Origin of the sequence: Micromonospora sp. CCTCC AA 2012012 (assembly GCF_040499845.1) — a bacterium.
In the GTDB taxonomy this organism is placed as follows: Bacteria; Actinomycetota; Actinomycetes; order Mycobacteriales; family Micromonosporaceae; genus Micromonospora; species Micromonospora mangrovi.
On sequence record NZ_CP159342.1, the window covers coordinates 1,704,640 to 1,759,738 of the forward strand.

The 55,099-nt window shown below is 74.2% G+C and carries 56 protein-coding genes and 1 pseudogene (2 of these 57 running past the window's edge); 24 read left to right on the forward strand and 33 right to left on the reverse strand.

Translation table 11 applies throughout. The features are described from left to right. Together ABUL08_RS07690 and ABUL08_RS07695 are read right to left on the reverse strand one after the other, a co-directional pair. On the reverse strand, window positions 1-1,496 hold the 5' portion of the coding sequence (locus tag ABUL08_RS07690) for a tetratricopeptide repeat protein (protein ID WP_350935897.1). Its footprint begins 586 nt before the window's first position; only the first 1,496 of its 2,082 coding nucleotides appear in the window; it begins with the start codon at window positions 1,494-1,496; its stop codon lies off the left edge, out of view. A 14-nt stretch (window positions 1,497-1,510) separates the two neighbouring features. After that, a complete protein-coding gene (locus ABUL08_RS07695) occupies window positions 1,511-2,722 on the reverse strand; it encodes a hypothetical protein (protein ID WP_350935899.1) in 1,212 nt (403 codons plus the stop codon). A gap of 324 nt (window positions 2,723-3,046) precedes the next feature. Between ABUL08_RS07695 and ABUL08_RS07700 the strand changes: the two genes are divergently transcribed. Then, the gene (locus ABUL08_RS07700; RefSeq protein ID WP_350935902.1) at window positions 3,047-4,204 is read left to right on the forward strand and encodes a CaiB/BaiF CoA transferase family protein; all 1,158 of its coding nucleotides are present in this window, start codon (window positions 3,047-3,049) and stop codon (window positions 4,202-4,204) included. Window positions 4,205-4,207: 3 nt separating this feature from the next. Here ABUL08_RS07700 and ABUL08_RS07705 read toward each other — a convergent pair whose 3' ends face one another. Continuing rightward, window positions 4,208-4,948, reverse strand: a complete 741-nt coding sequence (locus tag ABUL08_RS07705; protein WP_350935904.1) for a L,D-transpeptidase family protein — start codon at window positions 4,946-4,948, stop codon at window positions 4,208-4,210. A gap of 72 nt (window positions 4,949-5,020) precedes the next feature. Then, a complete protein-coding gene (locus tag ABUL08_RS07710) occupies window positions 5,021-5,371 on the reverse strand; it encodes a hypothetical protein (RefSeq protein WP_350935906.1) in 351 nt (116 codons plus the stop codon). A gap of 139 nt (window positions 5,372-5,510) precedes the next feature. Between ABUL08_RS07710 and ABUL08_RS07715 the strand changes: the two genes are divergently transcribed. The 3 genes from ABUL08_RS07715 (at window position 5,511) to ABUL08_RS07725 (ending at window position 7,739) form a co-directional block, all read left to right on the forward strand. Continuing rightward, window positions 5,511-6,281 carry a dienelactone hydrolase family protein gene (locus ABUL08_RS07715; RefSeq protein ID WP_350935908.1) on the forward strand — a complete coding sequence of 257 codons (771 nt, stop codon included), beginning with the start codon at window positions 5,511-5,513 and terminating at the stop codon, window positions 6,279-6,281. Window positions 6,282-6,324: 43 nt separating this feature from the next. Continuing rightward, entirely contained in the window at window positions 6,325-6,954 is a 630-nt protein-coding gene (locus ABUL08_RS07720; protein ID WP_350935911.1) for a maleylpyruvate isomerase family mycothiol-dependent enzyme, read from the forward strand. 71 nt (window positions 6,955-7,025) lie between these two features. Continuing rightward, complete coding sequence (locus ABUL08_RS07725) at window positions 7,026-7,739, forward strand: RraA family protein (protein WP_350935912.1); 714 nt, start codon at window positions 7,026-7,028, stop codon at window positions 7,737-7,739. A gap of 3 nt (window positions 7,740-7,742) precedes the next feature. Here ABUL08_RS07725 and ABUL08_RS07730 read toward each other — a convergent pair whose 3' ends face one another. The 4 genes from ABUL08_RS07730 to ABUL08_RS07745 all read right to left on the reverse strand — a co-directional run bounded on the left by ABUL08_RS07730 (window position 7,743) and on the right by ABUL08_RS07745 (window position 13,521). Beyond that, on the reverse strand, window positions 7,743-9,317 hold the full coding sequence (locus tag ABUL08_RS07730) for an FMN-binding glutamate synthase family protein (protein WP_350935914.1): 1,575 nt from the start codon (window positions 9,315-9,317) through the stop codon (window positions 7,743-7,745). A gap of 203 nt (window positions 9,318-9,520) precedes the next feature. Next, window positions 9,521-11,050: a M1 family metallopeptidase gene (locus ABUL08_RS07735; RefSeq protein WP_350935915.1), complete on the reverse strand. Its 1,530-nt coding sequence runs from the start codon at window positions 11,048-11,050 to the stop codon at window positions 9,521-9,523. Between the two features lie 110 nt (window positions 11,051-11,160). Then, window positions 11,161-12,348 carry a DNA polymerase IV gene (gene dinB, locus ABUL08_RS07740; RefSeq protein WP_350938545.1) on the reverse strand — a complete coding sequence of 396 codons (1,188 nt, stop codon included), beginning with the start codon at window positions 12,346-12,348 and terminating at the stop codon, window positions 11,161-11,163. Between the two features lie 99 nt (window positions 12,349-12,447). After that, complete coding sequence (locus tag ABUL08_RS07745) at window positions 12,448-13,521, reverse strand: alkene reductase (RefSeq protein WP_350935918.1); 1,074 nt, start codon at window positions 13,519-13,521, stop codon at window positions 12,448-12,450. 270 nt (window positions 13,522-13,791) lie between these two features. Between ABUL08_RS07745 and ABUL08_RS07750 the strand changes: the two genes are divergently transcribed. Further along, the gene (locus tag ABUL08_RS07750) at window positions 13,792-14,370 is read left to right on the forward strand and encodes a DUF3455 domain-containing protein (protein ID WP_350935920.1); all 579 of its coding nucleotides are present in this window, start codon (window positions 13,792-13,794) and stop codon (window positions 14,368-14,370) included. Between the two features lie 112 nt (window positions 14,371-14,482). Here the strand turns inward: ABUL08_RS07750 and ABUL08_RS07755 are convergent, their stop codons facing one another. The 4 genes from ABUL08_RS07755 to ABUL08_RS07770 all read right to left on the reverse strand — a co-directional run bounded on the left by ABUL08_RS07755 (window position 14,483) and on the right by ABUL08_RS07770 (window position 17,509). After that, a complete protein-coding gene (locus ABUL08_RS07755; RefSeq protein WP_350935922.1) occupies window positions 14,483-14,989 on the reverse strand; it encodes a DUF2231 domain-containing protein in 507 nt (168 codons plus the stop codon). An 80-nt stretch (window positions 14,990-15,069) separates the two neighbouring features. Beyond that, complete coding sequence (locus ABUL08_RS07760) at window positions 15,070-15,807, reverse strand: ABC transporter permease (RefSeq protein ID WP_350935925.1); 738 nt, start codon at window positions 15,805-15,807, stop codon at window positions 15,070-15,072. 16 nt (window positions 15,808-15,823) lie between these two features. After that, the gene (locus ABUL08_RS07765) at window positions 15,824-16,237 is read right to left on the reverse strand and encodes a VOC family protein (RefSeq protein WP_350935927.1); all 414 of its coding nucleotides are present in this window, start codon (window positions 16,235-16,237) and stop codon (window positions 15,824-15,826) included. Window positions 16,238-16,375: 138 nt separating this feature from the next. Next, complete coding sequence (locus ABUL08_RS07770) at window positions 16,376-17,509, reverse strand: peptidoglycan recognition protein family protein (protein ID WP_350935928.1); 1,134 nt, start codon at window positions 17,507-17,509, stop codon at window positions 16,376-16,378. Window positions 17,510-17,829: 320 nt separating this feature from the next. Between ABUL08_RS07770 and ABUL08_RS07775 the strand changes: the two genes are divergently transcribed. The 3 genes from ABUL08_RS07775 (at window position 17,830) to ABUL08_RS07785 (ending at window position 20,757) form a co-directional block, all read left to right on the forward strand. Then, a complete protein-coding gene (locus tag ABUL08_RS07775; protein WP_350935930.1) occupies window positions 17,830-18,303 on the forward strand; it encodes a TlpA family protein disulfide reductase in 474 nt (157 codons plus the stop codon). A 114-nt stretch (window positions 18,304-18,417) separates the two neighbouring features. Further along, window positions 18,418-18,858, forward strand: a complete 441-nt coding sequence (locus ABUL08_RS07780; RefSeq protein ID WP_350935933.1) for a DUF4395 domain-containing protein — start codon at window positions 18,418-18,420, stop codon at window positions 18,856-18,858. An 87-nt stretch (window positions 18,859-18,945) separates the two neighbouring features. Continuing rightward, the gene (locus tag ABUL08_RS07785; RefSeq protein ID WP_350935935.1) at window positions 18,946-20,757 is read left to right on the forward strand and encodes a hypothetical protein; all 1,812 of its coding nucleotides are present in this window, start codon (window positions 18,946-18,948) and stop codon (window positions 20,755-20,757) included. A 54-nt stretch (window positions 20,758-20,811) separates the two neighbouring features. Here the strand turns inward: ABUL08_RS07785 and ABUL08_RS07790 are convergent, their stop codons facing one another. From ABUL08_RS07790 to ABUL08_RS07805, 4 genes are read right to left on the reverse strand one after another with little or no spacing between them, the layout of a single operon-like run. Continuing rightward, on the reverse strand, window positions 20,812-21,003 hold the full coding sequence (locus ABUL08_RS07790) for a DUF4926 domain-containing protein (RefSeq protein WP_350935938.1): 192 nt from the start codon (window positions 21,001-21,003) through the stop codon (window positions 20,812-20,814). 10 nt (window positions 21,004-21,013) lie between these two features. Continuing rightward, on the reverse strand, window positions 21,014-22,165 hold the full coding sequence (locus tag ABUL08_RS07795; protein ID WP_350935940.1) for a WXG100 family type VII secretion target: 1,152 nt from the start codon (window positions 22,163-22,165) through the stop codon (window positions 21,014-21,016). Then, entirely contained in the window at window positions 22,162-22,482 is a 321-nt protein-coding gene (locus ABUL08_RS07800; protein WP_350935941.1) for a type VII secretion target, read from the reverse strand. The genes ABUL08_RS07795 and ABUL08_RS07800 overlap by 4 nt, the downstream gene beginning before the upstream one ends. Further along, window positions 22,469-22,858, reverse strand: a complete 390-nt coding sequence (locus tag ABUL08_RS07805; protein WP_350935943.1) for a YbaB/EbfC family nucleoid-associated protein — start codon at window positions 22,856-22,858, stop codon at window positions 22,469-22,471. The genes ABUL08_RS07800 and ABUL08_RS07805 overlap by 14 nt, the downstream gene beginning before the upstream one ends. Before the next feature lie 187 nt (window positions 22,859-23,045). On the opposite strand from ABUL08_RS07805, the gene ABUL08_RS07810 reads away from it, so the two are divergent. From ABUL08_RS07810 to ABUL08_RS07820, 3 genes are read left to right on the forward strand one after another with little or no spacing between them, the layout of a single operon-like run. After that, the gene (locus ABUL08_RS07810; protein ID WP_350935945.1) at window positions 23,046-24,344 is read left to right on the forward strand and encodes an NAD(P)/FAD-dependent oxidoreductase; all 1,299 of its coding nucleotides are present in this window, start codon (window positions 23,046-23,048) and stop codon (window positions 24,342-24,344) included. Between the two features lie 13 nt (window positions 24,345-24,357). After that, entirely contained in the window at window positions 24,358-25,407 is a 1,050-nt protein-coding gene (locus ABUL08_RS07815; RefSeq protein ID WP_350935946.1) for a glucose 1-dehydrogenase, read from the forward strand. Window positions 25,408-25,417: 10 nt separating this feature from the next. Beyond that, on the forward strand, window positions 25,418-27,229 hold the full coding sequence (locus ABUL08_RS07820; protein ID WP_350935948.1) for a glycoside hydrolase family 15 protein: 1,812 nt from the start codon (window positions 25,418-25,420) through the stop codon (window positions 27,227-27,229). Between the two features lie 9 nt (window positions 27,230-27,238). On the opposite strand, the gene ABUL08_RS07825 is transcribed toward ABUL08_RS07820, so the two are convergent. Next, window positions 27,239-27,409 carry a hypothetical protein gene (locus ABUL08_RS07825; RefSeq protein ID WP_350935951.1) on the reverse strand — a complete coding sequence of 57 codons (171 nt, stop codon included), beginning with the start codon at window positions 27,407-27,409 and terminating at the stop codon, window positions 27,239-27,241. 125 nt (window positions 27,410-27,534) lie between these two features. Then, the gene (locus ABUL08_RS07830; RefSeq protein WP_350935953.1) at window positions 27,535-28,038 is read right to left on the reverse strand and encodes a MarR family winged helix-turn-helix transcriptional regulator; all 504 of its coding nucleotides are present in this window, start codon (window positions 28,036-28,038) and stop codon (window positions 27,535-27,537) included. Window positions 28,039-28,130: 92 nt separating this feature from the next. On the opposite strand from ABUL08_RS07830, the pseudogene ABUL08_RS07835 reads away from it, so the two are divergent. Then, window positions 28,131-28,970: pseudogene (locus tag ABUL08_RS07835) on the forward strand (SPFH domain-containing protein); the annotation flags it as partial. A gap of 91 nt (window positions 28,971-29,061) precedes the next feature. Here ABUL08_RS07835 and ABUL08_RS07840 read toward each other — a convergent pair. Continuing rightward, window positions 29,062-30,678, reverse strand: coding sequence for a sensor histidine kinase (locus ABUL08_RS07840; RefSeq protein ID WP_350935956.1), 1,617 nt, complete (start codon window positions 30,676-30,678; stop codon window positions 29,062-29,064). A gap of 269 nt (window positions 30,679-30,947) precedes the next feature. Here ABUL08_RS07840 and ABUL08_RS07845 point away from each other — a divergent pair, with 269 nt between their 5' ends. The 5 genes from ABUL08_RS07845 (at window position 30,948) to ABUL08_RS07865 (ending at window position 38,199) form a co-directional block, all read left to right on the forward strand. After that, window positions 30,948-32,639, forward strand: coding sequence for a serine/threonine-protein kinase (locus ABUL08_RS07845; RefSeq protein WP_350935957.1), 1,692 nt, complete (start codon window positions 30,948-30,950; stop codon window positions 32,637-32,639). A gap of 53 nt (window positions 32,640-32,692) precedes the next feature. Next, window positions 32,693-33,763 carry a hypothetical protein gene (locus tag ABUL08_RS07850; RefSeq protein ID WP_350935959.1) on the forward strand — a complete coding sequence of 357 codons (1,071 nt, stop codon included), beginning with the start codon at window positions 32,693-32,695 and terminating at the stop codon, window positions 33,761-33,763. An 81-nt stretch (window positions 33,764-33,844) separates the two neighbouring features. After that, window positions 33,845-34,780: a mechanosensitive ion channel family protein gene (locus ABUL08_RS07855; RefSeq protein WP_350935961.1), complete on the forward strand. Its 936-nt coding sequence runs from the start codon at window positions 33,845-33,847 to the stop codon at window positions 34,778-34,780. A gap of 196 nt (window positions 34,781-34,976) precedes the next feature. Continuing rightward, the gene (locus ABUL08_RS07860; protein ID WP_350935962.1) at window positions 34,977-36,221 is read left to right on the forward strand and encodes an MFS transporter; all 1,245 of its coding nucleotides are present in this window, start codon (window positions 34,977-34,979) and stop codon (window positions 36,219-36,221) included. Window positions 36,222-36,333: 112 nt separating this feature from the next. Then, window positions 36,334-38,199: a transketolase gene (locus tag ABUL08_RS07865; protein ID WP_350938547.1), complete on the forward strand. Its 1,866-nt coding sequence runs from the start codon at window positions 36,334-36,336 to the stop codon at window positions 38,197-38,199. A 4-nt stretch (window positions 38,200-38,203) separates the two neighbouring features. On the opposite strand, the gene ABUL08_RS07870 is transcribed toward ABUL08_RS07865, so the two are convergent. From ABUL08_RS07870 to ABUL08_RS07895, 6 genes are all read right to left on the reverse strand, one after another. Continuing rightward, entirely contained in the window at window positions 38,204-38,623 is a 420-nt protein-coding gene (locus ABUL08_RS07870; RefSeq protein WP_350935964.1) for a YchJ family protein, read from the reverse strand. An 85-nt stretch (window positions 38,624-38,708) separates the two neighbouring features. Then, window positions 38,709-38,882, reverse strand: coding sequence for a hypothetical protein (locus ABUL08_RS07875; RefSeq protein ID WP_350935966.1), 174 nt, complete (start codon window positions 38,880-38,882; stop codon window positions 38,709-38,711). 307 nt (window positions 38,883-39,189) lie between these two features. Further along, a complete protein-coding gene (locus ABUL08_RS07880; protein ID WP_350935968.1) occupies window positions 39,190-40,050 on the reverse strand; it encodes a formate/nitrite transporter family protein in 861 nt (286 codons plus the stop codon). Between the two features lie 127 nt (window positions 40,051-40,177). Further along, window positions 40,178-41,287 carry a magnesium and cobalt transport protein CorA gene (locus ABUL08_RS07885; RefSeq protein ID WP_350935970.1) on the reverse strand — a complete coding sequence of 370 codons (1,110 nt, stop codon included), beginning with the start codon at window positions 41,285-41,287 and terminating at the stop codon, window positions 40,178-40,180. A gap of 74 nt (window positions 41,288-41,361) precedes the next feature. Beyond that, window positions 41,362-41,955 (reverse strand): class F sortase, encoded by a 594-nt coding sequence (locus tag ABUL08_RS07890; RefSeq protein WP_350935972.1) that lies wholly within the window; start codon window positions 41,953-41,955, stop codon window positions 41,362-41,364. Window positions 41,956-42,096: 141 nt separating this feature from the next. After that, complete coding sequence (locus ABUL08_RS07895; protein WP_350935974.1) at window positions 42,097-42,585, reverse strand: hypothetical protein; 489 nt, start codon at window positions 42,583-42,585, stop codon at window positions 42,097-42,099. Between the two features lie 408 nt (window positions 42,586-42,993). Here ABUL08_RS07895 and ABUL08_RS07900 point away from each other — a divergent pair, with 408 nt between their 5' ends. Continuing rightward, entirely contained in the window at window positions 42,994-43,683 is a 690-nt protein-coding gene (locus tag ABUL08_RS07900; protein WP_350935976.1) for an ankyrin repeat domain-containing protein, read from the forward strand. A 9-nt stretch (window positions 43,684-43,692) separates the two neighbouring features. Here ABUL08_RS07900 and ABUL08_RS07905 read toward each other — a convergent pair whose 3' ends face one another. Then, the gene (locus tag ABUL08_RS07905) at window positions 43,693-44,202 is read right to left on the reverse strand and encodes a DinB family protein (protein ID WP_350935978.1); all 510 of its coding nucleotides are present in this window, start codon (window positions 44,200-44,202) and stop codon (window positions 43,693-43,695) included. 34 nt (window positions 44,203-44,236) lie between these two features. Further along, window positions 44,237-45,298 carry a Gfo/Idh/MocA family protein gene (locus ABUL08_RS07910; protein WP_350935980.1) on the reverse strand — a complete coding sequence of 354 codons (1,062 nt, stop codon included), beginning with the start codon at window positions 45,296-45,298 and terminating at the stop codon, window positions 44,237-44,239. A 95-nt stretch (window positions 45,299-45,393) separates the two neighbouring features. Between ABUL08_RS07910 and ABUL08_RS07915 the strand changes: the two genes are divergently transcribed. Then, window positions 45,394-46,620, forward strand: coding sequence for a lycopene cyclase family protein (locus tag ABUL08_RS07915; protein ID WP_350935981.1), 1,227 nt, complete (start codon window positions 45,394-45,396; stop codon window positions 46,618-46,620). A gap of 4 nt (window positions 46,621-46,624) precedes the next feature. On the opposite strand, the gene ABUL08_RS07920 is transcribed toward ABUL08_RS07915, so the two are convergent. The 3 genes from ABUL08_RS07920 to ABUL08_RS07930 all read right to left on the reverse strand — a co-directional run bounded on the left by ABUL08_RS07920 (window position 46,625) and on the right by ABUL08_RS07930 (window position 49,175). Further along, window positions 46,625-47,206 carry a dihydrofolate reductase family protein gene (locus tag ABUL08_RS07920; protein WP_350935983.1) on the reverse strand — a complete coding sequence of 194 codons (582 nt, stop codon included), beginning with the start codon at window positions 47,204-47,206 and terminating at the stop codon, window positions 46,625-46,627. A gap of 83 nt (window positions 47,207-47,289) precedes the next feature. After that, window positions 47,290-48,402 carry a serine hydrolase domain-containing protein gene (locus tag ABUL08_RS07925; protein ID WP_350935985.1) on the reverse strand — a complete coding sequence of 371 codons (1,113 nt, stop codon included), beginning with the start codon at window positions 48,400-48,402 and terminating at the stop codon, window positions 47,290-47,292. A gap of 44 nt (window positions 48,403-48,446) precedes the next feature. Continuing rightward, on the reverse strand, window positions 48,447-49,175 hold the full coding sequence (locus tag ABUL08_RS07930) for a tyrosine-protein phosphatase (RefSeq protein ID WP_350935987.1): 729 nt from the start codon (window positions 49,173-49,175) through the stop codon (window positions 48,447-48,449). Window positions 49,176-49,244: 69 nt separating this feature from the next. Between ABUL08_RS07930 and rnhA the strand changes: the two genes are divergently transcribed. From rnhA to ABUL08_RS07945, 3 genes are all read left to right on the forward strand, one after another. Next, a complete protein-coding gene (gene rnhA, locus ABUL08_RS07935) occupies window positions 49,245-49,727 on the forward strand; it encodes a ribonuclease HI (RefSeq protein ID WP_350935989.1) in 483 nt (160 codons plus the stop codon). An 83-nt stretch (window positions 49,728-49,810) separates the two neighbouring features. After that, window positions 49,811-51,037: a cytochrome P450 gene (locus ABUL08_RS07940; protein WP_350935991.1), complete on the forward strand. Its 1,227-nt coding sequence runs from the start codon at window positions 49,811-49,813 to the stop codon at window positions 51,035-51,037. Next, complete coding sequence (locus ABUL08_RS07945; protein ID WP_350935993.1) at window positions 51,034-51,228, forward strand: ferredoxin; 195 nt, start codon at window positions 51,034-51,036, stop codon at window positions 51,226-51,228. The genes ABUL08_RS07940 and ABUL08_RS07945 overlap by 4 nt, the downstream gene beginning before the upstream one ends. A 48-nt stretch (window positions 51,229-51,276) precedes the next feature. Here the strand turns inward: ABUL08_RS07945 and ABUL08_RS07950 are convergent, their stop codons facing one another. Together ABUL08_RS07950 and ABUL08_RS07955 are read right to left on the reverse strand one after the other, a co-directional pair. Beyond that, window positions 51,277-51,519 carry a hypothetical protein gene (locus tag ABUL08_RS07950; protein ID WP_350935995.1) on the reverse strand — a complete coding sequence of 81 codons (243 nt, stop codon included), beginning with the start codon at window positions 51,517-51,519 and terminating at the stop codon, window positions 51,277-51,279. Window positions 51,520-51,595: 76 nt separating this feature from the next. Beyond that, window positions 51,596-52,474 carry a pentapeptide repeat-containing protein gene (locus ABUL08_RS07955; protein WP_350935997.1) on the reverse strand — a complete coding sequence of 293 codons (879 nt, stop codon included), beginning with the start codon at window positions 52,472-52,474 and terminating at the stop codon, window positions 51,596-51,598. A gap of 164 nt (window positions 52,475-52,638) precedes the next feature. Here ABUL08_RS07955 and ABUL08_RS07960 point away from each other — a divergent pair, with 164 nt between their 5' ends. Next, entirely contained in the window at window positions 52,639-53,247 is a 609-nt protein-coding gene (locus ABUL08_RS07960) for a hypothetical protein (RefSeq protein ID WP_350935999.1), read from the forward strand. Window positions 53,248-53,302: 55 nt separating this feature from the next. Continuing rightward, window positions 53,303-54,721: an RtcB family protein gene (locus ABUL08_RS07965; RefSeq protein ID WP_350936001.1), complete on the forward strand. Its 1,419-nt coding sequence runs from the start codon at window positions 53,303-53,305 to the stop codon at window positions 54,719-54,721. A 10-nt stretch (window positions 54,722-54,731) separates the two neighbouring features. On the opposite strand, the gene ABUL08_RS07970 is transcribed toward ABUL08_RS07965, so the two are convergent. After that, on the reverse strand, window positions 54,732-55,099 hold the 3' portion of the coding sequence (locus tag ABUL08_RS07970) for an archease (RefSeq protein WP_350936004.1). It continues 61 nt past the right edge of the window; the window shows 368 of its 429 coding nt (coding positions 62-429); the start codon falls outside the window, past its right edge — the gene reads right to left on this strand; the stop codon is at window positions 54,732-54,734.

The following is a 55,099-nucleotide window of genomic DNA, read 5'->3' on the forward strand; positions in this document are numbered from 1 at the left end:
CGGATGGCCTCCGCGTAACCGGCCAGTGCCTCCTCGTCGCGGCCCAGCCGGTGCAACAGGTTCGCCCGGTCGAAGTGGTACTCGGGATGGTTGCGGTCGTCCGCGATCACCGCGGTGAAGTCGGCCAGCGCCTCGTCCAGCCGGCCCAGCGCGGCCAGCACCTGGGCCCGGTTGTGCAGCAGCACCGAGCGGTGCAGCCGGTGCTCGTCCGCGCCCAGCTCCTCGTCGAGCCGGGCCAGGCCGGTGGCGACCAGCTCCAGCGCGCCGGGCAGGTTGCCCAGGTGCATCTCGATCAGGGCCAGCCCGTTCTGCTGGAAGACCGTGGAGAAGCTGCGGTCGGCGCCCTCCGGCTGGAGGCTGGAGATCGCGATCGCCTGGTTGATCCAGGCCCGGGCGCGCACGTGGTCCCGGTGGTCCGGGTCCCGGTGCCGGGTGTAGATCATCGCGGTGGCGTACGCGGCCTGGCGGTGGATGATCGGGTTGACGCTCAGCGAGCGGGCCTCGTCGTACAGCTCCTCGGCCTCCTCGGGCCGGCCCAGCGCCGACAGCGAGGTGGTCATCTTGGTGGTGAACGCCCACCACGCGCCCTCCCGGGCGGCCCGGTCGACGACCGCCCGGCCACGCCGGCCCAGGTCCAGGGTGGCGTGATAGAAGCCCATGTCCACGCAGTAGTTCAGCGCCTCCAGCAGCGCCCGGGCACCCGCCTCGGCCGGGTCGCCGGCCCGCTCCAGGTGGTACGGCACCGCGCCCAGCTTCGGCGACCGCAGCCCGGTGGCGAGCAGCTGCTCGGCCCGCTCGGCGTGCAGCCGGCACCGGGCGGCGGGGTCCAGCTCGGCGTAGGCGGCCAGCAGGGCCGGGTCGTCGGCGCAGCAGTCGGAGGCCACGTAGGCCCGGGCCGGGTCGGCCGGCGGCGCACCGGGGGAGGGCACCGGCGGTGCGTCGCGCCGCTGGGCGTACCGGGCCAGGTCGGCGGCCAGGTTTTCGTCGAGCGGTCCGGTACCGGTGCCGACGACCACGGTGAGCAGGTCGGGATCGAGCCGGCGCAGCAGCACCGAGACGAACTCGGCGTCGGTCGGGTCGGCCTCGTCCAGGCGGTCCAGCACCAGGACGCGGCGCGGGCCGCCCAGCGCGCGGACGTGGTCGCGGAGCAGCTCGGCGAGGCCGTGGGAGAGCCGCAGCGTACGCACCCGGGAGTAGAACCGGGTCCGTTCGGCCGGCACCGCCAGGGAGGTGAGCGTCTCCCGGGAGGCGGGCACCAGCGGCCGCAGGTCCGGGGCGACGGAGAGCACCTCGATGTCGTGCCTGCGCACCAGCTCCGGCGTACGCGCCAGCATCTCCGGCACGAGCGCGGTGAGGAGCGCGTTCGCCCCGGTGTACGGCCCGAACCGGCGTCGGTGCGCGTCGACCGGCTCCGCCAGCGGCACGGCGGTCAGGGCGCGGGCAGCGGCCAGGCGCTGGTACGCATGGTCGCCGGTGATCCACAGGTGCTGCGCCATCGTGCGCGCTCCTCTCACTGGGCCAGGTGACGGACGTCGGCGGCGGAGCGCCGCTGTCGACGGTTGCGCAGCATCAGCACGCCGACCAGGACGAGCTGACCGACGGTGACGGTGAGGAAGATCAGGGCGTCGACGATCCCGGTGCCGCCGTGGCTCTGCCGCACCAGCCGGGTGGCGGCCATGCCGATGGTGCGCACCGTGGTCGGCAGCACCGCCAGCGCCAGCACACCGAGCGAGACTCCGTACCCGATGAGCAGGAGCCAGGAATACCAGCGGGCCACCGCGCGGTCCCGCGGGTGCAGCCCGGACTCGTCGACCGGGGTACGCCCGACCAGCCGCCGGGCCCGGTTGCCGAGCACCCGACGGGCCGCGCCCTGCAGGTCGTGGCAGCCGAGCACGGTGGTGACCACCCCGTAGAGGTCGGTGCGCAGATAGAAGGCGAACTGCCAGGCGAAGCGGAGCAGGGTCAGGAACGCCAGGGCCAGACAGAAACCGCCCAGCCGCGACGGCGTGCCGTCCGGGCGGAGGGCGGCCGCGGCAACCAGCGTGAGCACCGAGATCAGCAGCAGGTCGGCCAGCATGCCGGCGAGCATCGGCAGGTATCGCTGCCGGCGCGGCACCACGACCAGACCGTCCAGGCTGGTCTCGAAGGTGAGGAAGTGCAGTCGGTGGCTGATCCGGAGGGTGGAGCGCAGCCCCAGCCGGCGCCCGGCCAGGGCGTGGAAGCTCTCGTGCACCAGGATCAGCGGGATCTGCCCGAGGAACACCGTCAAGGCCAGCGCCGTCACGTAGTCCGTGTAGAAGAGGTTGTCGGTCTGCGGGGCCAGCCGGGGCCGGGCCACCATCGCGGCGACCGCGCCGGCGATCAGCAGCGCGTACAGGATCCAGGCCGGCGGGGAGAAGAGCCACCGGCCCAGCCGCTGCCAGCGCAGCGGCGCGACGGTGGTGGCCGGCGGGACGTCACCGACCAGGAAGTCCAGCTCCTCCAGGACGCCCAGGAACTCGGCCAGGTCGACCTGTTCGCCGTAGGTCTCGGCGTACCAGTCGGCGGCCTCGGCCGGTGGCATCCCGTCGGCGATCCGCCGGAGCAGTTCCGCACCGTCGGGCGGGAAGACCCCGAAGGACTCGACATCGGTACGACCCACCACGACGTCGTCCCCGTCGGGCAGGTAGGTCAGCGGATACACGCGCAGCGGCTGGTGCAGCGTGGACGGTACGGTCGTCATGGTGGCCTTCCCCCGGTGGTGGGGCCGGGGCCCGGACCGGTGTGACGGTCCAGGCCCCGGTGTGACGGTCCCGCCGGCTCAGAACGGCCAGCAGAGCGGGTTGTCGTAGAACGTGGCGGCGGTGGTCAGCCGGACGGTGCCCGGCTTGCGCACGACGATCTTCTTCATCTCGTTCCTCCCTCCGGGGGTGTGAGGTCCTACCGCAGAACCTGCCACCCGCCGGTCCACCCGCCGTCCACCGTCGGTGTTTCCGCCGGTCACCGGCGCCGAGGACCACGGCGCCGGGCGGCGCTATGGTGAACCCGCTGGGAAGGGGAGGCCGCCATGACCGGTTCGCTGGACGGGGTGCTCGTCGCCGACTTCAGCCGGGTCCTCGCCGGGCCGTACGCCACCATGCTCCTGGCCGACCTCGGCGCCGACGTGGTCAAGGTCGAACGGCCCGGCGCCGGTGACGACACCCGCGCCTGGGGCCCGCCGTACGACGCCGACGGCACCGCCACCTACCACCTGGCCGTCAACCGCAACAAGCGCTCCGTCGCGCTGGACCTGACCGATCCCGACCACCTGGCCGCCGCCCGCGAACTGGTCCGCCGGGCGGACGTGGTCGTGCAGAACTTCCGCCCCGGCACGATGGAACGCCACGGCCTCGGCCACGCCGACGTCGCCGCCGTCAACCCCCGCGCCGTCTACTGCTCGATCACCGGCTTCGGCGCCGGGCCCGGCGCCGACCTCCCCGGATACGACCTGCTCGTCCAGGCCGTCGGGGGGCTGATGAGCGTCACCGGAGCGCGGCCGGGCGAACCGGTCAAGGCGGGCGTCGCGGTGGTCGACGTGATCACCGGCCTGCACGCCACGGTCGGCATCCTGGCCGCGCTACGCCACCGCGAGGTCACCGGCGTCGGTCAGCACGTCGAGGTCAACCTGCTCTCGTCGCTGCTGTCCGCCCTGGTCAACCAGGCGTCCGGCTATGTCAGCGCCGGCGTGGTGCCGGGCATCCTGGGCAACGCCCACCCCAGCATCGTGCCGTACGAGCTGCTGCCCACCGCCGACCGTCCGCTGGCGGTGGCGGTCGGCACCGACGCCCAGTTCCGCGCCCTGTGCCAGGCGCTCGACCTGCCCGCCGTCGCGACGGATCCGCGCCACGCCACCAACGCCGACCGGGTACGCCACCGCGCCGGGCTGATCGCCGTGTTGTCCGAGCGGACCGCGCGGTGGCCCGCCGACGACCTGGCCGCGACGCTCAGCGGGCTCGGGGTGCCGTGCGGGCCGGTCAACGACCTGGCCGGGGCGTTCCGGCTCGCCACCGACCTGGGGTTGACGCCGGTCGTGGACGTCCCCGGGCCGGACCGGCCGCACCCGGCCCGTCAGGTCGCCAACCCGATCACCCTGTCGGCGACGCCCGCCACCTACCACCGGCCACCACCCCGGCTCGGCGAGCACACCACCGAAGTCCTCACCTGGCTGGGGCGGCAGCCGTCCTGACGCTCAGCGGTAGATGTGGACCGGTACGCCGACCCCGATGATCGACCACAGCCGGTTCATCGCCGGGATGGGCACCCGGACGCAGCCGTGGCTGGCCGGATAGTTCGGGACCGACGTGGCGCCGTGCACCGCGTATCCCCGGTAGAAGTAGTTCGGGCGCCACAGCAGACCCAGGTCGCTCTGCCGCCAGCCGTCGATCCGCCGGAGGATCGTGTAGTTGCCGGTGGGCGTGGGGGTGCTGGACTTGCCACTGGAGGCGTCCAGGATGCGGACCACCGAGCCGCCACGGGCCAGGTACAGCACCTGCGTGGTGAGGTTCGCCTCCACCGAGTAGCCGGTGTGCGAGTACTTCGGCCGGGGGATCACCGGCCGGTCGAGGGCCGCCCAGGTGCGCGGCCCGACGATGCCGTCCCGGGTCAGGCCGTTGACCTTCTGGAAGGCCACGACCGCGTGGAACGTGGACGGCCCGAAGATCCCGTCGGCGGAGCCGACGTCGTAGTGCAGCGTGGCGAGCCGTCGTTGCAGGCCGGTCACCGCGCTGCCGCGCGAACCCTGCCGCAGCACGGGTTGCGCCGTGCTCGACAGGGCGACCTGGACGGCCACGGCCCGGCTGGCCCCGGTGGTGACGCCGGCCGCCGCCGGGGCGGCGGGGACGGCGAGGCCGGTGACGAGGAGCGCCATCCCGAGAGCGGCGCGCGGGCCGACATGGCGGTGCGGGGTGCTGGGTGGTGAGACGGGAACCATGGGGTCCCTCCCTTCCGAACTCCTGTCTCGACGGTAGACCGCACGGCCGCCCCGTGGTGTCCCGCCGGGCCGTCAGGCCACCCGGGGTACGGGCAGGATCGGCATGGCGCGGCGGTGGGTCGTACCCGTGATGTCGCCGGTCTGGTCGACGGCCGGCGCGGCCGGCACCGGCCCGCCGGCGACGGCGGCCCCCGACCCGCCGCCGGCCGGCGCGGCGGGTGTCGCCGGGACCGTCGAGGAGCGGATCTCGGCGAGCAGGGCCGTCAGCCGGTCCAGGTCGTCGACGGGCATCCGGAACGAGCCCCGGCAGAGCGTGCCGCTCCACAGGGACACCACCACCGCGCCGCGGTCCGGGTGGTAGCTGACCCGCATCGTCCGGTCGTCGCCGCGTACGTCGGTGAACAGGTCACCGAAGCTGGGCATCGGTCGCACCTCTCCCATCCACCCAGCATGCCCCGACCCGCCGCGCGGACGCCAGAGGCCGGCACGGGCTGCCGTGCCGGGCGGCGGCCACGGGGGTAGCCTGCACGGCGGGAAACCGGTGCGGCGAGGGGTGGATCAGATGCGGACGACGACGGTGGACGTTCCGGTCGGCGACGGGGTCGCCGACGCGTATCTCGTCCGGCCGGACGGGGACGGGCCGTTCCCGCCGGTGCTGCTCTTCATGGACGCGTTCGGGCTGCGTCCCCGGCTCGCCGAGATGGCAGGGCGGATCGCCGCCGAGGGCTACGTCGTGCTGGTGCCGAACCTGTTCCACCGCTTCGGTCGGGCACCGCTGGTCGACCTGTCCGGGCTGGCCGACGCGGAGCGGCGCGGCGCGCTGTTCGGGCAGCTCAACCCGATGATCGGAGCGCTCACCCCGGACCTGGTCGCCGGGGACACCGCCGCCTACCTGGACTTCCTGGCCGCGCAGCCCGGCGTCGCGGCGGGCCCGGCGGCGATCACCGGCTACTGCATGGGCGGCACGAACGCGCTGCGGGCCATCGAGGCCCACCCGGACCGGATCGCCGCGGTGGCGAGCTTCCACGGCGGCCGGATCGTCACCGACGCGCCGGACAGCCCGCACCTGGCGGTCGGCGCGGTGACCGGTGAGCTGTACTTCGGGCACGCCGACAACGACCAGTCGATGACCGCCGAGCAGATCGCCACCCTGGAGAAGGCGCTCGACGCGGCCGGTGTCACCTACCGCTCCGAGGTCTACACCGGGGCGCACCACGGCTACACGATGGCCGACACGCCGATCTATGACGAGGCGGCCACCGAGCGGCACTGGACCGCCCTGTTCGACCTGCTCGACCGCACCATCGGCCGACTCGCCGCGCGGCGGATGTAACAGGGGACAGCGTCACGACGCTACCGGCGGTAGTCTCCCCGCCGTGGACGTGGTCACGATGATCGCGGCGGAGCGGCGGCAGGTCGCCGACCTGGTCGAGTCGCTGAGCCCGGAGCAGTGGGACACCTCGAGCCTGTGCGGTTCGTGGACGGTGCGGGAGGTGACCGCGCACCTGGTGTCACCGTTCCTGACCCGCCCGCGCGCCGTCCTGCCGATCCTGCTGCGCAGCGGGTTCAGCCTGCACCGCGCCAACGCCCGGCTGGCCCGGACGATCGCCCGGCGGCCGGTGCCGGAGCTGGTCGCCGCGTTGCGCGACAACGCGGAGAACCGCTTCGCGCCACCCGTCGTCGGGCACCTCGGTCAGCTCACCGACCTCCAGGTGCACGGGCAGGACATCCGCCGCCCGCTGGGCCTGCCGCACCAGCTGCACCCGAAACGGCTGCGCACGTCGCTGGACTTCCTGGTCAGCCGCCGCTCGGTGGCCTTCGGCGGCCGGCGGCTGCGCGCCGGGCTGCGCTTCGAGGCCACCGACCAGGACTGGGTGTGGGGGACCGGCCCGGTGGTGCAGGGCACGGCGGAGGCGCTGCTGCTGGCGCTGACCGGTCGTACCGTCGTCCTGCCCGAGCTGCGCGGCGACGGTGTGCCGGTGCTGCGGGACCGGCTCGGGAGCTGAACCGGCCGCGCAGGCCACGAACGGCGAAGTGGCCCGCCACCGGAGCGGGCACCGCTGACTACCGTCGGGACATGAGCCTGGACCCGCACGAACTGCACCGACGGTTCGCCGCCCTGACCACCGCCCACGTCGCCGACGCCTGTCTGCGCGCCGCCGTGCCGGTGCGCTGCGCCCCGGCCGCCGTCCGGCCCGTCCTGCCCGGCGTACGCCTCGCCGGCCGGGTCGCGCCGGCCCGGCACGTGGGCAGCGTCGACATCTTCCTGGAGGCGATCGACCGGGCCGCCCCCGGTGACGTGCTCGTCGTGGACAACGCCGGCCGGGTCGACGAGAGCTGCGTCGGTGACCTGGTCGTCCTGGAGGCGTCCGCCGCCGGGCTGGCCGGGGTGGTGATCTGGGGGCTGCACCGCGACACCGCCGACCTCCGGGCGGTCGGGCTGCCCGTCTTCAGCGCCGGCGCGATCCCCACCGGCCCGCTGCGGCTGGATCCCCGGCCCGCCGGGGCGCTGACGTCGGCGACGGTGGGGGAGTGGCCGGTGGACCGGGACGACGTGGTGCTCGGCGACGACGACGGGGTGCTCTTCGTGCCGGCGGCGCAGGTCGACGAGCTGATCGGGCTGGCCGAGGCCATCCGGGACACCGAACGCCGGCAGGCCGACCGGATCCGGGCCGGGGTGTCGCTGCGGGAGCAGGTGGGCTTCGGGGCGTACCTTGCGCGGCGGGAGCGGGAGCCGGCGCTGACCTTTCGCGAGCACCTGCGCGCGGTGGGCGGGGCGATCGAGGAGTGACGCTCAGCCGACCGCGGTCGCCGAGGGCGGGGCGCTGCCACCCCGGGGCGCCTCCGCCGTCATCAGACGGATGATCTCCGCCTGGTCGGCCGCGGACGGCTGACCCCAGCCGGGCCGGTACCCGTACACCTGGCGCAGCGGGGTGGAGGCGGTCCGGCCGTCGAGGATCTCCACCGCGTCGGCGTCGATCAGGCCGGGGTGTTCCACGCCGCACGCCTCGGCGACCTTGACCAGGTCCCGCCGGAGCGTACGGATGTAGTTGGCGGCCCGCGCGGCCTTGCGGGTCGGGTCGAGGCCGCGGGCCAGCCAGGGGTTCTGGGTGGCGACGCCGGTGGGGCAGGTGTCGGTGTGGCACTTCTGCGCCTGGATGCAGCCGATCGACAGCATCGCCTCCCGACCCACGTTGACCATGTCGCAGCCGAGCGCGAACGCGACGATCGCGTTGTCCGGCAGGCCGAGCTTGCCGGCGCCGATGAAGACGGTCCGCTCGTGCAGGTCCTTCTCGGCGAAGATCCTGTAGACGCGGGAGAAGCCCTGCTGGAACGGGAGCGACACCGAGTCGGTGAAGATCAGCGGCGCGGCGCCGGTGCCGCCCTCGCCACCGTCGACGTTCACGAAGTCCACGCCGCGTCCGGTGTCCCGCATCAGGGTGGTCAGCTCGTCCCAGAAGTCGAGGTCGCCGATGGCGGACTTGATGCCGACCGGCAGCCCGGTCTCGGCGGCGAGCAGTTCCACCCAGTCGAGCAGGCTGTCGCAGTCGGAGAACTCGGCGTGCCGGGACGGGCTGACGCAGTCCTGCCCCTGCGGAATGCCCCGGGTGGCGGCGATCTCCGCCGACACCTTCGCCCCCGGCAGCAGCCCACCGAGGCTCGGCTTCGCGCCCTGACTCAGCTTGATCTCCAACGCCCGCACCGGCGCGCCCGCCACCAGGTCCTTCAGCCGCTCCAGGCTGAACCGGCCGCGCTCGTCCCGACACCCGAAGTACGCGGTGCCGAGCTGGAACACCAGGTCACCGCCGTTGCGGTGGTACGGCGACAGCCCACCCTCACCGGTGTTCTGCAGGCAGCCGGCCAGCGCGGCACCCCGGTTCAGCGCCTCCACCGCCTTGCCCGACAGCGACCCGAAGCTCATGCCCGAGATGTTGACCACCGACCCGGGCCGGAACGCGCGCGCCCGCCCCCTCGGGCCGCCGAGCACCTTCGCGCAGGGCAGCTCCACCTCGTGCCCGGCGGTCGGCGACGACGGCGGCACCGCCCGCCCGAACGTGCGGTGCTTGATGATCGGATAGCCGGGCGTGAACTCGATGTCGTTGTCGGTGCCGAAGCCGAAGTAGTTGTTCTCCTTCTTGGCCGAGGCGTAGATCCAGCGCCGCTGGTCCCGGGTGAACGGCCGCTCCTCGTTGTTGCCGGCCACGATGTACTGCCGCAGCTCCGGACCGATCGCCTCCAGCAGGTAGCGGGCCCGTCCCACGACCGGGAAGTTGCGCAGCAGCGCGTGGTCGCGTTGGAGCAGGTCGCGCGCGGCGAGCGCGGCGACGGCGGCGGAGACGACGGGTACGGCACGGCGGGCCCAGGTCATGCCCGCCACTTTCTCCGCGCGCGTCGCCGGTCAAACCCCGCCGCAGCGCGCGGCGCACGCGGCCAGGGACCGCCGCCGGGCGGGGGTGTGGTGAGGGCGTCGTCGGGCAGGTGCAGGCGGGTGCCGGTGACGGCGGCGTGGCGACGACCGGTTGTCGGTCCGGACCCGTGCGGGTGCCCGGCCGGACACCCGCACGGTTCGGATCAGTACCGGCCGACCTTGAGCCGTTGCTGCTGCGAGACGACCACCGCCGGTGCGGTGGCCGGGGCGGCGGCGCGGGTGGCGGCCGGCGGGGCGCCACCCGGGTACGCGGGCTTGCCCTCCTGATAGAGCCAGGCGTCGAAGAACGCGTCGAGCTGCCGCCCGGAGATCCGCTCGGCCAGCGCGATGAACTCGGCGGTGGAGCCGTTGCCGCCCCGCTGGGTGGCGGCCCAGGCGCGCACGATCCGCCAGAAGGCCGCGTCGCCGACGGTCATCCGCAGGGCGTGCAGGGTCAGCCCGCCCCGGGTGTAGACGGAGCTGCCGAAGAGTTGGTCGACGCCGGGGTCGCCGGGGGGCGGGTTCCAGAATCCGGCGTCCAGCGGCTGCGCGTACAGGTAGTCGAAGGTCTGCTGCGGGGTGCCGTCGCCCAGCCGCTCGCCCCACAGCCACTCCGCGTAGGTGGCGAAGCCCTCGTTGAGCCAGACGTCGCGCCAGTGGTGCACCGCGACGCTGTCCCCGAACCACTGGTGGGCCAGCTCGTGGGCGACCACGTACGTCTCCCACGGGTTCACCCCGGCGGCGAAGAAGTGCCGGGAGTAGATCGGTCGGGTCTGGTTCTCCAGGGCGAAGTGCAGGTTGTCGTAGTCGTCGACGATCGCGCCGTTGGCCTCGAACGGGTACGGCCCGAACTTCGTCGCCAGGAAGTCGGTGACCTCACCGGTGCGGCTCACCGCGTCGTCGGCGAAGTCCGGCGGCAGGTCCGGGTCCATCGCGATGATCATCGGCTTCCCGTGGTGGGTGGTCTCGCTGATCCGGAACCTGCCGATCGTCGCGGTCGCCAGGTAGCTGATCATCGGAGTGGACTGCCGCCAGCGCCAGGTGGACCAGCCGTCGCGGGTGGTGGTGCCGAGGTGGACGCCGTTGCTGATGGCGGCCAGGCCCGCCGGCACGGTGATGGCGATCCGGTAGCTCGCCTTGTCCAGCGGGTGGTCGTTGACCGGGAACCACGCGGTGGCCACCTCGGGCTGGCCGGCGACGACCGCGCCGTCGTCGGTGTGCATCCAGCCGGCCTCCAGGTCGGTGCCGGCGATGGTGAAGGTGGTCGGCACCCCGTGGTAGCGGACGTCCACGGTGAACGGACGGGACGCGTGCAGCTTCCGTCGTGGCGTGACGACCAGCTCGTGGCTGCTGCGCGACCAGTGGGCCCGCCTGCCGTCCACGGTGACCGAGTCGACGGTCAGGCCGACCAGGTCCAGGTTGAAGCGGGACAGGTTCTGCGTGGCCCGGGCCCGGATCACCGCGTGACCGTCGAGGGCGTCGGTGGCCGGGTCGTACCGGATCGCCAGGTCGTAGTCGGCGACGTCGTAGCCGCCGTTGCCGTAGGTCGGGTAGTAGGGGTCGCCGATCCCCGCGGCGCCGGGCCGGAAGTGCCCGCCACCCCCCGGATCCGCCCCGGCGGTCGCGGTGTTCAGCACCGCCATGGTCAGGCCGGCGGCCAGCACCGCCGTCAGTCTCGCGCCCACGTTCCTCATGGCCCCCTCCACGGGTCGACTGTGGTCCCTTCGCACCCTTCCACAGCAGGAGCCGGATCGCATCGAAGTATGCCGTTACGTGACCGTGTCGTCACGCCGTCCGCGGCCGCTCAGTCCGGAAGGCGGGGCATCTCCAGGCCGGGGTCGCGGCCGAGCAGCACCGCCCGGGTCAGCGCGGCCGAGCCGAACCGGTCCCGTACCGCGTCGACCGCGGCGTCCAGTTCCGCGCCGGAATCCCGGTCGAACGGCAGGGTCGGCTGGACGTGCCCGTCGTCGAGGTTGCCGACCGACACCCCGAGCAGCGTGATGCCCCGCCGGTCGATCTCCGGTCGGGCCGTGCCCAGCAGCGCGCGGGCGGACTCCAGCAGGGGACGGGTCTGCGCGGTGGCCTTGGCCAGGGTGTGCGAGCGGGTCGCCCGGGTGTAGTCGGCGAAGCGCAGCCGCAGCACCACCGTGCGGCCGGTCCGGTCGGCGGAGCGCATCCGCCGGGTCACCCGGTCCACCAGCCCGGCGAGGATCGCGTCGAGGTCGTCGGGGGAGTGCGCCTGGCGGCCCAGGGCGTGCTGCGCACCCATCGAGGAGCGGCGGCGCCCCACCTGCACCGGTCGGGGGTCGCGGTTGTCGGCGAGGGCGTGCAGGTGCCGGCCCGCGCCTGCGCCGAGCAGCGACACGAGGGTGGCCTCGCCGAGCCGGGCCACCTGCCCGACGGTCAGGATGCGCCGTTCCCGCAGCTTGGCGGCGGTGACCGGCCCGACGCCCCAGAGCCGTTCCACCGGCAGCGGGTGCAGGAACTCCCGCTCCCGGTCCGGCGCGACGACCAGCAGGCCGTCGGGCTTGGCCACGCCGCTGGCCACCTTCGCGAGGAACTTCGTCCGGGCCACCCCGACGGTGATCGGCAGCCCGACCCGGGCACGGACCTCGCGGCGCAGTCGCGCGGCGATGTCGGCCGGTGGGCCGGAGAGCCGGCGCAGCCCGCCCACGTCGAGGAACGCCTCGTCGATGGAGAGCCCCTCGACCAGCGGGGTGGTGTGCCGGAAGATGTCGAAGACCGCCCGGCTCGCGGCCGTGTACGCGGCCATCCGGGGCGGCACCACGATCGCGTCCGGGCAGAGCCGGCGTGCCTGCCGGCCGCCCATCGCGCTGCGCACGCCGCGCGCCTTCGCCTCGTAGCTGCACGCCAGCACCACGCCACCACCGACGATCACCGGGCGGCCGCGCAGGCGCGGGTCGTCACGCTGCTCGACCGACGCGTAGAACGCGTCCAGGTCGGCGTGCAGGATGGTGGCCTCGCCCGACACGGGACACATCATCGCACAGATGTTCGAACCAGGTGCGCTGACCTGCCCGTACGCGAGCCCCGAGCCGACCGTTCCTCCGGCCGGCCCGGGGCGTCGGGACTACTGCTCCAGCGTCGGATAGTCGATGTAACCGCGCGGGCCCGGGGTGTAGAAGGTGCTCGGGTCCGGCTCGTTCAGCGGCGCGTTGATCTCCCAGCGGCGGGGCAGGTCCGGGTTGGCCAGGAAGTTCCGGCCGACCGCCACCAGGTCGCCCAGACCGGCGTCCAGGATGCGCTCCGCGTCCGGCCGGGTGGTCACCGAGCCGAAGCCGTCGTTGGCGATGAACGGACCGCCGAACCGTCGCCGCAGGTCCACGACGAGGGGGCTCGCCGGGTCGGCCAGCGCGTGCAGGTAGGCCAGCCCGAGGGGGGCGATCGCGTCGATCAGCGCGCCGTACGTGGCGGCGACGTCGGCCGCGTCCTCCTCCAGCACGCCCTGGATGTTGTGGGCGGGCGAGATCCGGATGCCGACCCGGTCGGCGCCGATGGCCTCCGCGACCGCACGGGTCACCTCGATCACCAGTCGGGCGCGGGCCTCCGGCGAGCCGCCGTACCCGTCGGTGCGGGTGTTGCTCGACGGCGCCAGGAACTGGTGCAGCAGGTAGCCGTTGGCGGCGTGCAGCTCGACGCCGTCCAGGCCGGCCTCGACGGCGTTCCGCGCGGCCTGCACGAACTCGCCGACGATCCCCGGCAGCTCCGCGCCGGTCAGCTCCCGCGGCACCGGGTACGGCTTCATGCCGTCCCGGGTGAAGATCTCGCCCGGCGCGGCGATGGCGCTGGGCGCCACGGACTCCAGCCCGTCCTTGTTGTCGGGGTGGCCGATCCGGCCCGCGTGCATCAGCTGCATGAAGATCTTTCCGCCGCCCGCGTGCACCGCGTCGGCAACCGCCCGCCAGCCCTCGACCTGCTCGGCGGAGTGGATGCCCGGCGTGTTCGCGTAACCCTGGCCCACGGCGCTCGGCTGGGTGCCCTCGCTGATGATCAGGCCGGCCGAGGCGCGCTGGCCGTAGTAGGTCGCCGAGATGTCCTGCGGCACCTGACCCTCACCGGCCCGGTTGCGCGTCAGGGGGGCCATGACGATCCGGTTGGTCAGTTCCAGCTTGCCCACCGTGAACGGGCTGAACAGGGCTGTCATCGTGTCTCCGCTTCGTCGGTCGAACGGACGTCGTGAATACGAGCGGCGTCCCGGATTTGATCAACTCGACGGGGTGCCCGCGGATTCCCCGGCGGAGCCCGGCCGTGATGTACGTCTCGGCGACGGTCCCGCCGACCCACCTGTCCGCGCCTTTGCGCGGTGTCGGGTAGCTGACACCGGGAAGCGGGAGCGACGTTGATCGTTCTCCACCTGCCGTCCGTTGAGCAATCTGGTGGCCGTGGACGCGACCACCGCGAACGGAGGAACGGCATGCTCAGCACCTCTCACTCCCGGGTCCGCACGATCGCGGCCATCGGCACGGCCGGTGTCCTGGCGGGGATCGGCGCGGTGGCCGGTCAGGCGTCCGCCGCCGAGGTTTCCGCCCCGGCCGTCGCGGCAGCCGACGTCCGCCAGGTCGACGTCCCGCGGATCGACCCGGCGATCCGACCGCCGGCCGGGTCCCGCCCGGTCGGCGCGTACCTCGTCGTTCGCGGCACGCAGACCTACACCTGTGCCGGCGGCGTGTTCACCGGCCCGTCCGTGCCGGAGGCCCAGCTCATCGGCACCGGCGGCCGGATCCGTCACTTCAAGGGCCCGAGCTGGCAGTCCGCGCGCGACGGCTCGCTGATCACGGCGAAGAAGACCGCGGAGAGCCCGCGTCCGGGGGCGATCCCCGAGCTGCTGCTGACGGTGGACACCCACAGCGGCACCGGCATGCTCGGCAACGTCGCGTACATCAACCGCCTGTTGACCTCGGGTGGTGTCGCCCCCTCCGGGTCCTGCACCGACGGCGCGACGACGGCCGTGCCCTACGGCGCGGTCTACGTCTTCTGGACCGGTCAGAGCTGATCGGTGCGGCGCTGTCGAGGTCCCGGCATCGGCGGCGAGCGGGTCGAGATCGACGGTGACGGGGAAGCTCGGAGGCGACGGCCGGGAAGCGCCCGGGCCGCTTTCCCGGGCGTCAGACGCCGCGGGTGCGCGGTCGGCCGCCGGAGCGGCGTGACAGCGAGCTGGGCGCGTTGACGTCCGCCTCGTCGCTCACGCTGACCCCGAGCCGCTCGACCAGCTCACCGCCGAGCCAGCCGGTGGCCCCGGCGAGCAGGATGCCGGCGAAGCTGCAGATCAGCGCGAGGGCGTTCGGGTCCCAGTTGTCGGCGGCGCGGCGCAGCAGCCAGCTCACCGCGAACAGCAGCAGGACCACCACGTTGCCGAGGCCGTGGGCCGCGCCGACCCGCTTGGCGCGGGTGCCGGTGGGGATGGCGCTGTAGTCGATCAGCCCGAACACCGCCGCGACCAGGCCGCCGACGATGCCGGCGCCGATCGTGTACGCGGCCGAGATCTGGAACCCCGTCCGGTCGGTGACCAGATAGAGGATGTCGAAGATCACCGAGGTGGCGAGCAGCCCCAACGGGAAGACGATCAGGATGGGATGGATCCCGTGGCCCATCGCCTTGGCGCGACTCTCCATGGCAAGCTCTCCTGTCTCTCCCCAGGCGTCGCCGGGTTCCCCGTCACGTCCGGGCTACACCTCACCCGGCCGGCCACCGGTCAGCCTCGTCGCCACCGGACGAGCAGCTCGACGGTGAGCGCGATGGCCACCGCCTCGACCGCCAGCAGGGTCAGCAGGATCAGCAGCTGGGTGGCGCCGGCCTGGACCGGCCCGGCCCCGCCGAGCAGCACACCCACGAACGCCCCGGGCAGGGTGACCAGCCCGACGGTGCGCGTCTGGTCCAGCGCCGGGATCAGCGCCTGACCGGCGGCCGGCCGGCAGATCTCCATCGCCGCGTCCCGGGGCAGGAGCCCCAGCGCGAGGCCCGCCTCGTACTCGCCGTGCCGGGCGCGCAACTCGTCGAGGGTCCGCCGGCCGGCCAGGCTCGTCGCGGTCATCGCCCCGCCGATCAGGATGCCCGCCGTCGGCAGCACCACCAGCGGCGTCACGGGCAACGCCCGGCCCACCAGGAGTACGCCGAGGGCGGGCGCCACCCCGGCCGCGATCGCCAGCGCGGTGACCGGCACCGGGCAGCCCGCGCCGACCCGCCGCCGGGCGGTGACGGTGGCGACGGCGTACATGAGCAGGATGAACGCGCCGCTGCTCCACCAGGCGCGCAGCACGGCCACGATGACCAGCGACACGACGCCGAGCTGGACGGTGGCCCGGACGGCGGCGCCGAGGATCGCCCGGGCCCGGCCCAGGCCGCTGAGCCGCAGCACGGCGGCCCCGGCCAGGGTGAGCCCGGAGAGGGTGGCGACGAGCGCCGGTCCGATCGGGACGGCCGGCGCGCTCATCGGAGGCGGTGGCGGGTCAACTCGACGACTGGCTGATGTTGACCATCCAGCGGATGCCGAAGCGGTCGACGCAGTCGCCGTACTCGTCGCCCCACATCTGCTTCTCCAGCTGCACCGAGACGGTGCCGGAGTCGCTGAGCCGCTGCCACTGGCGGCGCAGGGTGTCGGCGTCGTCGCCGTTGAGGATCAGCGAGATGCTGCTGCCCGGCGTGTGGGTCATGCCGGGCGGGGTGTCCGCCGCCATCAGGACGTAGCCGTCGTCGGTGTGCAGCAGGCCGTGCATGATCTGGTCGGCCAACGCCGGGTCGGCGTTGCCGAACTCGGCGAAGGTGGTCAGGGTCAGCGTCCCGCCGAACACCTCACGGTAGAACTCCAGCGCCTCGCGCGCGTCGCCGGTGAAGCTCAGGTACGGGTTGAGCCGTGCTTCCATGTCGCCTCCTCGATCGTGACCTGCGCATCGTCGCAGAGCGACGGGAGCCGGCCAACGAGGCGCGACGGGCGGGTCGCGACCGGGTGCGGTGGGGGTGGCGCCGTTGACACCCCCACCGCCCTCCCCGCCGGTACGCCGTCAGTCCTGTCGGAACGACTGGCGCACCACACCACCCACCAGAGCACACCAGGTGGTGGTGCTGACCTTGCCGTTGGCGGGCAGACCGTGCAGCTCCTGCAGGTCCTGCACCGCCTTCTTGGTGACGTGGTCGTACTCGCCGGTGACGGCGACGTCGGCGTACCCCTTGGAGTTGAGCATGAACTGCACCGCGCTGACCGGGATGCCGGTGGCGTCCTTCTCCAGCTCGGGGGCGAGCGTCTCCCAGGTCGGCGCGGTGAGGGTGGCGTCGACGTCGACCGGGATGTTGTTGCGGGCCTGCCAGTCCTGCACGGCCGCCACGGTGGCGGCGTCGAAGACGCCGGTGACCGGGACGGTGTAGCCGCGGAAGGTCAGCAGGTACTGCGCGACGCGGACGACGGGGCCACCGACGAAGCGCCAGATGTCCGGCCAGCGGCGGGCGGGCACGTCGGCCAGGTCGGTGCCGAGCTTCGCGAAGACCCGGCGGCGCAGGGTCGGGAACTCGCGGTAGAACATCGCGCCCGGGCACTGCGTCTGCCGGAAGTCCCAGTGGCCGAAGATTTCGTGCGCGTGCAGGCCGTACTGCTGGCAGACGGTGGTGCAGAGCCTGACCAGTGAGTCGAGCAGTTCCTGCGGCGGGGTCTCGGTGACGTAGGTGCCCTCGTTCTCGATGCCGATGGCCCGGCCGTTCTCGCCGGGGCAGTGGGCCGAGATCATCTGCCGGTCGCCGGCCTGGAGCCGGTCCAGGCTGCCGTGCCGGCCCTCCAGGACGTGGCCGCCGCGGCTGACCGTGAAGTGCTGCCCGGTGTCGGACCAGTGGTTGACGTCCAGGTGCAGGTTCTGGCAGTCGCGGGCGAGCTGCTTGGCGTGCTCCTCGGAGTAGTCGGTGCTGTTCGGGAACGCCATGTGGTGCACGATGATCTTGTTGGTGGCGATCGCGCTGATCGACAGCGGGTCCGCCGGCGGGCGGGCGCCCCACTCGTCGCAGCTGATGATCCAGTCCAGGTTCGCGCCCGGTGCCGCCTGCGCGGCGGCGGGGAGGGCGAGTTCGCTCCCGACGACCGCGACCGCCGCGGCACCGAGTCCGGCCCGCAGCAGGGTACGACGGTCCAGCTCGGGGTGGTCGAAGTGCATGGCATCTCCTCTGTGGCCGGCGAGGCCGGGGGGATGAAAAGTAGCTCCAACAAAGGCGCGCGATGTGGAGGATATTGCCAACAGCGGCCGCGGCGCTAGAGGCAAGGTGCGATCCGCATCGATGGGCGTGTCGCGCCCGGCGGCGGACCACCCGCCGACCGATATGACTCAGCGGCATGAAAATGCCGCTGAGTCATATCGCTCCTGGGCACCTCCGGGTCTCCCGGCGACGGCCCCGACCGACGCGGCGGACGAGAGGCCCGATGTCGCTGGGTGGGACGGCCGGCGGTCCGGGCCGGGGCCTGTGGCACCCTTGACCAGTGCAGGAACCCTCCGTGACCGGCCTCGTCGTGGTCGTCGTCGTACTCGCGCTGGCGAGCGCGTTCGGCTGGTGGCGCCGGCACCGGGACGGTCGGCTCCGGCCCGTCGCCACCTTGCCCGTCGCCACTCGACCCGACGAGTCGGCCGGCGCGACCCTCCCGGCGGCCCTCACCGACCTCGGCGTACGGGCCGGAACGGTCACGCTCGTGCAGTTCTCCTCCCCGGTCTGCGCCCCGTGCCGCGCCACCCGACGGGTGCTCGACGAGGTCCGCGCGGCCGTCGACGGCGTACACCTGGTCGAGGTCGGCGTCGACGAGCACCTCGACCTCGCGCGGGAGTTGGACATCTGGCGTACCCCGACGGTGCTGGTGGTGGACCCGGCCGGGCGGATCGCGCAGCGCGCCGCCGGCGTGCCCGCGAAGGACGACCTGGTGGCGGCCGTGACGCCGTTGCTGGCCGGGGCGCGACGGTGACGGCGGTGGCGCTGACCCGGCGACGGGTGGTCGACCACGGGCGGCTGGCGGCGAGCCTCTGTGCGCCGACCCGCCCCGCCTGAACCCGCCCCTCCCGCCCGAACGGAACCCCGCATGCTGCTCGACCCTCGCGGGCCGCGGTTCGCCGCCGCCCTCACCACCGTCGTCCTCGCCGTCGCGCTGGTCACCGGCTCCGGCTGGCTCGTGCTCGCCCAGGCCGCCGTCTTCGCGATCACCGCCGCCAACCCGCGCCTCGGCCCGTACGGCCTGCTCTTCCGCCTCCTGGTGGCACCCCGGCTGCGGCCCCCGGCCGAGCTGGAACCGGTCGCGCCGGTCCGGTTCGCCCAGCTCGTCGGCCTGGTCTTCGCCACCACCGGGGCCGTCGGCTACCTGACCGGCGTGTCCGCGCTCGGGCTCGGCGCCACCGCCGCGGCGCTCGCCGCCGCCTTCCTCAACGCCGCCTTCGACGTCTGCCTCGGCTGCGAGGGCTACCTGGCGTTCCGGCGGCTCACCGGCCGTCCCGTCGCCGCCCGGGTGCCCGCCCCCACCGCCTGACCGCGCACCCCACCTCGTCCGCTCCGCCGCCGGGAGCACCCCGTCGACGGATCACCGGCCGGTGCGGGAATCCGTACCCTGGCTCCGGTGACGGCGGAGAGCGGCACGCGCGACGAACGGCCCCGGCTCCACCGGCGGCACCTGCTCGTCGCCGCCGGTGGCCTCGCGGTGGCCGGTGTCGGCGTCCCCGTGGCGCTCGCCGCCACCGCCGACCCGCCACCGCCGACGCCGGTGCGGGGTCGCCGCCCGATCAGCATGGCCATGCACCTGCACGCCTCGTTCAGCGAGGGCACCGCCAGCTTCGCCGCCCACCTCGACCAGGCGCAGCGGCACGGCGTCGACGTGATCTGGTGGACCGACCACGACTTCCGCGTCGCCGCCCACGACCACCGCCGCGCGGTCCACTTCGACGGCGCACAGGAGCCGGAGGGCGGGCTCGCCTGGACCTGGACGGCGTCCACCGAGGGCCGACTCACCGCGTCGGCCGCCGACTTCGTCGACACGCCGCACGCCACCGACGACCCCGGGAAGGCGCTGCGGCTGGCCGCGGCCGGCGACGGCATCCTCTGGTACGCCGGCAAGGCGTGGAACTGGACGCACACCGGCAACATCTCCGACACCACCCTCCACCTCGACGTACTGCCCGAGGAGTCCGGGCCGGACGCCACCCTGATCGTCGAGATCGCGCTGTCCCACCACCCGGCCCGTGCCGGTCGACCCGCCGGCCAGCACGTCCTGCGCTACCGCCTCGGCGCGGCCCGCACCGCCGGCCACCGGACCGACGGCCTGCGCGGCACGATCGACCTGCCCGCGCCGACAGGGCAGTGGCGTCGGCACACCCTGCCGCTGCTGGCGGACGTCCGGCGGCTCTGGCCCGACCTGGTCGCCGGGGACAACTCGCTGTGCGGGCTGCGCCTCGGGGTCGACGTACGCGGGTCGACGCGGGGCAGCTTCGTCGTGGACCGGCTGGTCTTCGAGCGGGCCCGCCGCGCCGGCCAGGCCGGCGAGGACCTCCGCGCCGAGGTGCTGCGCGGGTACGCCGGCCGGTTCCCCGGGGTCACCCACCATCGGGCGTACGAGGTGTCCATGGTGCGGCACCTCAACTGGTTCGGCGGGGACCAGACCCTGCCGGCGTTCCCGTCCCCGCCGTACCGGGACAACGACGTGGGCCGCACCGAGCGGATGATCGAGTTCCTGCACGCGCACGGCGGGGTGGTCTGCTGGAACCACCCGCTCGACGTGGAGAACCGGGAGTCCCTGGCCCGGCTGATGGTGCAGCGGAACAACCTCGGCGCCGACCTGATCGAGATCGGTCGCGCGCCCGTCGACAACTACCTCTGGGCGTACGACGTGGCCGCCCGCAACGCCGTCTTCGCCACCGCCGTCGGGGTCACCGACGACCACGACGGCACCGACTGGCGGGGCCGCGCCGACCGGCACCTCACGTACGTCTGGGCTCCCTCCACCGGCCGCGACGACCTGGTCGCGGCGCTGCGCGCCGGGCAGGCCTGGTTCACCGACCTGGCCCGCTGGCGCGGCGCCCTCGACATCCAGGTCGACGGGCGGAGCGCGATGGGTGCCGTCCTGCTCACCCCGGCCGCCGAGGTGACGCTCCGCCTGCACGCCACCGACCTGCCCGACGGCGCGTCCCTGACCGTGGTCACCGGCACCGTCGACCTGGCCGGTGACGCCGACCTCACGCCGGCCACCACGACCACCCGGCTCACGCCCCGCCAACTCCGGCAGGGCTGGTACGACCTGCGCCTCCCGCCCGGCCCCGGCGCGTACGTCCGCACCGAAATCCGGTCGGCGGACGGCGAGATCCTCGCAGCGGGCAACCCGACGTGGCTGCTGCGCTCCGCACCCCCACGCGGCATCCCACCCGCCCGCCGTTTCTGACCCGGCTCGTCCCTGTTCGTGGTGCCGGACGACGCCGTGCCTCCTGGCCCGGGACTACCGATGCGGTCGGATCTGGTCCGGCGTCAGCGCCAGGCTGGCCAACGTGCGCCCGTCGCCGTCCGTGAACTCCACCTCGTAGGCGTCCCGGGGTTTCGTGAAGACATGCACGATCGTCCCGACGGAGCCGGCAGCCAGCCCCTCATCCGGTAGCTCACGGGTCAGTTCGACCACGTCGAAGAGGTCCATTCGACTGTCCTCACGGAAACGAGATGGTGGCGAGACGGGGTGTGGAGGATCCGACGTCAAGTATCCAGGCGGTGCGGACGACGATGGTCCCGCCCGGCCCTGTCAGGGGCACGTCGACCGCCCATCGCTGGCCGTACTCGTCGGCCCTGCCCATGATCGGGCTTCCCTCGCGTACGCCGTCCCGGATCTGCTGCTCGATGAGAGCGGCGTCGCCAATGTCGAGACCGGTCGCCGATCTGATGACCCGATACTTGTCCCTGCCGCGCGGATGGTCGGGATTCATGGCATAGGCAGTGATCTTCCGAGGGTCGATCTCGGGATCGGTGAAGTCGGGGGAGTTCGGGCTGGCCGGGGCGGGCGGGCGTTCGGGTTCGTGGTGGGTTGGCGTCTTCTCGCCGCCGTGGCGGCTCAGGCGATTCAGGAGTTGCTTGAGCTTGTCGATGAGGTCGCCGAGGTGGTGCAGCTTGGGGAGGAGGCGGCGCAGGCTCGCCAGCAGCGCCCACAGCCACTGCGCGATCTTCGCCGCCCACGCCGCCACCGTCGTGGTGACCTGTTCGACCACCAGGGGAGTGGCGAACCCGAGCGTGGCGGCCTCTTCGGCCGCGTACACGACAAGGCGGGAGACGCAGGTGGCGATGGCGTCGCGGACCATCAGCCGGACGGCGGCGATGAGCATGCCGGCGGCCTCGGTGATCAGCGCCATGGTGTCGGCGGCCTCGCCGAGCCCGGCGATGGCCTGCTGCTGCTCGTCGACCCAGGTGCGGTAGGCGCGGCCCGCGCCGCCGTCCCAGCCCGCCACGTCCATCCGGACGGCGCGGCCCAGGCTCTCCGCCTCGTCGCGCAGTGAGCTGGCGACGTTGCGCCAGGTCTGCGCGTGGGCGCCGATCTGCGCCGGGTCGCCGGCCAGCCAGTCCAGGGCCTCGGTGAGCGGCCGGACGTGCTCGATGATCCAGGCGACGCCGTACTGGAGGAGGGAGCCGAGCGGGTCGGAGACCAGCGCGAGGCCGTCCAGGGTCGCGCCGACCACGCCGAGGGTGCCGTCGATCCAGCTGTGGTCGCGGACGCCCGCGCCGATGGCCTGGATGTCCTCCACGATCCAGACCCCGGCCCACGGGTTCGTCGGCCCGTCGGCGGGGGCGGCGACCAGCGGGTTGGTCGTCACGACCGCTGCCGGACCCGGTCGAGCGCCGCCTGCGACCGGGCGTCGGTCGCCCGGTAGCGGTCGGCGGCGGTCCGGAGCCGGTCGGCGGCGTCGCCCACCGCGCCGGCGGCCGCGCCGACACCGTCGAGCAGGATCCGCTGCACCTGGCCCAGCAGCACCGGCACCGTGGTGCAGAGCTGACCGTACGCGTCGGCGTCGAGTCGGGTCGTCGCGCCGGCCTGCCGGGCCAGGGTCACCGCGTCGGCGATCCGGTCGAGGTGACCGGCGTGCGCGACGAGTTCCGCCGGGACGACCTCGATGCGGTCAGCGGGCGGCACCGTCACCACCGAGCCGCCGGGCGTACGACTCGACGACGGCCGTGGCCGCCGGGTCGTCCGGACCCAGGGTCTCCCGGGTCGCCGCGGTGACCTGGCGGAGCAGGTCGGCATACGCGGCGCGGGTGGTCGCGAGCACCTGCTCGGCCGTCCGCGCCGCCGAGGCCGCCCGGATCCGTTCGTCCAGCCGCAGGCCGACCAGTTTCCCGGCCGCGTCCACGGTCGCCTCGACGGTGCGGTCGGGGCTGGTGGCGGTGCCGGTCAGCCCGGTCAGCCGCTCGGCCAGCAGGGCGCTGCGGGCGGCCCGCTCGGCCAGCGACGACTCCCAGTCGTCGACGCGACGGCGTGCCGCCGCCAGGCCCGCGTCGTCCGTCCACATGTCGACCCTCCTCAAGGGACCCCGTGTCGGCCCGCGACACGTTACCAACCGCACCCGACGCGTCGCTGCCCGTACGCGGCGAGTGATTCGTTGCACTGTGCAAGGAATTCTTCGGCGGAGCGGTTTCCCGCCCGGCGACCCGGGTAGCGACCTTCACGGCGGCGCAGTCGGCACCGAGGAGGCACCCATGGCACGACCGCACATCGTCATCGTCGGCGCGGGCTTCGCCGGGTTCCACGCCGCGCGACGGCTGTCCCGGACCGCCCGGGGCCGCGCCGACATCACTCTGGTCAACCCCACCGACTACTTCCTCTATCTGCCGCTGCTGCCCGAGGTGGCCGGTGGCGTCCTCGACCCCCGGCACGTCGCGGTGCCGCTGGCCGGCGCGCTGCCCGGCGTCCGGCTGGTCCTCGGCGAGGTGACCGACCTCGACGTCGACGGCCGCCGGATCGGCTACGACGACCCGACCGGCGGGCACGACACGCTCCGCTACGACCGGCTGGTGCTCGCCGCCGGCAGCGTCAACAAGCTGCTGCCGATCCCCGGGGTCACCGACCACGCCCACGGCTTCCGTGGCATCCCCGAGGCGCTGCACCTGCGCGACCACCTGATCCGGCAGCTCGAACTCGCCGACGCCGCCGACGACCCGGCCGAGCGGGCCGCCCGCTGCACCTTCGTGGTGGTCGGCGCCGGCTACACCGGCACCGAGGTCGCCGCCCAGGGGCAGCTCTTCACCCGCGAGCTGGCCCGGCGGCACCCCCGGCTCGCCGACGTGCCGATCCGGTGGCTGCTGCTCGACACCGCCGACCACGTGCTGCCCGGCATGCAGGCCCGGCTCTCCGCCACCGCCGAGCGGGTGCTGCGCGACCGAAACGTCGAGGTGAACCTGGGGGTGTCGGTGCGGGAGGCGACCGCCACCGGCGTCGAGCTCACCGACGGGCGCAGCGTGCCGACCCGCTCGCTGATCTGGTGTGTCGGCGTGCGGCCCGACCCGCTGGCCGAGGCGACCGGCCTGCCGTTGGAGCACGGCCGGCTGGTGGTCGACGCATACCTGGCCGTCCCCGGCCACCCCGAGATCCTGGCCTGCGGCGACGCCGCCGCCGTGCCCGACCCGCAGCATCCGGGCCGGGCCACGCCGATGACCGCACAGCACGCCGTACGCCAGGGCAGGCTCGCCGCCGACAACATCGCCGCCGGGTACGGCAGCGGCCGGCGCCGCCCCTACCGGCACCGTGACCTCGGCTTCGTGGTCGACCTCGGTGGCTGGCAGGCGGCCGCCGCGCCGCTGCACGTGCCGCTCGCCGGCCCCCTCGCCCGGGCGGTGACCCGCGGCTACCACCTGGTGGCGCTGCCCGGCGGGCGGGCCCGGGTGGCCGCCGACTGGCTGCTCACCGCGTTCGGCTCCCGTCCCGCGGTCGGGCTGGGCCTGGTGCCCGACGCGGCCGTCCCCCTGGAGACGGCCTCCCCGGAGACCGTCCACCACTGACCGAGGAGAAGTGATGCGTGCCCTGACCGTCATCCCGCAGCAGGCGGACACCGCCGCCCTCACCGACCTGCCCGACCCGGTCCCCGGCGACGGGGAGCTGCTGGTCGAGGGGATCGCCCTGGGCATCTGCGGCACCGACAAGGAGATCGTCGAGGGTCGGTACGGCTGGGCCCCGCCCGGTCACGACCGGCTGGTGCTCGGCCACGAGTCGCTGGGCCGGGTCCGTCAGGCTCCGGCCAGGGCCGACTTCGCCGAGGGGGACCTGGTCGTCGGGGTGGTCCGCCGCCCCGACCCGGAGCCCTGCGGCGCCTGCGCCCGCGGCGAGTTCGACATGTGCCGCAACGGCCGGTACACCGAGCGCGGCATCAAGGAACGCGACGGCTACGGCAGCGAACTCTGGACCGTCGAGACCGACTACGCGGTGAAGCTCGACCGCCGGCTGGAGCGGGTCGGCGTGCTGATGGAGCCGACCACGGTGGTGGCGAAGGCGTGGGAGCAGGTCGACCGGGTCGGCGCCCGCTCCTGGTACGCGCCGCGGACCGCGCTGGTCACCGGCGCCGGACCGATCGGCCTGCTCGCCGCCCTGCTGGGCGTCCAGCGCGGCCTCGACGTGCACGTGCTCGACCTGGCCACCGACGGTCCGAAGCCGGCGGCGGTGGCCGCGCTCGGCGGCACGTACCACAGCGAGCCCGTCGCCGACGTCGCCGCGAAGCTCCAGCCGGACGTGGTCATCGAGGCCACCGGGGTCGGTCAGGTCGTCTTCGACGCGATGGCCGGCACCGCCGCGTACGGGATCGTCTGCCTCACCGGGGTCTCCTCCGGCGGCCGGAAGATCGCGGTCGACGCCGGCGCGACCAACCGCGACCTGGTCCTGGAGAACGACGTGGTGATCGGCTCGGTCAACGCCAACCTGCGGCACTACGCCGCCGCCGCGGACGCCCTCGCCGCGGCGGACCTGGAGTGGCTGGAGCGGCTGGTGACCCGCCGGGTGCCGCTGAGCCGCCACGCGGAGGCGCTCACCCCGCGACCGGATGACATCAAGGTCGTTCTCACCCTCGACTGAGGAGGTTGTCGTGCCCCGTCCGATCGAGGACTACGCGCTGATCGGGGACCTGCACACGGCCGCGCTGGTGGCCCGGGACGGTGCGATCGACTGGCTCTGCCTGCCGAGGTTCGACTCGCCGGCCTGCTTCGCGGCGCTGCTGGACGACGAGCGGGCCGGCCACTGGCGGATCGCCCCGGCCGGCGGCGGCGCGGCCACCCGTCGTCGCTACCGGGATGACACGCTCGTGCTGGAGACCGAGTGGGACACCCCGCAGGGGAGCGTCCGGGTGGTCGACTGCATGCCGCCCCGGGGCGAGGCCGCCGACGTCGTCCGCGTCGTGGAGGGGGTCTCCGGGCGGGTGCCGATGCGGATGGACCTGCGGCTGCGCTTCGACTACGGCCACATCGCGCCCTGGGTGCGGCACCACGGCCGGGACCTCGGCGCGGTCGCCGGGCCGGACGCGGTGTGGCTGCGGTCCGACGTGACGCTGCACGGCAGCGACGGCGCCACGGTCGCCGAGTTCGAGGTCTCCGCCGGGCAGCGGGTGCCGTTCGTGCTCACCTGGCAGCCCTCGCACCTGTCCCGCCCCACCCCGGTCGACGCCGACGCCGCGCTGGCCGGCACCGAACGGTACTGGCGGGACTGGATCGGCCGCTGCGCGTACGACGGGCGCTGGTCGGCGGCCGTCAGGCGGGCGCTGATCACCCTCAAGGCGCTCACCTACGCCCCGACCGGCGGCATCGTCGCCGCCGCCACCACCTCGCTGCCCGAACAGCTCGGCGGCCCGCGCAACTGGGACTACCGCTACTGCTGGCTGCGCGACGCCACCTTCACCCTCCAGGCGCTGCTCGGCACCGGCTACGTCGCCGAGGCGAAGGCGTGGCGCGAGTGGCTGCTGCGCGCCGTCGCCGGCGACCCCGCCGACCTCCAGATCATGTACGCCCTCGACGGCACCCGTCGGATCCCCGAGCAGACCCTCGACTGGCTCGGCGGCTACGCCGGTTCCCGCCCGGTCCGGATCGGCAACGCCGCCGCCGAACAGTTCCAGCTCGACGTCTGGGGCGAGGTGCTGGACGGGCTGCACCTCAGCCGGGAGGCCGGGATCGCCGCCACCGAGGCCGCCTGGGACGTGCAGCGGGCGCTGCTGGACTTCCTGGAGGGCAACTGGCGTCAGCCCGACAACGGCCTGTGGGAGGTGCGCGGCCCGCGCCGCCACTTCGTCCACTCCAAGGTGATGGCCTGGGCGGGTGTCGACCGGGCGGTCGCCGCCGTCGAGCAGCACGGCCTCGACGGGCCGGTCGACCGCTGGCGGGGCGTCCGGGACGCCATCCACGCCGAGGTCTGCGAGCGGGGCTTCGACCCGGCCCGCAACACGTTCACCCAGTTCTACGGCTCCGACGGCCTCGACGCCGCGCTGCTGCTGCTGCCCCGGGTGGGGTTCCTGCCGTGGCACGACCCGCGGGTCGTCGGCACCGTCGAGGCGGTGCGGCGCGAACTCTGCACCGACGGCTTCCTGCTGCGCTACCAGCCGCAGCACGACCGGAACGTCGACGGGCTGCCCGGCACCGAGGGCGCGTTCCTGGCGTGCACGTTCTGGCTGGTCGACGCGCTGCACAACATCGGCCGCACCGCCGAGGCGGAGGAGACCTTCACCCGGCTGCTCGCGCTGCGCAACGACGTCGGCCTGCTCAGCGAGGAGTACGACCCGGCCGCCGGGCGGCAGTTGGGCAACACCCCGCAGGCGTTCAGCCTGGTCGGCCTGGTCAACTCGGCCCGTCAGCTCGGCGGCGCCAGCACCCGTACCTCGGCGTCGCCGGCCGAGCAGCACACCGCCTCCTGACCGGCCCGGTCAGTTCCCGGTGGTCGGCGGTCGCCGGGTGAGTCCCTCGGCGATCCCCTCGATGGTCTGCGCGAGGTAGTCGAAGTCCGGCACGGCGACCCGTTCGGCCCGGTCGTGCAGGTTCTCCGCGGTGACCGTGTCGTCGATGCGGGCGACCTCGTGGTGTCCGTCGCGGTCCATGGTGCGCCTCCTCCGGTGACGGTGACCGGCGCCGACGCGCCGCCGGGCCGGTCAGTGCATGATGCCATCATTGCACTGTGCAAGGATTATGGCCAGGGTCACGACCACGACCGGGCGACGATTGCTCAGGCCTCCGGCTCCGGCTCGTCCGGCGTGGCGAAACCGAGCCACCACTCCTGCTCCGGCAGCTCCCCGGCGGCCGCCGCGAAGGCGGTCAGCGCCTCGGTGACCGCCGGCTGCCAGTACGTCGCGGTGGCCGCGACGATCGCCGACAGCTCCTCCCGCCGCCGCCGGATCACCTCCTGCACCAGGTCCCGACCGTCGGGCGTGAGCCGCAGCCGGACCACCCGGCGGTCGCTGGTCGAGCGGGAGCGGCGGACCAGGCCCTTGCGGATCAGACGGTCGCACATCCGGGTGCCGGTCGACGGGGCCACCCGCAGCTCGGCGGAGATGTCGACGGAACGCTGCGGACCCCGGGTCGCCAGCACGACCATCGCCCGGAACTGCGGCAGGGTGACCTCGGCGTCGAGGTCGGCCAGCGAGCGGGCCGCCAGGCCGACGAAGGCGCGGCTCGCCGCCATCAGCGCCTCGACGGCGGCGGTCTCCGAGCCCCGGGCGGGTGGTTGCATACCGCCATCATCGCAACCCGCCCGGGAATGGACGGCACCGGAACGGGTACGCGCGCCGCCGGGAGGCGGGCGCCTCCGGGAGCGGGGGGACAATGGGAAGCGCCGGCATCGTCGGCCTGGCCGTCGTGCTCGTGATCGTGCTGCTCGTGCTGGCGCTGAGCGTACGGCTGGTGCAGCAGTACCAGCGGGGCGTCGTGTTCCGCTTCGGCCGGGTCCTCGACCGCATCCGCCAGCCCGGGTTCCACCTGATCATCCCGGTGGCCGACCGGATGGTCCGGGTCAGCATGCAGACCACCGTGATCGGCGTGCCGGCGCAGGGCGTCATCACCCGGGACAACGTCACGCTGACCGTCGACGCGGTCGTCTACTACCGGGTGGTGGACCCGGTGAAGGCGCTGGTCAACGTGCGGGACTATCCGTCGGCGGTGCTCCAGGTCGCACAGACCGCCCTCCGGTCGGTGATCGGCAAGGCCGACCTCGACACGCTGCTGCGCGACCGCGACCGGATCAACGCCGAACTGAAGTCGGTCATCGACGCGCCCACCGAGAAGCCGTGGGGGCTGCTCATCGAACGCGTCGAGGTCAAGGACGTGGCGCTGCCCGAGGGAATGAAGCGCTCGATGTCCCGGCAGGCCGAGGCCGAACGGGAACGGCGCGCGCGGGTGATCGCCGCGGACGGTGAGTTCCAGGCGTCCCGCCGGCTGGCCGACGCGTCCCGGGCGATGGCGGACACGCCGGGGGCGTACCAGCTGCGGCTGCTGCAGACCGTGGTGGACGTCGCGGCGGAGAAGAACAGCACACTCGTCATGCCGTTCCCGGTCGAACTGCTGCGATTCTTCGACGAGGTGGCCCGTGGCTCACGGGAGCAGGCCCCCGGCGGGCAGCCGTCGGCGGCGACCGCCGGGCGGGGACCGCGCGAGCAGGCCACCCCGGTCGGGCCGGTGCTCGGCCCCGTCACCGAGAACGTCGCCGCCGCCGCTGCCGACGGTGACGGCCACCGCGGCCGACCCGGCACCTGACCCCTCAGGCGGGCACCGCCGGCTCCCGCTCGCCCGCCTGCTCCGGTACGACCACCGCCGCCGGCTTCGGCAGGGTGAACACGAACCGGGCCCCGCCCGAGTGGTCCTCGTCCAGCCGCAGCGTGCCGCCGTGGTACTCGACGATCTTCTTGCAGACCGCCAGGCCGATGCCGGTGCCGTCGTAGGTGCCGCGGGCGTGCAGGCGCTGGAAGATCAGGAAGATCTTCTCGGCGTACCGGGGGTCGATGCCGATGCCGTTGTCCGTCACGGCGAACGCCCACCCGGAGTCGTCCTGCGTCACCTCCACCCGGATCCGGGGCGCCCGGTCGGGGCTGCGGAACTTCACCGCGTTGCCGAGCAGGTTCTGCCAGAGCATCGTCAGCAGCGTCGGGTCGCCGTGCACCACCGGCAGCGGATCCGCGCTGATCTCGGCGCCGGCCTCCGCGATCGGCCCCGAGAGGTTCGACTCGGCCTGCGCGAAGACCTCCCCGAGGTCGACCTCCCGGTCGTCGCCGTAGACCCGCCCGATCCGGGAGAACGCCAGCAGGTCGTTGATCAGGGCCTGCATCCGGGTCGCGCCGTCCACCGCGTACGTGATGTACTGCCGGGCCCGCTCGTCGAGCTGGTCGCCGTAGCGGCGCTGGAGCATCTGGCAGAACGACGCCACCTTGCGCAGCGGCTCCTGGAGGTCGTGCGAGGCCACGTAGGCGAACTGCTCCAGGTCCTCGTTGGAGCGGCGCAGCTCGGCGGCCTGCTGCTCCAGCGCGTCCCGGTCCCGCCGGCTGGCCACCAACGCGTCGACCACCCGCTGCCGCATCGACTCCACGTCGGCGGTGAGCCGGGCGATGTCCGCCGGCCCCTCCGGGCGCAGCCGGTGGTCGAAGTCGCCGCCGGCCACCTGCCGCACCGACGCGCCGAGCCGGTCGAGCGGGCGCAGCACCGTGGTCCGCACCAGCACCGAGATGACGATGCTGCAGACCAGCAGCGTCACCAGGATCGCCAGGAGCAGCAGGTTCCGCACCGTCCGCGACCGGTCCAGGTCCGCCCGCCCGGCCGCCTGCACCCGGTCCAGGCGACCCTCCAGCGTGGTCATCGCCGCGCGGGCGGCGTCGAAGGTGAGCCGGCCGCGCTCCACCACCGGCGCCAGGTCCGTGGCGGTCGCCCCGGCCCGCCGGGCGGCGATCACCCGGTCCGCGACGTCGGTGCGCCACCGCTGCGCCAGGGCCAGCGCCGCGTCGAGGTCACGGCGCGAGTGCGGGTCGTCGGCGAGCAGGCCGCGCAGCCGGACCACCGTCGTGCGCTCGGTCGCCACCCCCTCGTCGTACGGGCCGAGCAGCTCCGGGTTGCCGGTGATGACGTACCCGCGCACGGCCGCGACCTGCTGCAACAGGTTGCTCTCCAGCCGGCCGACGGCGGTACGGGCCGGGGAGACCCGGTCCGCCAGCCGGTTCGCCGCCGCCGTCGTGCGGGACAGGGCCACCGCGCCGACCGCGCCACCGGTCAGCACCAGCACCGTCATCGTCAGCATCATGACACTGAGCCACCGGCTGGTGGTCATCCGCGCCGGCTGCCCGCCACCGGCGTCCCCACCCGTGGTGCTGGCCGCTCCGTTGCTGGTCACGGGCAAGCACATTAACGGAGATCGACGGTGCCGTCGCGTCCGAGGACCCGTTGCCGCCCTCTGCTACCTCTGTGAGGCGTGTCCGTAACTGACCACGCGTATTTGCGGCCCGCCACAGCGGGGCGGCGGCGCCGGCCGGGCACGTGCCCGGCGGACGTCCGGGCGCAGGAAGCACCCGTTGCGCCGATGGACGGCAGCCCCGGCGGGGCCAGAATGATCAGCGTGGTGGCGACGAGCAGCCGCCCCTGGAGCATCTCGGAGAACGTCGCATGAGCGGCTGGCAGTTGTCCGGCTACACGCCGGTCCGTCGGCTCGGCGCGGGCGCGTCGGGCAGCGTCCTGCTCGCCACCCACGACGACACCGGCACCCCGGTCGCCATCAAGTACCTGATCCGCAGCATCGGCGAGGACCCGTCGTTCCGGACCGCCTTCCGGGCCGAGGCCCGGCTGCTCGGGGAGATCGACGACCCGCACGTCTCCCGGCTCTACGAGTACGTCGAGTCGCCCGGCGGCGCGGCCATCGTGATGGAGCTGGTCAACGGCGTGTCGCTGCGGCAGATGCTGCGCGAGCACGGCCCCACCACCCCGGAGGCCGCGCTCTGCGTCCTCAAGGGGTCGCTGGCCGGGCTGGCCGCCGCGCACACCCACGGGGTGGTGCACCGCGACTACAAGCCGGAGAACGTCCTGGTCACCGGCGCCGGGCTGAGCAAGCTGGCCGACTTCGGCATCGCCATGCCGATCGGGGCCGGCTCCGACACCACCGTCTCCGGCACCCCCCGCTACATGGCGCCCGAACAGTGGACCGGCGCGCCGGCCAGCCCCGCCTGCGACATCTACGCCGCCACCGCCACCTTCTTCGAGTGCCTCACCGGCCACCCCCCGTACGACGGGCGGGACCTGCTCACCCTGCGCCGGCAGCACGCCACCGCGCCGATCCCCACCGAACCGGCACCCGTGCCGGTGCACGAGCTGCTGCGCCACGGCATGGCCAAGCAGCCCGCCGAACGGCCCCAGCCCGCCCAGGTCTTCATCGAGGTCCTGGAGCAGGTGGCCGCCGGGGCGTACGGCGAGGACTGGGAGGAGCGCGGGGTGCGCGAGCTGGCCCGCCGGGCCGCCCTGCTCGCCGCCCTGTTCCCCTTCCCGGACGGCACGGGCGGCGCCACCAGCCTCGCCAGCACCGTGCTCGGCGGGACGGGCCGGATGCGCCGGTCGGCGTTCCGGCAGGGCCGCCGCCGTACCGCCGTGCTGGCCGGTGGGGCGCTGGTCGCGGCGATGCTGGTCGGCGGCGCCGGCTACAGCTACGCCTCCCGCAGCGCGCCGGCCGCCGCCGACGGGCCGCTCGCCCCGGCCGCGACCGACCCGACCGGCACCGGTACGCCGACCGGCGTGCCCACGGTGAGCGACCCGCCCACCCCGGCGCCGAGCGCCGCGCCGTCCACGCCGTCCACGCCGTCCACGCCGTCCGCCCCGCCCGCCCCGCCCGCCCCGTCGGCCACCGTGGCCGCCCCGAGCGTGACTCCCGACCGGACCCGGACGGCCACCCCCTCCCGTCCGCCGGTACGCACCAGCGCACCCCCGCCGCCCAGCACCTCCCCGCCACCGCCGCCGGACGGCACCGCACCGACGGTCGGCGGGGTCAGCGCCAACCCGGGGGAGCTGGAGCCCAAGGGCTGCCCGTACGGCTACAAGTCCAGCACCGTCTCCGCCGTCGCCACCGACGACCGCACCGCCGCCTCCGGGCTGAGGGTCAGCTTCCGCTACACCGTGGAAGGGGTCACCGGCACGGTCGGGATGAGTTCCGTCGGCCGGAACGTCTTCTCGGGGACGCTCGGGCCGCTCTCCACGCCCAAGCAGAGCAGCCGCATCCCGATCTACGTCACCGCCGTCGACGCCGCCGGCAACTCGACCACCTCGGCGTCACCGGTGTACGTGACGCTCTACAACTACTGCACCCCCGGCTAGGAGCTCGCCGTGCCCTCGTTCGACAGGTCCACCACCCCTCGGGGACGGCTGCGGTGACCCGGCCGGAGGAACCCACCGAGGCGCTGCCCACCCGGGCCGTGCCGCTGCCGGCGACCCCCGTCGACCCGGACCGCACCCACCCGCTCGACGCCACCGACGCCACGGTGCACCTCGGCTCGCCGGACGCCACCGTCCACCTGGGCGCCACCGGGCAGCTGGCCCCGACCGACGTCACCGTGCATCTCGCGCCGCCGGTCGACAACACGGTGCACCTCGCGTCGCCGGACGACACGGTGCACCTCGCCGCCGCCGACGCGACCGCGTACCTCGGCTCGCCCGACGCGACAGTGCACCTGGGGTCGCCCGATTCGACGGTCCGCCTCGGGTCGCCCGACGCGACCGGGCACCCGGGGTCGCCCGACGCGACGGTGCACCTGGGCGGCGCGCCGACCGCCAGCGGCGGGACCGGGTCGACCATGCGCTTCGCCCCCGGCGGCACGACCGGCACCAGCGGACCAGCCGCGACCGGGCCCGTCACGTCGGCGTACCCGTGGACCGGGGCGACCTCCGCGTACCCCGGCGGGACGGCCGAGGCGCGGGCCGCGACCGGCCCCGCGCAGCCGGCACCCGGCGGCGAGGTGCGCTTCGGACCCGGCGTGCCGGCCACCCCGCCGGCCGCACCGCCCTGGCCCACGGCGGTCCGCCGCCGGCGCCCGCTGTGGCGCCGGCTCGTCTCGGTGCTCTCCACCCTGCTCACCGTCGTCCTGCTGGTCGCGGTCGGGTTCTATCTGTGGCAGCGGATCAGCCCGCTGGAGGTGGAGGGCGTCACGGTGGCCGTGCCGCAGCCGGCCGGTGAGCGGTGCGACGTCACGGTCGACGTGGTGGCGACCGTCCGCACCAACGGGCGGGGCGGAGTGCTGCGCTACCAGTGGTTCCGCTCCGACGCCGCGCCGGGCAGCCTGCTCAGTGAGCGGGTCGGCCGGGGCCAGCGGACCGTCCTGCTCACTCTCAAGTGGAGCTTCAGCGGCGTGGGCGCGACCCGGGAGACCGCGACGGTGAACATCATCGAGCCGTCCCCGGTGCAGGCCGGCACCCCGGTCGACTACCGCTGCCGGCGGGGCTGACCCGACCTGGTGTTTCTCCAGCCTGTGGTCCGGGTAGGTGGGGGTCGACCGACCTGAATACCTGTCCGTGGAGGTCCTCATATGAAAGACAGATTCGGCGACGCGGTGGGTGACGCGTTCCGCTCGGTGATGCTCTTCCTGCCCAAGGCCGTCGCCTTCATCGCGATCCTGGTGGTGGGCTGGCTGATCGCCAAGGCCGTCCTGAAGATCGTCGACAAGGTGCTGGAGCGGGTGCACTTCGACCGCGCGGTGGAGCGCGGCGGCATCAAGACCGCCCTCGCCCGGTCCAAGTACGACGCCAGCGACATCGTCGCCAAGCTGGCCTACTACGCGGTGCTGCTGGTGACCCTGCAGCTCGCCTTCGGCATCTGGGGCCCGAACCCGATCTCCGACCTGATCGCCGGTGTGGTCGCCTGGCTGCCGCGCGCCTTCGTGGCGATCGTCATCGTGGTGGTCGCCGCCGCGATCGCCAAGGCGGTCAAGGACATCATCTCCAGCGCCCTCGGTGGCCTGTCGTACGGCCGGGTGCTGGCGAACATCGCCTCGGTGTTCATCCTCGGCCTCGGCATCATCGCCGCGCTGAACCAGATCGGGGTGGCCACCGCGGTCACCACGCCGGTGCTGATCGCGGTGCTCGCCACGGTCGGCGGCATCCTCGTGGTCGGTGTCGGTGGCGGCCTGGTCCGCCCGATGCAGAGCCGCTGGGAGAACTGGCTGGCCCGCGCCGAGCAGGAGTCGCAGGCCATCGCCACCCACGCCCGCGCCTACCAGGCCGGCCGTCGGGACGTCGAGGCCCGGCTCAGCCCGCCGGTGAGCCCGTACGCGGAGGCCGAGCTGACCCAGCCGGTCGCCCGGGACACCGACTCCGACCGCACCCAGCCGGTCGCCCCGTACACCCCGGTCGACGCCGACAGCACGCAGCCGGCCATGCCGCGACAGACCGCCGCCGAGCAGGCGGTGGACAACGAGTCCACCATGGTCATCCCGCAGGCGGACGCGGAGCGGTTCCGCCGCTGACCGTCCGCACGCGCACCGGGGTGGGGCCCAGCACGGGTCCCACCCCGGCGCGCGTTCGCCGGACCGCATCCCGGGCCGGTCGGCGTTAGCATCGACGCATGACCTGGCGATGTTGATCCTGCCCTGAGAGCCGTTGCCGCGGGCCGCCGCGGACACCGCACCTCCGGTGTCCGCTCTGTCCCCGTGGGAAGGCCTCATGACCGTCACCTCCACGCCGCCGCCCGGCGTCCGCCACCTGGCCGTCACCCTGTACGGCTACGCGTTCCTCACCGACTTCGTCCTGCTCTACCCGTTCTACGTGCTGCTGTTCACCGACACCGGCCTGTCGGTCGGGCAGGTCTCCTCGCTCTTCGTGATCTGGTCGGTGACCGGCCTGGTCCTGGAGGTGCCCTCCGGGGCGTGGGCCGACGCGGTGTCCCGGCGGCTGCTGCTCGTGCTGGCGCCGCTGCTGCCCGCCACCGCCTTCTGCCTGTGGCTGCTCGCCCCCTCCTATCCGGTCTTCGCCGTCGGGTTCGTGCTCTGGGGCGCCGGTGGCGCGCTGCGCTCCGGGGCGCAGGAAGCGCTGGTCTTCACCGCCCTCGACCGGCTCGGCGCCACCGACCGGTACGCCCGCCTGACCGGCCGCGCCCGGACCGCGGCGGTGCTCGCGGCGGCGGCGTCCGGGGCGGTCGCCGGGCCGGTCTTCGCCGTCGGCGGCTACCCGGCCGTCGGTGCCGCGAGCGTCCTGACCTGCCTGCTCGCGGCGGCGGTCGCCGTCCGGTTCCCCGCTGACCGGCCGTCGGACGCGACCCCGGCCGCACCGACCGACGAGGACGACGAGCTGGGCTGGCTGGCCGGCCTGCGCGCCGGCCTCGCCGAGGCGCGGACCGACCGGGGCGTACGCGGGGCGCTGCTGCTCGTCCCGGCGGTGACCGCGATCCCGGGCGCGCTCGACGAGTACACCGCCCTGCTGGCCCGGGAGACCGGCGTGGGGGAGGCGACCGTTCCGCTGCTGCTCCTGCTGCTGTGGGCCGGGATGACCGTCGGCGGGCTGCTCGCCCCGGTGGGGGAGCGGCTCACCGACCGCGGGTACGCGGCGCTGCTGGGGTGCGCCGCGGCGGCCCTCGCGGCGGGCGCACTCGTCGGCCGTCCCGCCGGGTTCCTGCTCCTCGCCGTCGCCTTCGGCGCGTTCGAACTCGCCACCGTGCTCGCCGACGTCCGGTTGCAGGTCAGGATCACCGGCCCGAGCCGGGCGACGGTCACCTCGGCGGCCGGCATGCTCACCGACCTGACCGTCATCGGCGTCTACGGCGGTTACGGGCTGGTCGCCGGTACGGGCGGCAACGGGGTCGCCTTCGCGGTGGCCGCCTGCCCGTACCTGGCGGTGGCGGGCTGGCTGCTCACCTCCCGGGCCGGGCGGACCCGGCCGCGTCCGGGGGACAGATCGGCGGTAACCGGATGAGAAGTGCTCATTCTGGCTACGGTGGGGGTGGCGGCGGCCTCACGGGGAGGCCGAACGGCCCGGGCCTGCCCGCTGGCCGCCCCGCCGATCGCGGGAGGCGATGCCGGTGACCATGGAAGCGGAACGCACCCTGCGACAGGACGAACTCACCGACCTCGGGGAGGTCGCCGCCCAGCTCCGGGTGGACGCGATCCGGTGCAGCACCAGAGCCGGCTCCGGCCACCCGACCTCCAGCCTCTCCGCCGCCGACCTGCTCGCCGTGCTGATCTCCCGGCACCTGCGCTACAACTGGTCGGACCCGCGCGACCGCGCCAACGACCACCTGATCTTCTCCAAGGGGCACGCCTCCCCGCTGCTGTACGCCGTCTTCAAGGCCGTCGGCGCGATCAGCGACCAGGAGCTGGTCGACACCTACCGGCAGTACGGGTCGCGCCTGCAGGGGCACCCGACACCCGTGCTGCCCTGGGTCGACGTCGCCACCGGCTCGCTCGGTCAGGGGCTGCCCGTCGGGGTCGGCATCGCGCTCGCCGGCCGGTACCTCGACCGTCTGCCGTTCCACGTCTGGGCCCTCTGCGGCGACAGCGAGATGGCCGAGGGTTCCATCTGGGAGGCGCTGGACAAGGCCGGCCACTACGGCCTGCATAACCTCACCGCGATCGTCGACGTCAACCGGTTCGGGCAGCGCGGCCCGACCGAACTGGAGTGGGACCTGGACACCTACCGGCGCCGCGTCGAGGCGTTCGGCTGCCAGGCGCTCGTCGTCGACGGTCACGACCTGGCCGAGATCGACGAGGCGCTCGGCCGGGCCCGGCAGGCCACCGGGCCGACGGTGGTCCTCGCCCGGACCCTGAAGGGCAAGGGGGTGCCCGAGGTCGAGAACAAGCCGGGCTGGCACGGCAAGCCGTTGAAGCCGGAGCTGGCCGAGCGCGCCGTCGCCGACCTCGGCGGGGTGCGCCGGATCCGGGTCACCACACCACGACCCGAACCCGCCCCGCCCGCCGCCGCCCCCGAGAGCCGGCCACCCACCCTGCCCCGGTACGACAAGGGCGCGAAGGTGGCGACCCGCAACGCGTACGGTGACGCGCTGCGCGCGCTGGGCTCCCGGCCGGAGGTGGTCGCCCTGGACGGCGAGGTCAGCGACTCGACCCGCGCCGACCGGTTCGGCGAGGCGTACCCGGAGCGGTTCTTCGAGCTGTTCATCTCCGAGCAGCAGCTGGTCGCCGCCGCCGTCGGCCTCCAGGTGCGCGGCTACCGGCCCTTCGCGGCGACCTTCGCGGCGTTCCTGTCCCGGGCCTACGACTTCATCCGGATGGCCGCCATCTCCCGGGCCGACATCGCCCTGGCCGGCTCCCACGCCGGGGTGGAGGTCGGCGCGGACGGCCCCTCCCAGATGGGGCTGGAGGACCTCGCGGCGCTGCGCGCGGTGTCGGGCTCGACGGTGGTGTATCCCAGCGACGCCGTGTCGTGCGCCGCCCTCGTCGCGCAGCTCGTCGACCGCAGGGGCGTCACCTACCTGCGCACCACCCGGGGCGGCTATCCCGTCCTCTACGACAACGACGAGAGCTTCCCGATCGGCGGCAGCAAGGTCCTCCGGGAGGGTGACGACATCGCGCTGATCGGCGCCGGGGTGACGGTGCACAACTGCCTCGCCGCCGCCGACGAGCTGGCCCGCGAGGGCATCAACGCCCGTGTCGTCGACCTCTACTCGGTCAAGCCGGTGGACGCCGACGGGCTGCGCGACGCCGTCCGGGCCTGCGGCGGTCGGCTGCTGGTGGTCGAGGACCACTACCCGGAGGGCGGCCTCGGCTCGGCGGTCCTGGAGTCGCTGGCCGACCTCGCCGAGCCGGTGCGGGTGACGCACCTGGCGGTACGCGGCCTGCCCACCTCCGGCACGCCGACGCAGCTGATGGCGCAGGCGGGGATCGGGGTGGGTGACATCGTCTCGGCGGCCCGCGCGGCGGAGCCACCGCGACGCTGAGCGCCTAGTCGGGCAGGGCGTCCAGATAGACCCAGCGGCCGTCCTCCCGCACGAACCGGCTGTGCTCGTCCACCGTGCCCGGGCGGCCCGCCTCCCGGTAGTGGGCGCGGAACCGCACCGTACCGGCCGTGTCGAAGAGCCCACCCCGGTCGGTGTCGAGGATCTCCAGCCGGGTCCAGCGCTGGTCGGGCTCCAGCCGCAGCCGGGCCGGGCGGGTCGAGGAGTGCCAGCTGCGGCGCAGGTAGTCGGCGTCACCGACGGCGAAGGCGGTGAACCGGGAGCGCATCAGCGCCTCCGCCGTCGCCGCCGTCGACCCGCCGCCGTGCAGCAGGCCGCAGCAGTCGGCGTACGGCACTCCGGTGCCGCACGGGCAGGCCCCGGCCGGTCGTCGCGCCGCGTCCCGCGCGGCCCCACGCTTCGCCACGTCCGTCATCCTGCCGCAGCCGGCCCGCTCCGCTGCCGGCCGGGTCGACCCGAGGGGTACGTCAGCGCTACGCGGACCGGGGTGCTCAGCGGGCGGGTGTCCCCGCGAGGTCGGCCGCGTCGAGGTCCAGCGTCGCGAGCAGGCCCGAGTGCTGGCCGGCCTCGATCTCGTCGGGCAGCTCCCGCCGGATCCAGTCGGCGCGGGCGTCCTGGCCGCGCGCCCGCAGCGCGTCGACGATCCGGTTCCTGGCGATCTTCATGGGTTGCTCCCTGATGAGGTTCGTGCGAAAGGTCACCGGCCGCCGAACGGCGACGGGCGTGGGTGGGGAAGCCACGGTGGGCGTCGGGCGCGGACCGGCACGTGGCCAGGTCGGCCACGATGTCCGGCGGCCCGCTGGCAGCTCCGGCGGGCGCCGCTCGGCAGCCCGGTGCTCTGTTGCGGCGGCTGACCGACTCCGGTCGGTTCGAGGCGCAGCCGCAGGAAAGCGGGATCACCCCCACCCTACGGCCCCGCCCGCGTACCGGCCGAGCCGGGTCGTCCGGACCGCCTACCCGGTATCGGGAGCGTCAGACCTCCTCGTGGCGCTGCGCCGGCACCGCCTTCGGCTCGTCGGTCCTCGGCTCGTCCTTGAGGAACAGGTACCAGTACGAGGTGGCCACGAAGACCACCGCCCCGACGAGGTTGCCGAGGAACGCGAAGAGCCAGTTGTTCAGCACGTCGAGCCAGCCGATGCCCGGCACGCCGGCCCACATCGCGGCGGGCAGGAAGAACATGTTCGCCACCACGTGGTCGAAGCCCATCGCCACGAACGCCATGATCGGGAAGAAGATGCCGAGGATCTTGCCGGAGACGCTGTCGGCGGCCAGCGCCAGCCACACCCCGAGGCAGACCAGCCAGTTGCAGCCCACGCCGCGCAGGAAGATCTGCCAGTCGTTCTCGTGCAGCGCCTTGGCCTGGGCGATTGCGGCCAGCCGCTCGTACGCCATGCCCGCCGGCGCCCCGGCGTCGCTGCCGGTGTCGCCGATCACGCCGGTGGAGACGGCGAGGAAGAACGCGACGAAGAGCGCGCCGAGCAGGTTGCCGAAGAGGGTGAGGGTGAGGTTTCGCGCGACGTCGCCGACGGAGAGCCGCCCGTTCATGGCGCCGATCGGCACGAGCAGCATGTTGCCGGTGGCCAGGTGCGAGCCGGCGATGATCACCAGCACCAGGCCGAGGGTGAACGCCGCGCCGGTGAACAGGGTGGGCAGGGTGCCCCAGATCTGCGGCTTCAGCCCGGCGGAGACGACGATGGCGACCAGCCCGCCGAACGCGATGTACGCCCCGGCCAGGAAGGACCCGACGAGGGTCTTGTCCCAGCGCAGCTCGGCCTTCTTGACGCCGGTCGCCACGGCGGCGCGGGCGATCTCGGCGGGTTCCTTGGCGGCCATCGACCTCTCCTTCACGGGAACGGGTCGGTCGGCAGCTCGCTGACGGCGACCGCCCCGTGGCGCACCTGGTACCCCCGGCCGGTCGACCTCACGCCCACCTGGCCGGAACCGGTCAGCGCCGGCCCGGTCAGAGCCAGCCGGAACGGCGGAACAGCCGGTGCAGGGTCACCGCGGCCAGGGCCATCAGCAGCAGGGCTCCCGCATAGCCGTACCGCCAGCCCAGTTCGGGCATGTACGTGAAGTTCATCCCGTAGACGCCGGCCACGGCGGTCTGGGTGGCGGCGATCGCGGCCCACGCGGCGATCTTGCGCATGTCGTTGTTCTGGTCGACGGCGAGCTGCGCCAACCGGGACTGGAGGATCGAGTTGAGCAGTTCGTCGTACGAGGCGATCCGGTCGACCGCGCGGGTCAGCCGCCCCTCCACGTCGACGAACCAGCGGTGCAGCGCGGGCGGCACCAGGCCGGTGCGCTGCTCCAGGAGCGTGCGCAGCGGCGTCTGCAACGGCCACACGGCCCGTTTGAACTCCACCAGCTCCCGCTTGAGCTGATAGATGTGCTGGATGTCGGCGCTGCGGTCGCGGGCGAAGACCGTCTCCTCGACGCGTTCCAGGTCCTTCTCCAGGTGCCCGGCCACCTCGAGGTACAGCTCCACCATCCGGGCGCACACCGCGTACGCCACCGCCCACGGTCCCTCGGCCAGGATGCCGGGCCGGTTCTCGATCTCCTGCCGGACGGGGGTGAGTGCCCCGGACGCGCCGTGCCGGACGGTGACCACGAACCGGTCGCCGAGGAAGACCATCACGTCCCCGGTGTCGATCACCTCGGAGGTGTCGGTCAGCTCGGTGTGCTCGACGTAGCCGGCGGTGCGCAGCACCAGCAGCGTCACGTCGCCGTGCTGCTGCACGGTCGGGCGGTGGCCGTCGGCGAGGGCCTGCTCGACGCTCAACTCGTCCAGGCCGAAGACCCGGCCGACCGCCGCCATCGTCGCCGGGCCGGGATCGTGCAGCCCCAGCCAGACGAAGGACCGCCGCTGGCGGCGGCTGCTGGCGTACGCGTCGGCGTAGTGCGGCCGTCCCGGCTCCCGCCGGCCGTTGACATAGACCGCACAGTCCACCACGGCGTCCGGATTGGACCGTCGGCCGGCGCGCGGCGGCGCCTCGGCGCTCCGGCCGAGCAACCGTCCGAACAGGGCCGGGAGCCGCGGCGCCCACCGGGTCCGTACCGCCGACTGCACCATCGCGCACCTCCGCCCGCCGGAACCGACGGGGGTACGGTACGGCGCGCGGGCAAGTCCCGACGGACCCGCCCCGCTCAGCGCGCCGCGGTGGCGAAGACGACGATGTTGTCGGGGTAGTTGCCGGTCCGCGAGTCGAACCGGCCGCCGCAGGTGATCAGGCGCAGCCGGGCGTCGGTGCCGCCGCCGTACACCCGCTCGGTGGGGAAGCGGTCCTTCGGGTACGCGCCGACGCCGGTCACGGTGAACCCGGCGACCCGGCCGTCGGCCCGGGTGACCTGGATCGGGTCGCCCGGTCGGAGCCGGCCGAGGTCGAAGAAGACCGCCGGTCCGTCCTGGGTGTCCACGTGCCCGACCAGCACCGCGTTCCCGGCCTCGCCGGGCGTCGGGCCCCGCCGGTACCAGCCGGCCAGTTCCGGCCGGTCCAGGGGCGGCACCTCCAGCACGCCGTTACGGTCGGCGACCGGCACGATCTGGGCGCGTACCCCGATGGTGGGGATGGCCACCTGGACCGGCTCGGAGCGGGGGAGGACCGGGCCGGGGGAGCCGGACGGCTCGCCGGCCGGCGCGGCCGAGGCCCCGGGCTGCGGCGGCCGGGCGGCGGTGCTGCCCAGCCCGGCGGCGACCAGCCCGGTCCCGGCGGCGCCGCAGAGGGTGACCGCGGCGACCACCGCGGCGGTGCGGACCCGCGACGGCGGGCCCTCGGGGCGGTTGCGTGGGGTCAGCGTGCCACCTCCGTCCGACGTGGGCGGGGTGCCCGCACCGGCCGGGCCGGAACGGGCACCCCCGCGCAGGGCTGGTGGGTCGCCGCCTCAGGCGGTCGCGGTGCCCCGCCGCCTGCGGCGGACCAGCACGTACGTCCCCCCGGCGACGGCCGCGGCGGCGAGTGCGCCGCCCGCGACGAGCACGCCGGTGTCGCCGTCCCGGCCGCCGGCGCCGGCCTGGGCACCGCCGATGGGCGTGACGGTGAACTGCGCCGTACCGCCGTTGCTGCCGTCGCCGCAGGTGGTGGTGACCGTGTAGGTGCCGAGGGTGAAGCCGGCGGTGAAGAGTTCGGCGCTCAGGCCGCCGCCCGCCGCGGCGGTGGTGGAGCGGACGTTCTGGTCGCGGTCGGGTCCGGTGACGCGGAAGAGCGCGTCACCCGACTTGGGGTTGCACGTCGTGGTGGTCAGCACGACGGTGCCGCCGACCGGGGTGGTGGCTGGTGAGACGGTGGTGTCGGCGAACGCCGCGACCGGGAGCAGGAGTGTGCCGAGGCCCACGCCGACCGCCGCCGAGCCGAGAACTGTCTGTGCCTTCATGCGCGTCTTCCCTCACTTTTCGTCCGCTGACTGCGTGGGACGTCGTTCGGGTGGCCAACTCCGTGACTAGCACCGGTGTGGCCAACACTAGGAGGGTTGGACCGGTCATCCGGTGAAAATGAGAAATCTTCGTTGCCGTCACGTGTTCCCCTGCGCGCCGGGGAGCTGCGGAAATGCCCGGCCAAGGGACCCGTGACACCTTCGTGCCCGACTGCGGTTCCGCCCGCTCCCCAGGTCGACGTATCACTCGGGCCGTCGGGCCGTTCGAGGCCGGGAGGGAGCGACATCAACATCTCACGGAGCCACCAGGCAGCTAGCCTCCTAGGAAGCTGTAGAGGGAGTGGCCGGATCGGCCCACCGAGCGACGGAACCTGGCGACGGAGAGAAGGGAACGGGGATGATGTCGCGGTGCGATACGACGAACCTCTTGCCGTCGAGTTCGCCGCCGCGATCACCGGCGGCGACGTCGAGCGGCTGGCCACCCTGTTGCGTGGCCAGCCAGGGCTTGCCACCGAGCCGCTGACCGACTCCGACGGCGCCCGGCGGTCACCGCTGCACCTGGTGGCGGACTCGCCCGGGCACCGGCCACGAGCCGCCGAAACGGTCCGCGCCCTCGTGGCCGCAGGGGCGGACGTCGACGCTCCCGCCGTCGGCATGCCGCACACCGAACGGCCGCTGCACTGGGCCGCCAGTAACGACGACGTGACCCTTGTCGACGCGCTGCTCGACTCCGGAGCCGACATCGAGGCCCCCGGCTCGTCCATCGACGGTGGCCCGCCGCTGTCTAGCGCCGTCGGCTACGCGCAGTGGGGCGCGGCGCGTCGACTGGTCGACCGGGGCGCTCGGACACAGCTGTGGCACGCCGCCGCACTGGGCCTGCTCCCCGTCGTCGATCGTCTCGCCGTCGGGTCGACCGAGCTGGACGCTCCGCTGTGGAACGCCTGCCGGGCCGGTCAGCTCGATGCCGCGAAGCTGTTGGTCTCCCGCGGTGCCTCGCCGCGCTGGCCGGCGCCCTGGTCGGGGGAGACCGCCGTCGACGTGGCGCAGAGCAGCGGAAACGACGAACTGGTCAGCTGGTTGACGGCGCAGCCGAGGTGACGCCGGCGGTCACTCCCCGGTGCGGCCGTCGATCAACTCGCGGACCACGTCCAGGTGGCCGGCGTGCCGGGCGTACTCCTGCAGGACGTGGAAGAGGATCGCGGCCAGGGTCGGCCGGCTCGCCTCGTCGGTGAAGCGCCCGCCCAGCGCGGCGGGCGTGTCGAGCGGGGTGGACGCCACGATCTCCCTGGTCCGCGTGCCGCCCGCGCGCAGGGCGGTCACCAGGTCGGCCACCGTCTCGTCCGGACCGACGTGCCAGCGGCCGGCCACGTGGTCGCCCCACGGCTCCGGCACCTGCTCGGCGAGGAACCCCCACTCCAGCCAGCGCCGCTCCATGAAGGTCAGGTGCTTGACCAGCTCGACCGGCGTCCAGCCCGACGGCACCCGGATCGAGCGGGCCTCGGCGGCGGTCAGCCCGGCGAGCCGGTCGGCGACCGTCTCCCGGTAGAAGTCCAGATAGGTCAGGAAGAGGGCGGGCACGTCCGACGACGGGCCCGGTTCCGGGAAGACGACGGCCATGCCGGGCAGTATGCCGGACCCGGCCGACGGCGGCTCACCCCTGGACGGGCAGCACCTCGCCGCGGGCCGCGGACCGGTGCGCCAGCTCGATCAGCGCGACCGTGTCGACCGCGTCGCGCGGGTCGACCGGCATCGGCGTACCGTCCCGCAGGGCCGTCGCGACCTGCGCGTAGAAGTCCTGGTAGCGGCCGGTTTCGGTGGGCACCGGCCGCAGGTCGCCGTCGACGCCGAGCTGTCCGTACCGGTCGACGGGCACCTCGCCCCAGCCCGGGGTGTCGGGCCGGCCGCCGTCGCGCAGCGCCGCCTCCTGCCCGTCCAGCCCGTACGTGGTCCACCCGGCGCGGTCGCCGAGGATCCGCATCCGCGGCCCGAGCTGCGCCGCGACCGCGCTCATCCACAGGTGCGAGCGGACCCCGGAGTCGTGGTTCAGCGCCACGAAGGCGTCGTCGTCGACCTCCGCGCCGGGTCGTCGCCGGTCGACCTCGGCGTAGACGGTGCGGACCGGTCCGAACAGCTGCACCGCCTGGTCGACGAGGTGGGCGCCGAGGTCGTAGAGCGCGCCACCGGCCTCGTCGGCGGTGCCGCTCTCCCGCCAGCCCGGCTTGATCGCCGGCCGCCACCGTTCGAACCGGGACTCGAAGCGCAGCACGCGGCCCAGCTCGCCGGCCTCGATCAGGCGTCGGGCGGTCAGGAAGTCGCCGTCCCAACGGCGGTTCTGGAACACGGTGAGCGGCACGCCGAGCCGGTCGGCCTCGGCGACGAGGGCGCGGCCCTCGGCGGCGGTGACGGCGAGCGGCTTGTCGACCACCACCGGCAGGCCGGCCGCGAGGGCGGCCCGGGCCAGCGGAACGTGGTGCCGGTTCGGGGTGGCCACCACCACCAGGTCGAGGGTGTCCGCCGTCCGCCAGAGCTGGTCGGCGTCGTCGACGAGACGGGCGTCGGGGTGGTCGCGCCGGGCCTGCTCCCGCCGCTGCGGGTCGGCCGTGACGACGGCGTCGAGCCGCAGCCCGGGCGTCGCGGCGATCAGCGGGGCGTGGAAGACCCGCCCGGCCAGCCCGTACCCCAGCAGGCCGACCCGTAGTGCCTCCTGCGCCATGCCGTCCCCCTGATCAGTTTCGGTGCCGGGGTCGAATCTACGCCCGGGTCGGGGCGGCGGTCCGTGGCGGCCGGTGGTGTGACAGCGTGACCGGGGTGAACGCATCCCCGGTCGACGTCGACCTCGCGCTGGTGGGCGGCGGCGGCGCCGCGTCCCTGGTCCTGGCCGCGCTGGACCGGCACGGTCCGCCGGGCCTGCGGATCGCCGTGATCGACCCGGTCCACAAGCGCGGCCAGGACCGCACCTGGGCGTTCTGGGGGACGCCCGGCACCGACCTCGACCCGATGCTCAGCGCGAGCTGGTCGCAGGTCGAGGTGGTCACGCCGGCCGGGCGCCGCGTCCTGGCGCTCGACCCCCTGCGGTACGCCATGCTCCGCTCCGCCCCGGTCTACGACCGGGCTGCCGAGGCGGAGGAGCGGCTCGGCGCGGTCCGGTTCGGCGCGGCGGCCGGCGCCCTCGACGACGACGGGGAGCGGGTGCTGGTCCGGGACGTCGACGGCGCGGCGCTGGTGCGGGCGGGTTGGGTGCTGGACTCCCGTCCCCGCGCACCCCGGCGGCCGGGGCGGACGAGCTGGTTGCAGCACTTCCGTGGCTGGTGGGTGGAGACGGACGGGCCGACGTTCGACCCGGGCCGGGCGGTGCTGATGGACTTCCGCACCCCGCAGCCGGCCCGGGGTGTCTCGTTCGGCTACGTGCTCCCGGTCAGCGACCGGTACGCGCTGGTCGAGTACACCGAGTTCTCCCCGGCCCTGCTCACCGACGAGGCGTACGACACGGCGCTGCGCGGTTACGTGGACCTGCTCGGTCTGGACCGGGCGGCGCTGCGGGTGCGGGAGGTGGAGAACGGGGTGATCCCGATGACCGACGGCCCGTTCGTCGCGCGCCCGTCGCCCCGGGTGGTACGCCTCGGCACCGCCGGTGGCGCCACCCGCCCGTCGACCGGGTTCACCTTCTCCGCCATGCACCGGCAGGCCGAGCAGGTCGCCCGGGCGCTCGCCGCGGGTCGGCCGCCGCTGCCACGGCCGGCGTATCCGGGGCGGCACCGGTGGATGGACGCGGTGGCGCTGCGCGCCCTGGACCGGGGTCGGGTCGGTGGGGTGGAGTTCTTCGCGCGGCTCTTCGACCGCAACCCGGCCGAGCGGGTGCTGCGGTTCCTGGACGGCGCCACCACCGTCGCGGAGGACCTGGCGGTGATGCGGTCCAGCCCGCTGCTGCCGATGACCGGCGCGGTGGTCGGCGACGCGGTGGGCCGGCTGGGGGGTCGACTCCGTCGCGATCGGGCCCCCGCCCCCGTGTCGGGGGCCGGATCGCGGCGGCCGTGAGCCGTCAGGCCGGCCGGTAGGTCGCCACCAGCACCCCGGTGGTGCTGACGACGCTGTCGACCAGGCGCAGCGGCGCCGGGCTGTCGCCGTCGGGGAAGAGCCGCCGGCCGCCGCCGAGCACCAGCGGGTGGATCAGCAGCACGTACTCGTCGATCAGCCCCTGTCGACCCAGTGTCCGGACCAGTTCGCCGCTGCCGAGCACGGCGATGTCGCCGCCCGGCCGGGCCTTGAGTTCCTTGACGGCGGTGACGACGTCGCCGGTGAGCAGGTGGGAGTTCGCCCAGGGCAGCGGTGCGGTGAGGGTGGCGGAGGCGACGTACTTGGGCAGCGCGTCGAGCACCGGGGTGAACGGGTTGTCCCGCTGCTGCGGCCAGTAGCCGGCGAAGTCGGCGTAGGTGCGGCGGCCCAGCAGCAGGGCCTCGGTGGCGGCCATCCCCTCGCCCATCTTCCGGCCGATCACCGGGTCGGTGTAGGGCACCGCCCACCCGCCGGCGGTGAACCCGTCCCGGGTGTCCTCGTCGGGCCGTCCGGGTGCCTGCAGCACGCCGTCCAGGCTGACGTTCTCGGTGACCACGATCCTGCGCATGTCGCTCCTCGGCGGGTCGCGGCCGGCCCGTTGCCGGCCGTCCACCCTCCACACGAACGGCGGGCCGCGGAATCGACAGGTGGTCAGCGGTTCCGTTCGCGGGCGACCGTGTCGCGGACCAGGACGCGCAGCTGTTCCATCGGGTCGCCGTCGCCCGCGCCGAGCCGGTTGCGCACCGCCGCGACGGTCAACCCCAGTTCCGGGTACGCGAAGGCCAGGCTGCCGCCGCTGCCCGCCGTCCCGAACGACCCATCGGCGTCGACGGCGTAGCCGAGCCCGAAGGTGGTCTCCTGCCCGAAGACCCATTCGGTGCCGCGCACCGCGACGGCCGACACCTCGCGCAGCCGGTCGGGGGAGACGAGCCGGACGCCGTCCACCGGTCCGAGCAGCGCCGCGTACATCCGGGCCACCGCGCGGGCGCTCATCGTGCCGACGGCGGGCACGTCGGCGCGGAGCACGTCGGGGCGGCTGCCGATCGTCGCGTCCGGCCGGACACCCGGGGGTGCGACCGCGTCGAAGTTCGGCAGGTTGGCCCCGGCCCAGTCCATCAGTGCGGCGAGCCCGGCGTCGGTCAGGCGGGCCAGCCGGGGCAGTTCCGCCTCGGGCACGCCGAGGAACAGCTCGCCGGTGACGCCCAGCGGCCCGGCCACCTCCTGCGCCAGCACCTGCGAGACCCGCCGCCCGGTGACCCGCCGGACCACCTCGCCGACCAGCCAGCCGAACGTCCACGCGTGGTACGCCACCTGTCGGCCGGGCGCCCAGCGCGGCACGCTGTCGGCGATCAGCGCGCACATCCGGTCCCAGTCGGTGAAGTCCTCGGGGGTGGTGTCGGCGGGGAGCGCCGGCACCCCGGCGGTGTGGGTGAGCGCGTGCCGCAGGGTGATGTCGCCCTTGCCGTGCCGGCCGAACTCCGGCCACACGTCGGCGATCCGCAGGTCGTAGTCGAGCTGTCCGCGCTCGGCCAGCACGTGCACCACGGTCGCGGTGAGGCCCTTGCCGGTGGAGACGGCGTGCACCGGGGTGTCGGCGGTCATCGGGCGGCCGGAGTCGGCGTCGGCCAGCCCGGCCTGCTCCTCCACGATCGGCGTGCCGTCGAGGCAGGCGGCCACCTGGACGCCGGTCTCCCGACCGGAGGAGACCAGGTCGTCGATGGTCGCGCGTACCTGCGTCCGCAGGGCGTTCCAGCGTTCGTCCACGGGGTGTCACCCTGCCAGAGGGGCGGGTGCCGGTCGCCCGGTTTTCAGTCGGCCAGGAGGCGGGCCCGCAGCGCGGCGATCAGGTCATCGTTGACGCCGAGCTGGTCGCGGGCGTAGCCGCGGACCGAGCCGTGCGCGGCGGTGAGGTCGGTGAGGACGTGTCGGATGATCTCGGCGGGGGCGCGGCCGTACCCGGGCCAGCGCAGGGTGCGCCCGGGGTGGGCGGCGTGCCAGTCGGCAATGAGCCGTTCGGTGGCCAACTCGGTCAGCGCGAAGTCCGCGGCGATCTGGTCGTCGGAGACGCCGAGCAGGGCCAGCACGAGAGCGGCGAGCAGGCCGGTGCGGTCTTTGCCGGAGGCACAGTGGAACACCAGCGGATGGTCGCCGTCGGCGATCACCGTGAGGGCCTGCCGCAATTCCGCGACCCCGTCGGTGGCGACCTCGGCGTACCGGTCAGCCAGGTGGCGCCAGGGGTCCACGTCGGGGTCGATCTCCGCCTGATCGTAGCCGCGGTGCTCGATGCTGAGGTTGTGCCAGGTGAGTCCGGGGTCCTCGGGGGCCCGGCCACGGGCGGCGATCTCCGACGGGTAGCGCAGGTCGATGACGGTGCGGACGCCGAGCGCCCGGAAGCGGGTCAGGTCGTCGCCGGCCAGCTTGCCGAGCGAGTCCGACCGGTAGAGCCGGCCCCAGCGCAGGGTCCGGCCGTCGTCGGTGCGGTAGCCGCCGAGGTCGCGGAAGTTGTGCAGCCGCTGGAAGGGCACGTGCCGGATCATGGCCGCACCCTAGCCGTCGGGCGTGGGTCGGGTGGTCCCGTGCGGGGTCGTACCCGGTAGGTTTCCGGCATGGTGGAGGCGGCGGCCGGCAGGGTCGTGGAGATCTGGACCGACGGGGCGTGCAGCGGCAATCCCGGCCCGGGCGGCTGGGGGGTGCTGCTGCGGTGGGGCGACCGGGAGCGGGAGTTGTGCGGTGGGGAGGCCACGCCGACCACCAACAACCGGATGGAGCTGACGGCCGCGATCCAGGCCCTGGAGAGCCTGACCCGGCCGGTCACCGTGCGGCTGCACACCGACAGCACGTACGTGCGCAACGGCATCACCGGTTGGCTCGCCTCGTGGAAGCGCAACGGCTGGTTGACCGCCGCGAAGCAGCCGGTGAAGAACGCGGACCTGTGGCAGCGGCTGGAGGCGGCCTGTGCCCGGCACGACGTGACCTGGCTCTGGGTGAAGGGGCACAACGGCCATCCGGAGAACGAGCGGGCGGACGCCCTGGCCAACCGGGGCATGACCGAGGCGCGGGCGGGCGCCGGGGTGACCGCCGGCCGGTGAGGGCGGGTTGTGTCGATCCGGGTCGATGGGTAACGTAGCGGATCGACGCCGTTACGGACAGTTTCCCCTCGGAGGTGTCCCGCGTGATCCCTGCCGCCCTGACCGACCTGCCGCTCTGGCCGCCGACCAACCTCGGCCGGGATCCGCTCGTCCCGCTCGACCCGGGGGAGCGGGACCGCTTCGACGCGCCGGTGACGAAGGTCCGCCTCCCCACCGACGCGACCGCCTGGCTGGTGACGCGGCACGCCGACGTGCGTCAACTGCTGCGGCACCCCGGCTTCAGCGCCGACCTGTCCCGGCCGGGGTTCCCGCTGCTGCGGGCGTTGCCGCCGGGGGCGCTGAGCGACCGGCGGGGCGGGTTCATCCGGATGGACGGGATGGAGCACTCCCGGCTGCGCCGGATGCTCACCGCCGAGTTCATGCTCAAGAGCATCCGGCGGATCGAGCCGCTGATCCGGCAGACCGTCGACCGCACCCTGGACGACCTGCGCGACGCTGGCCCACCGGCCGACCTGGTGGCCACCTTCGCCCTGCCGCTGCCGTCGATGGTGATCTGCCACCTGCTCGGCGTCCCGTACGCCGACCACGACTTCTTCCAGCTGCGCAGTCGTACCCTGCTCGACCGGGACGCCGCGCCGGAGCTGGTCCGGGAGCACGTCGCGCAGCTGCGGGACTATCTGCACCGGTTGGTCGAGGCGAAGTGCGCCGCCGGTGACCGGGCCGACGACCTGCTCAGCCGGCTGGCCCGCGACCGGGTCGACACCGGCGAGCTGGCGGTCGACGAGCTGGTCGGGATGGCGATGCTGCTGCTCATCGCCGGCCACGAGACCACCGCCAACATGATCGGTCTGAGCACCCTGCTGCTGCTGCGCGACGTGCCCGGCCGCTACGCCGCCCTGCGCGACGACCCCGACCAGGCCGACACGCTGGTCGAGGAGCTGCTGCGCTATCTGAGCATCGTGCGGACCGGCCTGCCGAGGCTGGCGCTGGAGGACGTCGAGATCGGCGGGCAGCTGATCCGGGCGGGGGAGGGCGCCATCGCCGTGCTCTCCACCGCCAACCGGGACCCGGTGGTCTTCGACGGCCCGGACGAGTTCGACCCCTACCGCCAGGCGCACCAGCACGTCGCGTTCGGTTTCGGGGTGCACCAGTGCATCGGCCAGCCGCTGGCCCGGGCCGAGCTGCGGATCGCCCTGGTCGAGCTGGCCCGGCGCTTCCCCGACCTGCGGCTCGCCGCCCCCACCGGGCAGCTGCCCACCCGGGACAACTCGATCGTCTTCGGCCTCGACGCGCTGCCGGTGACCTGGTGACCGGGCGGGTCCGCGTCGACCGGGACCGCTGCTGCGGCGCCGGCAACTGCGTGCTGACCGCGCCGGAGGTCTTCGACCAGGGCGACGACGGTCTGGTGCTGCTGCGCTTCACCGCGCCACCGCCGCAGACCCTGGAGGGCGTACGCCGGGCGGCGGATCTCTGCCCGGCCGGCGCCATCACCGTCGACTGACCCCGCCGGGGCGGTACGGGTGACCGCGACGGCCACCCGTACCGGTGCTCACTCCTCGGTCGGTGGCTCCTGCACGGCCGGGTCGCCGGCGCCGGAGACGGCGTCGACGTCGTAGCCGGCCCGGCTGACGTCCTGCGCCGAGCGGCGCTCCTCGGCCGGCAGGTCGGCGAAGTCGTCGCCGGTGTCGTCGGTGGTGTGCAGCGACTCGCCCGGCGGTCGCAGGGACGCCTCGTAGGCGGTGGCGCCGTCGGGTTCGTCGGTGGCCGCGCGGCCGAAGTGTTCCTCATTCATGTCGCACTCCTGCCCGCCCCGCCCGTCGGCAAACGCCCCGTCGGCGCGTCGGGATCCGCCTGCTGCCCGGGCGGGGTCAGCGGCGGCGGCGCGGGGTGCGGGAGCGGGCCGGGGTCACGGTCAGCGACCAGTGCGTGGGGCGGCGCAGCGTCGCCGGCAGCGCGGTGCGGTGGTCGCCGCGGGCGGCGTCGAGCTGCGACTGGTGCAGGAACAGGCAGCCGCGCAGGTCGGCCCCGCTCAGGTCCGCCCCGCGCAGGTCCGCGCCGGTCACGTCGGCCGCCCCGAGGTCCACGCCCCGCAGGTCCGCGCCGATCAGGCAGGCGCCGCGCAGGTTCGCCCCGGACAGGTCAGCCCGGCGCAGGTCCACCCCGATCAGCATCGCGCCGCGCCGGTCCACGCCCGCCCGACCGGTGCGGGCCTGCTCACCGGCCCGCGACAGCAGGGGGTTGACCCGGTCCCGTTGGGCGTCGACGTCGAGGGTGAGCAGGTCGTCGGCGGTGCCGTCGGCGAGCCGGCCGGTCTCGTCGAGCGCCCGGACCAGGTCGTCGCGCAGCGGCCCGGGCGGGGTGTGGGCCACCGCCTCGGTCAGGTACCAGAGCAGTTCGTGCAGCGGCCGCAGCACGGCGAAGGCGTCGAACATCCGCCGGGCCGTCCCCGGGTCGTCGCGCCAGTCGCGCCCGGCGAAGGTCACCTGGGTCAGCTGCTGCCCGGCCCCGAAGCAGTCGAAGACCGTGCAGCCGGGGAAGCCGCGCTGCCGCAGGTCGCGGTGGATGCCGCAGCGGGAGTCCGGCCGCAGGTTCGGGCAGGGCTGCCCGGCGGGCTTGTCGAGGGCGAAGTCGGCCGAAGCGGCGAAGGCGGGCGCGACGCAGCAGATCCCGACGCAGCGGGCGCAGTCGGCGCGCAGCTCCCGCCCGCCCACCTGCACAGCTGTCCCTGGTTCCGTCGTCTCGGACACGCTGACCGGTCTCCCGCCACTGCACCGTCATGACGCTCGCGGCGGTCGCCGCGGCCGGTGCCATTGTCCGTCGTCGGCCGGGCCGCCGCGGCGGCGGGCCCGCGTCGTCCGTTCCGCCCCGTCGGCGTACGGCGGCTCCGTATCGTGACGGATGAGGGGGCGGCATGGACGAGCAGGCACGGGAGCAGGCGCTGCTGACCGCCCTGACGACCGAGCACTTCGTGCTCCAGACGTCCCGGGGCGCCACCATCGCGGAGTCGGTCGGGCGGGCGACGGTGTTCCTCACCATGCTCTCCGCCGCGCTGATCGGCCTGGGTTTCGTCTCCAGCAGCGGTCAGCTGCTGAAGCCGTACCTGGGGGCGGTGCTGCCCACGCTGATGATCACCGGTCTGCTCACCTTCGCCCGCCTGGTGCAGACGATGGTGGAGAACTCGCTGGCCCTGGCCCGCATCCAACGCATCCGCGCCTACTACCACCGGCACTTCGCCGGTGAGCAGGACTTCTTCGCCGACTCGGTGGCCACCGGGGACGTCATGGCGGCGGCCTGGGCGGCGGTCGGCAGCCGTCCCGGCCGCTGGCAGTTGATGCTCACCACCGCGGCGATGGTGGGGGCGGTCAACGCGCTGCTGATCGGGCTGGGCGTCACCCTGCTGGCCGGGGTGCTGGGCGCCTCGTCCGGCCTGGCGATCCCGGTGGGGGTGGTGGTCGCCCTGGCGGCCTTCGCCGCCCAGCTCTGGTACATCTCCCACGCCTCCCTCTGGAACCGCGCCTGACCGCCGCGCCGGACCGGGGCGTGTAATCGACCCGCACCCGGGTAGCCGGGCGGGCATGGAGCTGGTCGAGGAGTCGCCGTACCGGTTCCGGATCGACCGGCGGGAGCCGATGCGGGTGCCGGGGGTGGTCTTCGCGTCCCGGTCGCTGCTGCCGGACGCCGGTGCCGACAAGTCGCTGGAGCAGGTCGCGAACGTGGCGACCCTGCCCGGCATCGTCGACGCCTCGTACGCCATGCCGGACGTGCACTGGGGCTACGGTTTCCCGATCGGCGGCGTCGCGGCCACCGACGTCGGGCACGGCGGGGTGGTGTCGCCCGGCGGGGTCGGCTTCGACATCTCCTGCGGGGTGCGCCTGCTCACCGCCGACCTGGACCGCGCGGAGCTGCGGCCCCGGCTGGACGCGTTGATGGACGGCCTGGGCCACGCCACCCCGCGCGGCATGGGCAAGGGCGCGGTGTGGCAGCTCGCCGACCGCGCGGAGCTCGACGCGGTGCTGCGTGGCGGTTCCCGGCACGCCGTCGAGCGGGGACACGGCGTCGCCCGCGACCTGGACCGGTGCGAGGACCACGGCGCGGTCGACGACGCGAATCCGGCCCAGGTCAGCGAGCGGGCGGTCGAGCGCGGCGCCGGTCAGGTCGGCAGCCTCGGCTCCGGCAACCACTTCCTCGAGGTGCAGGCCGTCGAGGAGATCTACGACGAGACCGTGGCCACCGCGTTCGGGCTGCGGGCCGGTCAGGTCTGCGTGATGATCCACTGCGGGTCGCGGGGGCTCGGGCACCAGATCTGCACCGACCACGTGCGGGCCATGGAGAAGGTCATGCCCCGGTACGGCATCGACGTGCCCGACCGGCAGCTCGCCTGCGCGCCGGTCTCCTCCCACGAGGGCCGGGCCTATCTCGGGGCGATGGCCGCCGCCGCGAACTACGCCCGGGCCAACCGGCAGCTGCTCGCCCAGGCGGCCCGCGAGGTCTTCCGGCGGGTCACCGGCGGCGGCCTCGACCTGGTGTACGACATCTCCCACAACCTCGCGAAGATCGAGACCCACGACGTGGCCGGGGTGCCCCGCCCGCTCTGCGTGCACCGCAAGGGCGCCACCCGGGCGCTGCCCCCTGGCCACCCCGACCTCCCCGACGACCTGCGCCCGGTCGGGCAGCCCGTGCTCATCCCCGGCTCGATGGGCACCGGCTCGTACGTCCTCACCGGCGTCGCCGGGGCACCGGCCTTCGCCTCCACCTGCCACGGCGCGGGCCGGGTGCGCAGCCGCAAACAGGCCACGAAGGCGGTCGCCGGGCACGACCCGCGCCGGGAGCTGGAGGCGCAGGACATCGCGGTACGTGGGGTGTCCCGGCGTGGGCTGGCCGAGGAGATGCCGGCCGCGTACAAGGACATCACGGCCGTGGTGGCGGCGGCCGAGGGTGCCGGTCTGTGCCGGCGGGTGGCCCGGCTCGTGCCGCTCGGCGTGGTGAAGGGCTGACCGGCTGCGGTCACACGTCCAGCGTCACCGCACCCGCCCAGCCGCCGTCGGTGGGACCGAACCGCAGCTCGTGCAGGGAGACCGCCTTCGGGACCGCGCCGACCAGCTCCACCGCCTCCGTCGGCACCGTCCGCCAGTGGACCGTGACGCCGCCGTCGTCGGTCGCCCGGATCCGCGTGGCGAGCGGCAGCACACCCGAGGTCTCCAGCCGGAAGATCACCTCGTCGAGGACGCCGACCAGCAGGTCCGGGTCGTCCTGCGGCGGCAGGTGGAACTCGGCGTCGGCGTCCGGGGTGGCGCCGGCCGGGTCCACGAAGCTCTCCACCAGCGCGGTGACCGCCTCGGCCAGGCAGCTCTCCCGGTCCGGCGCCCACGCCT

Coding starts and splice junctions, on each gene's coding strand:
- ABUL08_RS07960 (WP_350935999.1), top strand. CDS start 52,639: ATGGACGAGCAGGCACGGGAGCAGGCGCTGCTGACCGCCCTGACGACC.
- ABUL08_RS07755 (WP_350935922.1), bottom strand. CDS start 14,989: ATGGAGAGTCGCGCCAAGGCGATGGGCCACGGGATCCATCCCATCCTG.
- ABUL08_RS07885 (WP_350935970.1), bottom strand. CDS start 41,287: ATGGTGCAGTCGGCGGTACGGACCCGGTGGGCGCCGCGGCTCCCGGCC.
- ABUL08_RS07750 (WP_350935920.1), top strand. CDS start 13,792: ATGCTCAGCACCTCTCACTCCCGGGTCCGCACGATCGCGGCCATCGGC.
- ABUL08_RS07730 (WP_350935914.1), bottom strand. CDS start 9,317: ATGACCTGGGCCCGCCGTGCCGTACCCGTCGTCTCCGCCGCCGTCGCC.
- ABUL08_RS07910 (WP_350935980.1), bottom strand. CDS start 45,298: ATGGCGCAGGAGGCACTACGGGTCGGCCTGCTGGGGTACGGGCTGGCC.
- ABUL08_RS07855 (WP_350935961.1), top strand. CDS start 33,845: ATGAAAGACAGATTCGGCGACGCGGTGGGTGACGCGTTCCGCTCGGTG.
- ABUL08_RS07865 (WP_350938547.1), top strand. CDS start 36,334: ATGGAAGCGGAACGCACCCTGCGACAGGACGAACTCACCGACCTCGGG.
- ABUL08_RS07705 (WP_350935904.1), bottom strand. CDS start 4,948: ATGGTTCCCGTCTCACCACCCAGCACCCCGCACCGCCATGTCGGCCCG.
- ABUL08_RS07725 (WP_350935912.1), top strand. CDS start 7,026: ATGAGCCTGGACCCGCACGAACTGCACCGACGGTTCGCCGCCCTGACC.
- ABUL08_RS07825 (WP_350935951.1), bottom strand. CDS start 27,409: ATGGACCGCGACGGACACCACGAGGTCGCCCGCATCGACGACACGGTC.
- ABUL08_RS07920 (WP_350935983.1), bottom strand. CDS start 47,206: ATGCGCAGGATCGTGGTCACCGAGAACGTCAGCCTGGACGGCGTGCTG.
- ABUL08_RS07810 (WP_350935945.1), top strand. CDS start 23,046: ATGGCACGACCGCACATCGTCATCGTCGGCGCGGGCTTCGCCGGGTTC.
- ABUL08_RS07875 (WP_350935966.1), bottom strand. CDS start 38,882: ATGAAGATCGCCAGGAACCGGATCGTCGACGCGCTGCGGGCGCGCGGC.
- ABUL08_RS07735 (WP_350935915.1), bottom strand. CDS start 11,050: ATGAGGAACGTGGGCGCGAGACTGACGGCGGTGCTGGCCGCCGGCCTG.
- ABUL08_RS07965 (WP_350936001.1), top strand. CDS start 53,303: ATGGAGCTGGTCGAGGAGTCGCCGTACCGGTTCCGGATCGACCGGCGG.
- ABUL08_RS07805 (WP_350935943.1), bottom strand. CDS start 22,858: ATGTGGACGGACGACGCGGGCCTGGCGGCGGCACGCCGTCGCGTCGAC.
- ABUL08_RS07930 (WP_350935987.1), bottom strand. CDS start 49,175: ATGATCCGGCACGTGCCCTTCCAGCGGCTGCACAACTTCCGCGACCTC.
- ABUL08_RS07845 (WP_350935957.1), top strand. CDS start 30,948: ATGAGCGGCTGGCAGTTGTCCGGCTACACGCCGGTCCGTCGGCTCGGC.
- ABUL08_RS07790 (WP_350935938.1), bottom strand. CDS start 21,003: ATGGACCTCTTCGACGTGGTCGAACTGACCCGTGAGCTACCGGATGAG.
- ABUL08_RS07765 (WP_350935927.1), bottom strand. CDS start 16,237: ATGGAAGCACGGCTCAACCCGTACCTGAGCTTCACCGGCGACGCGCGC.
- ABUL08_RS07700 (WP_350935902.1), top strand. CDS start 3,047: ATGACCGGTTCGCTGGACGGGGTGCTCGTCGCCGACTTCAGCCGGGTC.
- ABUL08_RS07830 (WP_350935953.1), bottom strand. CDS start 28,038: ATGCAACCACCCGCCCGGGGCTCGGAGACCGCCGCCGTCGAGGCGCTG.
- ABUL08_RS07815 (WP_350935946.1), top strand. CDS start 24,358: ATGCGTGCCCTGACCGTCATCCCGCAGCAGGCGGACACCGCCGCCCTC.
- ABUL08_RS07760 (WP_350935925.1), bottom strand. CDS start 15,807: ATGAGCGCGCCGGCCGTCCCGATCGGACCGGCGCTCGTCGCCACCCTC.
- ABUL08_RS07895 (WP_350935974.1), bottom strand. CDS start 42,585: ATGAAGGCACAGACAGTTCTCGGCTCGGCGGCGGTCGGCGTGGGCCTC.
- ABUL08_RS07780 (WP_350935933.1), top strand. CDS start 18,418: ATGCTGCTCGACCCTCGCGGGCCGCGGTTCGCCGCCGCCCTCACCACC.
- ABUL08_RS07905 (WP_350935978.1), bottom strand. CDS start 44,202: ATGGCCGTCGTCTTCCCGGAACCGGGCCCGTCGTCGGACGTGCCCGCC.
- ABUL08_RS07880 (WP_350935968.1), bottom strand. CDS start 40,050: ATGGCCGCCAAGGAACCCGCCGAGATCGCCCGCGCCGCCGTGGCGACC.
- ABUL08_RS07950 (WP_350935995.1), bottom strand. CDS start 51,519: ATGAATGAGGAACACTTCGGCCGCGCGGCCACCGACGAACCCGACGGC.
- ABUL08_RS07715 (WP_350935908.1), top strand. CDS start 5,511: ATGCGGACGACGACGGTGGACGTTCCGGTCGGCGACGGGGTCGCCGAC.
- ABUL08_RS07860 (WP_350935962.1), top strand. CDS start 34,977: ATGACCGTCACCTCCACGCCGCCGCCCGGCGTCCGCCACCTGGCCGTC.
- ABUL08_RS07745 (WP_350935918.1), bottom strand. CDS start 13,521: ATGACAGCCCTGTTCAGCCCGTTCACGGTGGGCAAGCTGGAACTGACC.
- ABUL08_RS07770 (WP_350935928.1), bottom strand. CDS start 17,509: ATGCACTTCGACCACCCCGAGCTGGACCGTCGTACCCTGCTGCGGGCC.
- ABUL08_RS07695 (WP_350935899.1), bottom strand. CDS start 2,722: ATGACGACCGTACCGTCCACGCTGCACCAGCCGCTGCGCGTGTATCCG.
- ABUL08_RS07710 (WP_350935906.1), bottom strand. CDS start 5,371: ATGCCCAGCTTCGGTGACCTGTTCACCGACGTACGCGGCGACGACCGG.
- rnhA (WP_350935989.1), top strand. CDS start 49,245: ATGGTGGAGGCGGCGGCCGGCAGGGTCGTGGAGATCTGGACCGACGGG.